At 65.1% G+C, this 56,180-nt stretch carries 50 protein-coding genes, 1 tRNA gene and 1 riboswitch (2 of these 52 cut by a window edge); of the genes, 21 read left to right on the top strand and 30 right to left on the bottom strand.

Annotated features, from left to right (window positions below):
• On the top strand, positions 1–1,500 hold the 3' portion of the coding sequence (locus ACEN9T_RS25330; RefSeq protein WP_413707431.1) for a DUF3274 domain-containing protein. 894 nt of this gene lie to the left of the window's left edge; only the last 1,500 of its 2,394 coding nucleotides appear in the window; the start codon falls outside the window, past its left edge; it ends in the stop codon at positions 1,498–1,500.
• 9 nt (positions 1,501–1,509) lie between these two features.
• Complete coding sequence (locus tag ACEN9T_RS25325; RefSeq protein ID WP_413707430.1) at positions 1,510–3,093, top strand: hypothetical protein; 1,584 nt, start codon at positions 1,510–1,512, stop codon at positions 3,091–3,093.
• A gap of 33 nt (positions 3,094–3,126) precedes the next feature.
• On the opposite strand, the gene ACEN9T_RS25320 is transcribed toward ACEN9T_RS25325, so the two are convergent.
• Both ACEN9T_RS25320 and thiD read right to left on the bottom strand, forming a co-directional pair.
• A complete protein-coding gene (locus ACEN9T_RS25320) occupies positions 3,127–3,483 on the bottom strand; it encodes a DUF4369 domain-containing protein (protein ID WP_092973952.1) in 357 nt (118 codons plus the stop codon).
• Positions 3,484–3,497: 14 nt separating this feature from the next.
• Positions 3,498–4,409 (bottom strand): bifunctional hydroxymethylpyrimidine kinase/phosphomethylpyrimidine kinase, encoded by a 912-nt coding sequence (gene thiD / locus ACEN9T_RS25315; RefSeq protein ID WP_413707429.1) that lies wholly within the window; start codon positions 4,407–4,409, stop codon positions 3,498–3,500.
• Positions 4,410–4,460: 51 nt separating this feature from the next.
• Here thiD and ACEN9T_RS25310 point away from each other — a divergent pair, with 51 nt between their 5' ends.
• Complete coding sequence (locus ACEN9T_RS25310) at positions 4,461–4,826, top strand: hypothetical protein (protein WP_413707428.1); 366 nt, start codon at positions 4,461–4,463, stop codon at positions 4,824–4,826.
• On the opposite strand, the gene ACEN9T_RS25305 is transcribed toward ACEN9T_RS25310, so the two are convergent.
• From ACEN9T_RS25305 to ACEN9T_RS25290, 4 genes are all read right to left on the bottom strand, one after another.
• Complete coding sequence (locus tag ACEN9T_RS25305) at positions 4,805–5,500, bottom strand: hypothetical protein (protein WP_413707427.1); 696 nt, start codon at positions 5,498–5,500, stop codon at positions 4,805–4,807. The genes ACEN9T_RS25310 and ACEN9T_RS25305 overlap by 22 nt on opposite strands.
• Before the next feature lie 76 nt (positions 5,501–5,576).
• Positions 5,577–6,971 carry an alkaline phosphatase gene (locus tag ACEN9T_RS25300; RefSeq protein ID WP_092973958.1) on the bottom strand — a complete coding sequence of 465 codons (1,395 nt, stop codon included), beginning with the start codon at positions 6,969–6,971 and terminating at the stop codon, positions 5,577–5,579.
• Positions 6,972–6,988: 17 nt separating this feature from the next.
• Complete coding sequence (locus ACEN9T_RS25295) at positions 6,989–8,446, bottom strand: alkaline phosphatase (RefSeq protein WP_413707426.1); 1,458 nt, start codon at positions 8,444–8,446, stop codon at positions 6,989–6,991.
• Positions 8,447–8,656: 210 nt separating this feature from the next.
• Complete coding sequence (locus tag ACEN9T_RS25290) at positions 8,657–8,941, bottom strand: hypothetical protein (RefSeq protein WP_413707425.1); 285 nt, start codon at positions 8,939–8,941, stop codon at positions 8,657–8,659.
• 573 nt (positions 8,942–9,514) lie between these two features.
• Positions 9,515–9,589: riboswitch (S-adenosyl-L-homocysteine riboswitch) on the top strand.
• 108 nt (positions 9,590–9,697) lie between these two features.
• Here ACEN9T_RS25290 and ahcY point away from each other — a divergent pair.
• Genes ahcY through ACEN9T_RS25270 form a run of 4 tightly spaced genes read left to right on the top strand, consistent with a single transcriptional unit; the run spans position 9,698 to position 12,852 of the window.
• Complete coding sequence (gene ahcY / locus ACEN9T_RS25285; protein ID WP_413707424.1) at positions 9,698–11,122, top strand: adenosylhomocysteinase; 1,425 nt, start codon at positions 9,698–9,700, stop codon at positions 11,120–11,122.
• Between the two features lie 55 nt (positions 11,123–11,177).
• On the top strand, positions 11,178–11,522 hold the full coding sequence (locus ACEN9T_RS25280; RefSeq protein WP_004628357.1) for a phage holin family protein: 345 nt from the start codon (positions 11,178–11,180) through the stop codon (positions 11,520–11,522).
• 10 nt (positions 11,523–11,532) lie between these two features.
• Complete coding sequence (gene metF / locus ACEN9T_RS25275; protein WP_413707423.1) at positions 11,533–12,363, top strand: methylenetetrahydrofolate reductase [NAD(P)H]; 831 nt, start codon at positions 11,533–11,535, stop codon at positions 12,361–12,363.
• Between the two features lie 30 nt (positions 12,364–12,393).
• Positions 12,394–12,852 (top strand): TfoX/Sxy family protein, encoded by a 459-nt coding sequence (locus tag ACEN9T_RS25270; protein WP_413707422.1) that lies wholly within the window; start codon positions 12,394–12,396, stop codon positions 12,850–12,852.
• A 4-nt stretch (positions 12,853–12,856) separates the two neighbouring features.
• Here ACEN9T_RS25270 and ACEN9T_RS25265 read toward each other — a convergent pair whose 3' ends face one another.
• Together ACEN9T_RS25265 and ACEN9T_RS25260 are read right to left on the bottom strand one after the other, a co-directional pair.
• The gene (locus tag ACEN9T_RS25265) at positions 12,857–13,471 is read right to left on the bottom strand and encodes a pyridoxamine 5'-phosphate oxidase family protein (protein WP_413707421.1); all 615 of its coding nucleotides are present in this window, start codon (positions 13,469–13,471) and stop codon (positions 12,857–12,859) included.
• Positions 13,472–13,488: 17 nt separating this feature from the next.
• Positions 13,489–14,094, bottom strand: coding sequence for a 5-formyltetrahydrofolate cyclo-ligase (locus ACEN9T_RS25260; protein ID WP_413707420.1), 606 nt, complete (start codon positions 14,092–14,094; stop codon positions 13,489–13,491).
• A 43-nt stretch (positions 14,095–14,137) separates the two neighbouring features.
• On the opposite strand from ACEN9T_RS25260, the gene ACEN9T_RS25255 reads away from it, so the two are divergent.
• The 4 genes from ACEN9T_RS25255 (at position 14,138) to ACEN9T_RS25240 (ending at position 19,475) form a co-directional block, all read left to right on the top strand.
• The gene (locus ACEN9T_RS25255) at positions 14,138–16,090 is read left to right on the top strand and encodes a transglycosylase SLT domain-containing protein (protein ID WP_413707419.1); all 1,953 of its coding nucleotides are present in this window, start codon (positions 14,138–14,140) and stop codon (positions 16,088–16,090) included.
• A 182-nt stretch (positions 16,091–16,272) separates the two neighbouring features.
• On the top strand, positions 16,273–17,277 hold the full coding sequence (locus ACEN9T_RS25250) for a complex I NDUFA9 subunit family protein (protein WP_413707418.1): 1,005 nt from the start codon (positions 16,273–16,275) through the stop codon (positions 17,275–17,277).
• Between the two features lie 225 nt (positions 17,278–17,502).
• Positions 17,503–18,192: a glutathione S-transferase family protein gene (locus ACEN9T_RS25245; protein WP_092973979.1), complete on the top strand. Its 690-nt coding sequence runs from the start codon at positions 17,503–17,505 to the stop codon at positions 18,190–18,192.
• A gap of 50 nt (positions 18,193–18,242) precedes the next feature.
• Positions 18,243–19,475, top strand: coding sequence for a multifunctional CCA addition/repair protein (locus tag ACEN9T_RS25240; protein ID WP_413708510.1), 1,233 nt, complete (start codon positions 18,243–18,245; stop codon positions 19,473–19,475).
• 9 nt (positions 19,476–19,484) lie between these two features.
• Here ACEN9T_RS25240 and ACEN9T_RS25235 read toward each other — a convergent pair whose 3' ends face one another.
• Positions 19,485–20,033, bottom strand: a complete 549-nt coding sequence (locus tag ACEN9T_RS25235) for a TetR/AcrR family transcriptional regulator (RefSeq protein WP_413707417.1) — start codon at positions 20,031–20,033, stop codon at positions 19,485–19,487.
• Positions 20,034–20,121: 88 nt separating this feature from the next.
• Here ACEN9T_RS25235 and ACEN9T_RS25230 point away from each other — a divergent pair, with 88 nt between their 5' ends.
• Positions 20,122–21,459, top strand: a complete 1,338-nt coding sequence (locus ACEN9T_RS25230; RefSeq protein ID WP_413707416.1) for a protoporphyrinogen/coproporphyrinogen oxidase — start codon at positions 20,122–20,124, stop codon at positions 21,457–21,459.
• A 15-nt stretch (positions 21,460–21,474) separates the two neighbouring features.
• Here the strand turns inward: ACEN9T_RS25230 and ACEN9T_RS25225 are convergent, their stop codons facing one another.
• The 15 genes from ACEN9T_RS25225 to def all read right to left on the bottom strand — a co-directional run bounded on the left by ACEN9T_RS25225 (position 21,475) and on the right by def (position 37,189).
• Positions 21,475–22,380, bottom strand: a complete 906-nt coding sequence (locus tag ACEN9T_RS25225) for a glutamate/aspartate ABC transporter substrate-binding protein (RefSeq protein ID WP_413707415.1) — start codon at positions 22,378–22,380, stop codon at positions 21,475–21,477.
• 83 nt (positions 22,381–22,463) lie between these two features.
• Positions 22,464–23,300 carry a 3-keto-5-aminohexanoate cleavage protein gene (locus tag ACEN9T_RS25220; protein WP_413707414.1) on the bottom strand — a complete coding sequence of 279 codons (837 nt, stop codon included), beginning with the start codon at positions 23,298–23,300 and terminating at the stop codon, positions 22,464–22,466.
• Positions 23,294–24,649 (bottom strand): aspartate aminotransferase family protein, encoded by a 1,356-nt coding sequence (locus tag ACEN9T_RS25215; protein ID WP_413707413.1) that lies wholly within the window; start codon positions 24,647–24,649, stop codon positions 23,294–23,296. Before ACEN9T_RS25215 ends, ACEN9T_RS25220 begins: the two co-directional genes overlap by 7 nt.
• A gap of 16 nt (positions 24,650–24,665) precedes the next feature.
• Entirely contained in the window at positions 24,666–25,574 is a 909-nt protein-coding gene (locus ACEN9T_RS25210) for a MurR/RpiR family transcriptional regulator (protein WP_413707412.1), read from the bottom strand.
• 177 nt (positions 25,575–25,751) lie between these two features.
• A complete protein-coding gene (locus tag ACEN9T_RS25205; RefSeq protein WP_413707411.1) occupies positions 25,752–26,057 on the bottom strand; it encodes a hypothetical protein in 306 nt (101 codons plus the stop codon).
• A gap of 288 nt (positions 26,058–26,345) precedes the next feature.
• Positions 26,346–26,421: transfer RNA gene (locus ACEN9T_RS25200), tRNA-Phe, on the bottom strand.
• A 67-nt stretch (positions 26,422–26,488) separates the two neighbouring features.
• Positions 26,489–27,205, bottom strand: a complete 717-nt coding sequence (locus ACEN9T_RS25195) for a response regulator (protein WP_413707410.1) — start codon at positions 27,203–27,205, stop codon at positions 26,489–26,491.
• 36 nt (positions 27,206–27,241) lie between these two features.
• Positions 27,242–29,713 (bottom strand): sensor histidine kinase, encoded by a 2,472-nt coding sequence (locus ACEN9T_RS25190; RefSeq protein WP_413707409.1) that lies wholly within the window; start codon positions 29,711–29,713, stop codon positions 27,242–27,244.
• Entirely contained in the window at positions 29,710–30,480 is a 771-nt protein-coding gene (locus tag ACEN9T_RS25185; protein WP_413707408.1) for a DUF4390 domain-containing protein, read from the bottom strand. Before ACEN9T_RS25185 ends, ACEN9T_RS25190 begins: the two co-directional genes overlap by 4 nt.
• A gap of 13 nt (positions 30,481–30,493) precedes the next feature.
• On the bottom strand, positions 30,494–31,825 hold the full coding sequence (rsmB, locus tag ACEN9T_RS25180; RefSeq protein WP_413707407.1) for a 16S rRNA (cytosine(967)-C(5))-methyltransferase RsmB: 1,332 nt from the start codon (positions 31,823–31,825) through the stop codon (positions 30,494–30,496).
• A 103-nt stretch (positions 31,826–31,928) separates the two neighbouring features.
• Positions 31,929–32,789 carry a zinc metalloprotease HtpX gene (gene htpX / locus ACEN9T_RS25175; RefSeq protein WP_012436834.1) on the bottom strand — a complete coding sequence of 287 codons (861 nt, stop codon included), beginning with the start codon at positions 32,787–32,789 and terminating at the stop codon, positions 31,929–31,931.
• 120 nt (positions 32,790–32,909) lie between these two features.
• A complete protein-coding gene (locus tag ACEN9T_RS25170; protein WP_413707406.1) occupies positions 32,910–33,566 on the bottom strand; it encodes a LysE family translocator in 657 nt (218 codons plus the stop codon).
• A gap of 31 nt (positions 33,567–33,597) precedes the next feature.
• Complete coding sequence (gene fmt, locus ACEN9T_RS25165; RefSeq protein WP_413707405.1) at positions 33,598–34,581, bottom strand: methionyl-tRNA formyltransferase; 984 nt, start codon at positions 34,579–34,581, stop codon at positions 33,598–33,600.
• Positions 34,582–34,638: 57 nt separating this feature from the next.
• Complete coding sequence (locus ACEN9T_RS25160) at positions 34,639–36,663, bottom strand: ArnT family glycosyltransferase (RefSeq protein WP_413707404.1); 2,025 nt, start codon at positions 36,661–36,663, stop codon at positions 34,639–34,641.
• Between the two features lie 10 nt (positions 36,664–36,673).
• Positions 36,674–37,189: a peptide deformylase gene (gene def / locus ACEN9T_RS25155; RefSeq protein WP_092974019.1), complete on the bottom strand. Its 516-nt coding sequence runs from the start codon at positions 37,187–37,189 to the stop codon at positions 36,674–36,676.
• Positions 37,190–37,441: 252 nt separating this feature from the next.
• Here def and ACEN9T_RS25150 point away from each other — a divergent pair, with 252 nt between their 5' ends.
• The 4 genes from ACEN9T_RS25150 (at position 37,442) to ACEN9T_RS25135 (ending at position 43,191) form a co-directional block, all read left to right on the top strand.
• On the top strand, positions 37,442–38,629 hold the full coding sequence (locus ACEN9T_RS25150; protein ID WP_413707403.1) for a LysM peptidoglycan-binding domain-containing protein: 1,188 nt from the start codon (positions 37,442–37,444) through the stop codon (positions 38,627–38,629).
• Positions 38,630–38,654: 25 nt separating this feature from the next.
• Positions 38,655–39,863 (top strand): DNA-processing protein DprA, encoded by a 1,209-nt coding sequence (gene dprA / locus ACEN9T_RS25145; protein WP_413707402.1) that lies wholly within the window; start codon positions 38,655–38,657, stop codon positions 39,861–39,863.
• 62 nt (positions 39,864–39,925) lie between these two features.
• Positions 39,926–40,306 carry a thioredoxin family protein gene (locus ACEN9T_RS25140; RefSeq protein WP_092974027.1) on the top strand — a complete coding sequence of 127 codons (381 nt, stop codon included), beginning with the start codon at positions 39,926–39,928 and terminating at the stop codon, positions 40,304–40,306.
• Positions 40,307–40,560: 254 nt separating this feature from the next.
• A complete protein-coding gene (locus tag ACEN9T_RS25135; protein WP_413707401.1) occupies positions 40,561–43,191 on the top strand; it encodes a DNA topoisomerase III in 2,631 nt (876 codons plus the stop codon).
• Positions 43,192–43,265: 74 nt separating this feature from the next.
• Here ACEN9T_RS25135 and ACEN9T_RS25130 read toward each other — a convergent pair whose 3' ends face one another.
• On the bottom strand, positions 43,266–44,204 hold the full coding sequence (locus ACEN9T_RS25130) for a LysR family transcriptional regulator (RefSeq protein ID WP_024977062.1): 939 nt from the start codon (positions 44,202–44,204) through the stop codon (positions 43,266–43,268).
• Between the two features lie 452 nt (positions 44,205–44,656).
• Here ACEN9T_RS25130 and ACEN9T_RS25125 point away from each other — a divergent pair, with 452 nt between their 5' ends.
• Positions 44,657–46,345, top strand: a complete 1,689-nt coding sequence (locus ACEN9T_RS25125; RefSeq protein ID WP_413707400.1) for an AMP-binding protein — start codon at positions 44,657–44,659, stop codon at positions 46,343–46,345.
• A 36-nt stretch (positions 46,346–46,381) separates the two neighbouring features.
• Here ACEN9T_RS25125 and rodA read toward each other — a convergent pair whose 3' ends face one another.
• The 5 genes from rodA to ACEN9T_RS25100 form a co-directional block, all read right to left on the bottom strand.
• On the bottom strand, positions 46,382–47,533 hold the full coding sequence (gene rodA, locus ACEN9T_RS25120; RefSeq protein ID WP_413707399.1) for a rod shape-determining protein RodA: 1,152 nt from the start codon (positions 47,531–47,533) through the stop codon (positions 46,382–46,384).
• Between the two features lie 23 nt (positions 47,534–47,556).
• Positions 47,557–49,962 carry a penicillin-binding protein 2 gene (mrdA, locus tag ACEN9T_RS25115; RefSeq protein ID WP_413707398.1) on the bottom strand — a complete coding sequence of 802 codons (2,406 nt, stop codon included), beginning with the start codon at positions 49,960–49,962 and terminating at the stop codon, positions 47,557–47,559.
• Between the two features lie 42 nt (positions 49,963–50,004).
• Positions 50,005–50,517 (bottom strand): rod shape-determining protein MreD, encoded by a 513-nt coding sequence (gene mreD, locus ACEN9T_RS25110; protein ID WP_015856079.1) that lies wholly within the window; start codon positions 50,515–50,517, stop codon positions 50,005–50,007.
• A 16-nt stretch (positions 50,518–50,533) separates the two neighbouring features.
• Entirely contained in the window at positions 50,534–51,580 is a 1,047-nt protein-coding gene (gene mreC, locus ACEN9T_RS25105) for a rod shape-determining protein MreC (RefSeq protein WP_413707397.1), read from the bottom strand.
• A 239-nt stretch (positions 51,581–51,819) separates the two neighbouring features.
• On the bottom strand, positions 51,820–52,863 hold the full coding sequence (locus ACEN9T_RS25100) for a rod shape-determining protein (protein WP_004628293.1): 1,044 nt from the start codon (positions 52,861–52,863) through the stop codon (positions 51,820–51,822).
• A gap of 502 nt (positions 52,864–53,365) precedes the next feature.
• On the opposite strand from ACEN9T_RS25100, the gene gatC reads away from it, so the two are divergent.
• From gatC to ACEN9T_RS25080, 4 genes are all read left to right on the top strand, one after another.
• Complete coding sequence (gene gatC, locus ACEN9T_RS25095) at positions 53,366–53,665, top strand: Asp-tRNA(Asn)/Glu-tRNA(Gln) amidotransferase subunit GatC (protein ID WP_092974042.1); 300 nt, start codon at positions 53,366–53,368, stop codon at positions 53,663–53,665.
• A gap of 88 nt (positions 53,666–53,753) precedes the next feature.
• Entirely contained in the window at positions 53,754–55,253 is a 1,500-nt protein-coding gene (gene gatA, locus ACEN9T_RS25090) for an Asp-tRNA(Asn)/Glu-tRNA(Gln) amidotransferase subunit GatA (protein WP_413707396.1), read from the top strand.
• Between the two features lie 39 nt (positions 55,254–55,292).
• Positions 55,293–55,775, top strand: a complete 483-nt coding sequence (locus ACEN9T_RS25085; RefSeq protein ID WP_045205144.1) for a hypothetical protein — start codon at positions 55,293–55,295, stop codon at positions 55,773–55,775.
• Positions 55,775–56,180, top strand: the 5' end (the start) of a protein-coding gene (locus ACEN9T_RS25080) for a dienelactone hydrolase family protein (RefSeq protein WP_413707395.1). The gene runs 557 nt beyond the window's last position; only the first 406 of its 963 coding nucleotides appear in the window; the start codon lies at positions 55,775–55,777; the stop codon falls past the right edge of the window. The genes ACEN9T_RS25085 and ACEN9T_RS25080 overlap by 1 nt, the downstream gene beginning before the upstream one ends.

Below are 56,180 nucleotides of genomic sequence, written 5' to 3'. Positions count from 1 at the left end.
GACGGCGCAGGCCGCGTCACCTACGACGCGCGCGTTGCCGGCCTCAAGGGCTTCTTCGACATCGTGCGGCACTTCCAGGGCCGAGCCCAGCACTACAGCCACCACGCCGTGGACCAGCTCGGATTCAACGCGTGCCCCCAGAATGGCGACACCCCGCGCACTGCCGCCCAGGACAGCGCAGACCACCAGACCCGCGGGCGCGTCTTCCTCTATTGCTGCCCGCACGACCGCGTCATCTCCGTCTCGCCCGTCCAAGGCATGGGCTGGCTTGGCTTGAACGACGAGGATGTGCAAGCCACCGAGGCTCGTGACATTCTGTTCCAACGGGTCTGGGCACAAACCAAGCCGGGCACGCCTTACAAGGTGGGCGCAGAACCCGGCTACCGTTACCGCTACTGGCATGACACCATCGGCGCCACGCCGGCCGATGTGGGCAGCGGCTGGGATGACACCGCCGGCACCTTCAAGCCGCAGAACACCAAGCCCACATTCTGGACGCCGTCCCCAGACACCGCGGGTGTTTCCTTCGCCCGAATCTGGGGCGATTCGCGCAAGGGCATTTTCGGCAAGCTTGTCGCCAGCGCTGCCGGCGTTCCGATCCAAGCCCTCATGTGGGGTGGCCAAGCCGTCAAGGGCGCCACCAACGTCAATGCCGACCCAGCCGATGGCTGGACCGTGCTCGTCAATGCCCCCAAGGTGCCCAGTGGTGGCATCGTGCCCCAGGCCGTCTACCTGCCGCACGGCAAGCCTCGACCCGGCGAGACCTCACATCCGGATGGCGTGCGCACCATCGGCCCCTTCAACCAGCACAAGGAATCGGCCAGCGATGCGCTGAACCGCAAGCGGAGCATCCCTGAAGGCCAGTTCGACCCCTACGCCGAGCAGCGCAAGGCCGGCTACGGCAACGCCACCAGCGAAGCCGCCATGCGCTACGACCAGAACGCCGGGGTGCGCCAGCGCGCGCGGCGCGAAATCTACAACGATGACGGCACCGTTAGGAAGGGCGTGCCCTTTGCGGAAGGCGATGTCGAGAAGATGAACGCCGCACAACACCACACCTTGCGTGGCACGAAGTTCGGCGCTTTCGAACAGCAAGAGCGCACTGCCTTGATGAAGGACGGCGAAGACGCCCAGGCCACCAACCATTCCACCATCCTCACCAACGCCATGCATGCCGAACATGTGCTCGCCTATGACGTGGACGTGGGTCTGTGCCACTTCGATGAGCTGCTGATGAACCAGTTGCGGCGGATGGCGGATTGGCGGTGGTGCGAGCCAGAAAAGACTGATGAATACCCGGCGGGCCGCGACCGCAAGAAAGACAGCGAGTTCACCTACTACAACACGAAAGGAGCCCTCTATCAGGATGGCGCGTTGGCCCAAAACAAAAATCTCGCCGCCGCCAAGGGTGCCGTCAAGGCTATAGGCATTGACGACGCGCGTAATTCAGGGCGCCTCGATGCCCATCACATGTTGCCAGGCGGACCTCGCCACGCCTGAGGAGCGAGCATGCGCAATCCAATTCATTCGTTCCTTTATCGGCGTGCTGCCATCCATGCGCTAGTCGCCGTCTCTCTCTTGCTTACTGCTTGTCAATCCGGAGTCCAGATGCCCACCAATAAAACCTACTATCGCCAGCCCATCGCCTGGCCGCGCATGCAAACGCAGGCAGAACAAGGTGATCCGGGCCGGGCGCCTGCCGCCGTCCTGCTTGGGGTGCAATGGCTTAACCCGCTGATGCGCCGAAGCTACCCCACTCAATGGAATCTGCTGTGGGCACAAGGGCTCGCACAGCCCAATGACGACGATTTGCAAGCGAAGCGCTTCAAGCTGGGCGACGCGGTGGGCCAAGTGACCAATGGCGTGCCTCGCCGCATGCGGCTAGAAGACCTGTCGCACGTGGAGCGAGATGAATTTGAGACGGCGTTGAGCGATTTGATTACCGCCCCGCTGCTCACCTTCAACGACTATTTGGAAAACCCGAATTACTTCTATTCCCTCAAGCGGGGTACCAGCCGCCCTAACTACTTCGACCCGAACGTGTTCTTTGGCTTGCCGCGCGAGTGGTTGAACACGCCAACGTACCTTGACGACACTCACCCTAGTACGGGCCAGAAAGACCTTCTTGAGGAGCAGAAGACCATGGGCATGCCCGCGCCCAGCATCCTCGCCTACGATGCCGCCCACGCCGAAGAACGCATGCGCGACTACTGGGTCACCCTGCACAAAGACGACAAGGGTAGGACTGTGCGCGGTACGCGCGTCTTTCCGGAAATGATCATTGGTGAGCGGACTCTCTCACTGCTGGCGGTGCGGCGACTGGTGTTTCACGAGATCGCAAGCGATGCTCAAGCCAAAAGCATGCTGCTCAACCCTGACGGCAGGTTGCCCAACGTCACGGTGTCGGCGGGCGACACCAACGTGGGTTTCTACAACCTGCAAGACGCCCTCAAGTTCCTTGCACAACACCCCAACAAGTTGGCGTGGGTATGGAACGTAGACGCCCCCAACTACCCCATGGGCGAGCAGACCAACGAAAACACCGCCCTGCTGATCCTCGGCCACCCGAGTGCGGATTGGGGCTACACAGCGCTGGCCTCGATCTACACCCCGCATCAGCACCAAGGCGCCATTGGCAACAAGGCGGCCAATCCCGGTGGGGCATGGACGGGACTCATTCAAGCCGTGCAAGCACAGGCCTCAGAACAGCACCCGGTCGAACGCGTCTACTACGACGTGCCCAAGCATGCCGGCAATGTCACATCCTTGATGGGGCCGTTGCGCGCCGCTATTCATCAGCAGTGGCCTGACCTAGACCAGATCGCCAACGTGTACAGCGTCGCTGAACACATGGAGGGACCGGCCCGGGCTGCAAGCTTTGCTGTCAATGCCGCGTTTGCGGCGGCTTACGCAAACCAGAGCGGCAAGAGCGCCGTCATCACCAGCGTAGCCGATGCGACCGACAGCTGGGCAGTGCTGATTGGTCCGCCGCCGGGCTGGCAGCCCAAGCCGCCGGTGACGTACTGGCCCCGTGCACGAGGCGAGAACCGGGCGTATTGGGCTTGGTTTGGGGAGCGGACCGGTGGCAACTAGGCTGACGTTCCCTGAAGCGGTGACCAGATAGCTTCAACGCGGCTGGCACGTCACCTGCACGTTGTTCACGTCCCCATTGACCGTACCGCTGCCATTGGTCACCACGCAGTTGGCCGATGCGGGCTGCGTGCTGATCGTTACCACGTAGCTATTGTCGAACGGCACCAGCCCGCCAAACACGAACGGCCCGTTGGCCGCCAGCGTAAGCGAATCGCGGCCGTTGTTGAGCAACACGATCGATTGGCCGCCGGGCAGCCCGGTCAACGTGCCGCCAATCGAGAAGACGCTGCCGATGGGCGAGCCCAGGCTGATGTAGCCATTACACGCACCAAGCAGCGCGCACAGCGCAGCCACCGGAAGACAGCGAACCAGCATCGGCAGGCGTTTCATGGCGGCTCCCCTGATCAGTCTTCCTCGACATCCACTTCGAGCGAACGCGGTGCTGCGAGCGGTCGCGGTGCGAACCCGTGGTTCAACGGACCGGCGCCGCGCCCGAGCGCCAGATGCCGGCCCGCGCCGATGGCATGCAGCAGGTAATCGAGCGAGGCTTCGATAGCGACTTCCAGCGCATCACCGCGCGCCAGGTGCGCGGCAATGGCGGCGGACAGCGTGCAACCGGTGCCGTGCGTGTGCGGCGTGTCGATGTAGGTATGGGCGTAGACGCGCTCGGTGCCGTCCGCGGTGACGAGCACGTCTTGCAGCACGCCGTCTTCACCGGCGGTGGACGTGGCGCTCAGGTGCCCACCCTTGAGCAACACGGCGCGGGGCCCAAGCGCCAGCAGGTCCCGCGCTGCGGGCAGCATGTCTTCGGCAGTGCGCACCTCGCGGCCGAGCAGCGCGCTGGCTTCCGGCAGGTTCGGCGTGACGACCAACGCGCGCGGGAAGAGCCACTTCGCCATGGCCTGCGCCGTGGCATCGCTGCCGAGCTGCGCGCCGCTGGTGCTGACCATGACCGGATCGACGACGAGGTTGGCGATCGGGTGGCGGTCCAGCGCAGAGAGGATGGCTTCCACCACCTGCGGCGTACCGAGCATGCCAGTCTTGGCGGCATCGACGCCAATGTCGCTTGCCACGGCGTCGATCTGTGCGGCCACGATGTCGGGGGTGAGCGATTCCACCGCCGTCACGCCCAGCGTGTTCTGTGCGGTGATGGCCGTGATGGCCGACATGCCGTAGCAGCCGAGCGCGGCAAACGTCTTCAGGTCAGCCTGGATGCCCGCACCGCCGCCGCTGTCCGAACCGGCGATGGTGAGCACGCGCGGCACGTGCGAGGCGGGAGCGGCAAACGCAGCGAGGGTCGGGTCGGTGATCGTCATGTCGGTGCGAGCGTATGGGGGTGTTCGCACTATAGCGCTACCGAAGCCGGATTGACGCGCGGGGTTCTGAACCCCACGGGTGAGGGTTTCTGGCTCGAACGCGAGGCTCAAACACTGGAACGCGACAGTTTTTGGCTCGAACGCGAGGCTCAAACACTAGAACGCGACGGTTTTTGGCTCGAGCGCGAGGCTCAAACACTAGAACGCGACGGTTTTTGGCTCGAGCGTGAACCACAGACCGTTGAACGCGACAGTTTTTGGCTCGAACGCGAGGCTCAAACACTGGAACGTGACGGTTTTTGGCTCGAACGTGAAGCACAAGCAGTGGAGCCCGACAGTTTCAGGCGCGAACGGGAGGCTTCCACTGCCGAGGGCGAGGTGCGGCGCGCGGCGCGTCAGTCCATCAGATCGGTGTAGTCAGCAGCAGCGTAGCGCTGGGCGCGGTCCCACGGCGCTGCAGCCGGCGCTGGCAACGCCGTCACGCGCGTGAGCTTGCGTTGGGTGCCGGTGGCGTTGCGCGATTCCACGCGACGCGGGAATTGGCCGCCCACGTCCCAATCGACGGTGACAGTCCGCTCGCCCTGCGTCGATCGGTAGGTCTGCACGCCGTTGCGTACCGGGCCTTCGGCGCGCATGCCTTTGAGTGCGGCCGGGTCGAGCAGGTGATACGCCGTGGCCCATGAGCCGTCGAAGCCGATGTTGGAGTATTCGGCGGGTTCCACGGCGTAGTTCTTCTGCTGCGAAACGCTCACCACGCGCACGGTGAGTGCGCCCTTGCCATCGCGTTCGATCCAGCGCGGGGCGGTGTCGGTGTCGGCGTGTTTGTGGCCGGCGTGGGTGTCGGCGTGGTCATGTTCGGCGTGGGCCGATGCGGGCGGCAGTTCGCGTGCGATCCAGACGCGGTCGCCCTGGCGATAGACGCGCTCGGCAAAGCGGACGTCGCGCTGGATGCCGTCGGCGCCGAGCGACGACAGCTGGTGTTCGACACGCAGTGCCGTCAGCGCGGGTGTGGCGGCAGGGCCGGCGGCCAGTGCCGTGGCAGCAAACGCGCTGAACGCGAAGGCGAGCAAAGTTCGGACAGATTGGGTCATGCGGAATCGATGGGGCAGAAAGCGAAAAAAGCGCATGCCGATCATGTCGGCATGCGCGTCAATGGAAACGCAGGAATCAGAGGCCCATGGCCGTCTTGACCACGCCGAACACTTTCGTGTTGTCCAGCGTGCCCTTCAGCGGTGCGCTGCCCGGACCAGAGGAGAACAGCATCACATCCCCGCCGCCGTGCGTTTCCGAACCAGGGGTGCCGAGCTGCACGCCCACTTCCTGCAGGTAATCGTCTGCAGCCGTGTCGACCGAGGCCACGTTGTCGCGCGTGGCCTTGCGCGGCGTGCCGCCGTTGCCGAACACCAGCGTGGTGTACGGCAGGCCGTCCGCAGCCAATTGCGGCTGGCCGGTCTTGATGTCGTTCGACACGCCCAGGATGGGGTTGCCCTTGCGGGGGTAGCCGTTGATCGTCATCGTATGGTCGTGGTCGGCCGTGACGACGATGAGCGTGTTCGACAGATCCGCCGTGCCCAGCGCGCGCTTGATGGCTTCGTCAAACGCGCCGGCATCTTCCAGTGCGCGCTTGGCGTTGGTGCCGTGCAGCGCGTGGTCGATGCGGCCGCCTTCCACCATCAGGAAATAGCCCTTGCCGTTCTTCTGCAGCACGCGGATGGCCTTCTCGGTCATGTCGGCCAGGCTGGGCTCGTCCACGTTGTTCTTCTTGCGGTCCAGCTCGTAGTTCATGTGGTCCAGGTTGAACAGGCCGAGCAGCTTGTTCGTCGTGGCCGGATTGATGGCGGTGAGCTGCGTGCCGGTGGTGACGTAGCTGTAGCCGGCGGTCTGGAACTGCGCGGTCAGGTCGGTCGTGTCGGTGCGCTTGCTGCCCGTCGTGCCTTGCGGCAGGTAGTGACGGCGGCCGCCACCGAGCAGTACGTCCAGACCATCCTTGAGCGCAGCGTTGTACAGCGCGTTGCCCGGCGCGCCTTGCGCGGCGATCTGGTTCTCGCCGTCGCGGTGGCAGATATGCGAGTACGTGGCGGCCGGCGTGGCGTGCGTGACGCGCGTGGTCGTCACCGCGCCCACCGACTTGCCGGCCGCCTTGGCCAGCTCAAGCAGCGTAACGGCGGGCGTGCCGTTGCCCGCCGGGCACGTGGAGTCGGAACCGCTCACGTAACCCTTGCCCGTGGCGTCGCTGGCCTTGGTGTCGGCCGACATGGAGATCACTTCGTTGTTCATCTTCACGCCGGTCATGTACGCCGACATCGATGGCGCGCTGTCGGTGGTCTGCGCATCGTTGGAGTATGTCTTGATGCGTGCCGTGCGCTTGAGCGATTCCATGGTCAGGCGGCCGGCCTCGCCCACCTTGTAGATGCGCGTGGCGGTGACGGTGGTCGGGCCCATGCCGTCGCCCAGGAAGAAGATCACGTTCTTGGCTTCACCGGCGGCGTGCGCTTGGGCGCAGGCACCGGCTGCCAGCGCCAGCAGCGTGGCGCGCAGGATACGGTTCGATTGCGTGTTCATGATGTGCCCTCTCCCTCTTACAGACCCACGGCCTGCTTGATGAGGCCGAAGACCTCGGTGTTGTCCATCGTGCCGGTAAAGCGCTCGGCGCCCAGGCCGCGCGCGCCGATGAAGACATCAGTGCCGCCGTGCGTTTCACCGCCCGGCGCAACCGGGATCACGGCTTCCTGGTGGTAGCTCTTGTCGTACACGGCCGCGTCAGTGAGCGCGCCGCGCGTGGCCGGGCGGTTCTCGCCGGTGCCAAAGCCGATGATCGTGAACGGGTTGCCGCCCGTGTCGGTGGCGTTGGCGCCCGTCACGTAGTTCTTCAGCAGGCCCAGCACGCCGGGGTTGCTGTCGCTGGTCGGGCCCGTGCGCTTGGCGTAGCCGTTGAGCACCAGCGTGTGGTCGTGGTCAGCCGTCACGACGATCAGCGTGTTCTTCAGGCCCGGGTCGATCGTGTTCAGCTTGTCGATCGCGCCGCGAATGGCGGAGTCGAACGCCACCGTGTCCTGCAGGGCCTTGCGCGCGGTGGTTTCGTGCAGCGCGTGGTCGATGCGGCCCCCTTCCACCATCAGGAAGAAGCCCTTCTTCTTGGCGGCCAGCACGTCGATGGCCTTGTTGGTCATCTCGCCCAGGCTCGGTTCCTTGCTCGGATCGCGGTCGAGGTCATACGACATGTGGCTGCTGGTGAACAGGCCCACGACCTTGCCGTCGGTGGCCTGCAGCGTGTCGAACTCGGCCTTGTTGCTTGCGTAGCGATAGCCGCCGGCCTTGAGTTCGGCGATCAGGTCGCGGCCGTCGGTGCGCGCGCCGCCCGCCGTGGTCGGCTGGAAGTGCTTGCGGCCACCGCCGAAGACGACGTCCACGCCATCGCCCAGCGCGGCGTTGAAGCCCTTGCCGGCCGGCGTGAGTTGCGCGGCGATGGTGTTCTCGCCGTCGCGGTGGCAGATGTGCGAATACGTGGCGGCCGGCGTGGCGTGCGTGATGCGCGTGGTGGTGACCACACCCGTGCCGTAGCCTGCCGCCTTCATCAGCTCAAGCAGCGTGGTGACGGGCTTGCCGTTGCCGCTCGGGCAGGTGCTGTCGGCGCCCGAGAGGTAATCCTTACCGCCCGCGTCATAGGCCATCGTGTCCGGCGACATCGAGATGACCTCGTTGTTCATCTTCACGCCGGTCATGTACGCCGACATCGACGGCGCCGAGTCGGTCACCTGCGCGTTGTTCGAGAACGTGCGCACGAAGCCGGTTTCCGGCAGCGTGTCCATGGTGAGTTCGCCGTCTTCGCCCACCTTGTAGATGCGCGCGGCGGTCATGGTGGTCAGGCCCATGCCGTCGCCCAGGAAGAACACGACGTTCTTGGCAGGCGTGGTGCTGGGCGGGGTGGTGTCCGGCGTGGCGCTGCCGGTGGTGGACGTGCCGTCGCTGCCGCACGCGGCCATGGCCAGTGCAGCGGCCGCGGCGGCGGCGTACTTCGTGAGTTTATGGTTGTGCATCGTTGGCTCCCTGAACGATGCCCGGACTTTGGTGGCCGCGTGTTGCAGGTCCGTGATGCTGCTTCGCCACTTGCTAACCGGATCGCAAGGTTGGAATGTGACAGCGCCTTGACACTGCCGCGTGTGCGCCGGTACGCGCGAGAGACGATGGGCGTCTCGTTGATTGCGTTGCCGATCCCCGGCCCGCCCCGGGGATAGGTCTTGCTGTTGTTATGCGGCGGAGACCTGCCGCCGCTCGATGGCGGCCAAAACCTCCCACGTGCGCGGGTCCACGTCGCTCCCCCCGAGCGACATCGACAGGTACGCATCGATGGCATCGACAAAGCCCTTCACGAATGCCGGTGGATACGCATGTTCCGAGAAGTACGTGAGCTGCTCGCGCAGCATGCCCAGTCGCCGGTGGCGATGGGTCTGCATGTCGGAGCGCGTGCGGCACAGAAACGCGCGCGCCGAGATCGCGCCGTCGAGGTAGAGGCGGTTTTTGGTCAGCGACATGCGGCACCTCCCGGTTGCGTGGAAAGCGTGCAGCGCCAAGGTGGAGGGGAAGGGTAAGACGCGGGGCGATGCCCGCTGGGTGCGGTAGCCATGTGGCCTCCGGGGATAGGTAGAGGGAGGCTCGCCACTCGCTGCGAAACGAGGGTGGCGGGCCTGACGACAGGGTTCGCAGACCGGCCTCCTATCCCAGCATTGCCGGCAGACCCGAAGGTCTCCCTGCCCGGCCCGCCATGAAAAGCATAGGCGTGCGCAAGCACCGGACATGAAAACGCCGCGCGAAAGGCGGCTGTCCGTCTGGGAAAAAAAGAGGAGGAGATGGGCTGCGAAACCCGGTCACCGTTGAGGCGGTGACGGTGGGGATTATAGCGACGGGATCAACGTGCTCAGCTGTCATATTTCGCCAAATCCCGCATCCCGCCTCGATTTCGTGGTCGTGGCGCCGGCTCGCCCTCAGCTTCCAATCGACACAGCTTGAGTGATGAATGCTGCACGGTCCGAGACGGCGTTTATCCGGTTCATGCGCCCTTGCTCTTTTCCCGGCGCTCTGTCGCAAGAATCCGCTACAATCCAGCCCATTCCGAGGAGCGTTGCAACGGGTGGGCACTGCCCAGCCGCCAGGCTCGGAAGTTCAAACGGCGCTCGCAGTATCGTGGCTGACACGATGGCGAGAACGCATCTATCCGGGGCCCCAGCATGGGCCCCGTCTCAGTGGTCATCTCCCCGCGTGCGGTCACCCATCTTTTCCGGAGTGATCCAATGAACGCTGTCACCGAACTGAAACACGATTACCTCGTCGCCGACATCAAGCTGGCGGACTGGGGTCGCAAGGAAATCGCCATTGCCGAGACCGAAATGCCCGGCCTGATGGCGATTCGCGACGAGTTTGCCGCCAGCCAGCCGCTCAAGGGCGCGCGCATTGCCGGCTCGCTACACATGACGATCCAGACCGCCGTGCTGATCGAGACGCTCAAGGCACTCGGCGCCGACGTGCGCTGGGCCTCGTGCAACATCTTCTCGACGCAGGACCACGCTGCCGCCGCGATTGCCGCCTCGGGCACGCCGGTGTTCGCCTTCAAGGGCGAATCGCTCAAGGAATACTGGGACTTCACCCACCGCATCTTCGAATGGGCCGACGGCGGCACGCCGAACATGATCCTGGACGACGGCGGCGACGCAACGCTGCTGCTGCACCTGGGCGCCAAGGCTGAGAAGGACGCTTCCGTGATCGCCAAGCCGACCAGCGAAGAAGAAACCTTCCTGTTCGCGGCCATCAAGGAAAAGCTGGCCAAGGACGCAACGTTCTACAGCCGCAACCTCGACGCCATCAAGGGCGTGACCGAAGAAACCACCACGGGCGTGCACCGCCTGTACCAGATGGCCCAGCGCGGCGAGCTGCGCTTCCCGGCCATCAACGTGAACGACTCGGTCACCAAGAGCAAGTTCGACAACCTGTACGGCTGCCGTGAATCGCTGGTCGACGGCATCAAGCGCGCGACCGACGTGATGATCGCCGGCAAGGTGGCGATCGTGGCCGGCTACGGCGACGTGGGCAAGGGTTCGGCCCAGGCACTGCGCGCACTGTCGGCGCAAGTGTGGGTAACCGAAATCGACCCGATCTGCGCGCTGCAGGCCGCCATGGAAGGCTACCGCGTGGTGACCATGGATTACGCCGCCGAGCACGGCGACATCTTCGTGACCTGCACGGGCAACTACCACGTCATCACGCACGACCACATGGCCCGGATGAAGGACCAGGCCATCGTCTGCAACATCGGCCACTTCGATAACGAGATCGATATCGCATCCGTCGAGAAGTACCAGTGGGAAGAGATCAAGCCGCAGGTCGATCACGTGATCTTCCCCGACGGCAAGAAGATCATCATCCTGGCCAAGGGCCGCCTGGTGAACCTGGGCTGCGCCACGGGCCATCCGTCGTACGTGATGAGCAGCTCGTTCGCCAACCAGACCATCGCGCAGATCGAACTGTGGACCGAAGCGGTGAAGGGCTCGAACAAGTACCCGGTGGGCGTCTACACGCTGCCCAAGCACCTGGACGAGAAGGTCGCGCGCCTGCAGCTGAAGAAGCTGAACGCGCAACTGACCGAACTGACTGATCAGCAAGCTGCGTACATTGGCGTGAGCAAGGAAGGCCCGTACAAGGCTGACCACTACCGCTACTAAGCCGTACCTGCCGGCGGCATTCCCCGCCGCCGGCTCTCCAACCGAGGACTCCTCCATGAGACTGCTCGCTGTCTGGGTCATCAACGCGCTGGCGTTGCTTCTTGTCGCTTATCTGCTCAAAGGCATCCACGTCAACGGCTTCGGCTCCGCGCTGATCGCGGCGCTCGTGCTGGGTCTGGTCAACACGCTGATCCGCCCGATCCTGGTGATCCTCACCCTGCCGGTGACGCTGCTCACGCTCGGGCTGTTCATCTTCATCATCAACGCGCTGCTGTTCCTGTTTGTCGGCAACCTGCTGGCGGGCTTTCAGGTGGCCAGCTTTGGCGCCGCGCTGCTGGGCTCCATCCTGTACAGCGTGATCTCGTGGCTGCTCTCGAGCTTGCTGCTGCGCGAGGCTTAAGGTTTCTGTCATGCAAGACCGTCAATTCAGTTTCGAATTCTTCCCGCCCAAGACGGCGGAAGGCGCCGAGAAGCTGCGCAACACGCGCGCGCAGCTTTCGCCGCTCAAGCCCCGCTTCATCTCCGTGACGTTCGGCGCGGGCGGCACCACGCAACAGGGCACGCTCGACGCCGTAGTGGAAATCCAGCGCGAAGGCATCGAAGCGGCGCCGCACCTGTCGTGTGTGGGCTCGTCGCGCGAGAGCATTCGCGGCATTCTCAACACGTATCGCGAACACGGCATCCGCCGCATCGTCGCGCTGCGCGGCGACATGCCGTCGGGCATGGGCGAGATCGGTGAATTCCGCTTTGCCAACGAGCTGGTCGAGTTCATCCGCCAGGAAACCGGCGAGGCGTTCCACATCGAAGTGGCGGCGTATCCGGAATACCACCCGCAGTCGCGCTCGGCGCGGCACGATCTGGAAAACTTCGCACGCAAGGTGAAGGCTGGTGCCGATTCCGCCATCACGCAGTATTTCTTCAACTCGGACGCGTATTTCCAGTTCGTGGACGACGCACGCAAGCTCGGCGTAGAAGTGCCCATCGTGCCCGGCATCATGCCGATCACGAATTCGTCGCAGCTGATGCGCTTTTCCGAGATGTGCGGTGCGGAAGTGCCGCGCTGGATCGCCAAGCGCCTCGAAGGCTTTGGCGACGATCGTGAATCGATCCGCGCGTTCGGCCTGGACGTGGTCACGGCCATGTGCGACCGCCTGCTGCAAGGCGGCGCGCCGGGCCTGCACTTCTACACGCTCAATGCCGCCGGCTCCACGCGTGCCATCTGGCAGCGTCTGGGCCTGTAAGCAGAAAGCAGCAAAGCAAAGGAGATCGTCATGGCAGCCGCACCCGATCCGCTGATCGCCTGGTTGCTTGACGAACTCCGGCCGCTCGCCGCACAGATCGGTGAGATCCGCGCCCGCCGGATGTTCAGCGGTGCGGCGCTCTATTACGACGACATCGTCTTTGCGCTGGTGCTGCGCGGCACGTCTTATCTGCGCGTGGACGACCTCACGCGCGAACGTTTTCTCGCTGAAAAATGCACGCCGTTCAGTTACGAGCGCAACGGCCGCACCATCAGCATGACGGGCTACCTGAGCACGCCGGCAGAGGCGCTCGATGGTGGACAGCCCTTGCGCGACTGGGTGCGGCTGGCCATTGAAGCCGCGCTGCGTGACGCCAATGCCAAGGCCGCCAAGCCGAAGCGCGCCGCAGCAAAGACTGCCAAGGCGCCCAAGGCAACAAAGACAACGGCGACCAAGAAGGTCGCCGCAAAAAAGACAGTCAAGCGCTGAACGCTCAGTACAGCGTTGTCTTCAGGCGCTGGGGCAATTCGCGATCATAGGCGTCGCCATCAAATGCGCCACCGCTGATGCGCTGCAGGATCTTGCCTGCGGTGGGCACGGCCGGTTTGGTTTCCTGCGCGCCGAGCTCCCACAGCTTTGAGCGCACCAGCGCCTTCGAGCAATGGAAGTACACCGTCTGCACCTGCACGAGGATCACGCTGCGCGGAAGCCTCCCCTGCACCGCAAATGACGCGAGCAATTCCGGATCCGCCGAGATGGTCGCCGTGCCGTTCACGCGCAAGGTTTCACCCACAGCCGGCACGATAAAGAGCACCGACACGCGGCCGTCTTCGACGATGTTGCGCAGGTTGTCGATGCGGTTGTTGCCGGGCCGATCGGGAATCGCCAGCAGGCGTTCGTTGAGGATGCGCACGAAGCCCGGCGCATCGCCCTTCGGCGAAGCGTCCGTGCCCTGCGCGCCCACCGATGACAGCACGATGAACGGCGACGCCTCCACGAACGCGCGATAGTCGGCGTTCAGGTGGTCGATCTCCTTGAGCAGCGAACGCGGGTTCGGGGCGCCATACACGGCTTCAAGGTCGGCAACGGTTTTCAGGGTGTGGGACATGGGCTTCCTGTGCAGGGTTAGAACGCGCCGCGCTCGGTGACGATGCAGTCCAGCGCGATGTCGTGCGGTTCCGGCGCGATGGATTCCACGCGGTTCACTTCATATGCCACGCCAATCGTGCGCGGGCGGTGCCCTGCGGCTTGCAGCGCAGCCAGCGTGCGATCGTAGAAGCCGCCGCCGTAGCCGATGCGATAGCGCCGCGCGTCAAAGCCCACGCATGGGATCAGCAAGGCATCGGGCGTTTCCATCTCACCCGAGCGGGGGATGGGGATGTTGTACGCGCCGGGCGTCATTTCACAATCGGGCGTCCATCGCCGAAACTGCAGGGGAGAGAATTTGTCAGTCACTATGGGCAGCAGTGCATGGCGCGTGGCGTCAGCCGCCAGCCAAAGGCCCAGCAAGGTCAACGCATCGAACTCTCCCTGCGTTGGCCAGTAGGCGGCCAGGCGTTTGACGGGCAGTGCGTTCAGCAACCCGGCCAGGTGATGCGCCAGCGCGGCATCGCGGGCGATGCGATCTGGCAGCGCGGCGCGTGCATCGAGCAACATGGTGCGCAGCGTGCGGCGCGATTCGATTGGCGTGGTGGGATTGGCCGGATCTTGCGGGTTCCCTAAGGCTGACATGGGATAATTCGGCAGACCTAACAGTGATTGGATGGGGCAGGAGATGACATTGAAGGCCAAGGCAGTATATCGCGCGGTCGCGCTGGCTTTTGCGGGCGTGGTGGGCATGAGCGTGGTTGGCCCGACACCGCTGGCGGTGGCCGCAAAGCGCCAGGCGCCGCAAGGCATTCCGGCCAATCCGGACGATGCGTTTGTCGAGCTGCGCAACGCGGCGCGCCGCAACGATGTGTCGCGCAGCTGGGAGCTGGCCGACAGCCTCTCCGATTACCCGATCCAGTCGTACGTGCAGTATTTCCGCATCAAGCCGCAGCTGTACGATGCCAGCGGCTATGCCCGCACCGATGCACCGGAAGATGAAATCCGTTCGTTCCTGCAGCGCTACAAGGGCGAGGCGATTGCCGACCGGTTGCGCAATGATTGGCTGCTCGTGCTCGGAAAGAAGCGCGACTGGGCGACGTTCGATGCGGAATACCCCAATTTCGTGCTGAAGGACGATACGCAGGTCGAGTGCTATGCGCTGCTCTCGCGCGCGATGAAAGGCCAGAACGTGGCCGCCGATGCGCGTAGCACGCTGTCGGATCCCAAGGGCTATGGCGAAGGCTGTGTCGACCTGATCGGCTATCTCGCGCAGTCCAAGCAGTTCACCCGTGCGGATGTGGCCTTTGCGGCGCGGCTGTCGCTGGAGCAGAACCTCGTCACGCAGGCGTCGCGCATTGCGGCGGTGCTGCCGGAGGGCGATCGCGTAGACAACGACACGCTGGCCAACGTGACCCGCATGGCGCGCAATGATCCGTCGCAGGCGACGGCGTATCTGCTGGCGCAAACCGGCAGCTTGTCGCGCGAAGAGCAAGGCGCGGGCTGGGGCGTGATCGGTCAGTACGCCGCCAAGAAGCAGACGCCCGATGCGCTGGATGCCTACCGTCGCCAACTGACGCTCGGCGGCGATGCCTACCTCTCCGACGAGTCGCAGGAGTGGCGCGTGCGCACGGCCTTGCGCGCCGGCGATTGGAAGATGGTGCGTCAGGCCGTTGAGAAAATGCGCCCCAGCCTGCGCGATCGTGATCCCGCCTGGGCGTACTGGTACGGCCGCGCGCTCAAGGCCGACAACCGCAACGACGAAGCCCGCCAGCAGTTCCAGTCGATTGCCGGCCAGTTCAACTTCTACGGTCAGTTGGCGCAGGAAGAACTCGGTCAGCGCATCACCGTGCCACCCCGCACGACCGTGGCCGACGCCGAGATCGACGTGATGGGCCGCAACCATCCGGGCTTTGGGCGTGCCAAGAAGCTGTACGATCTGAATCTGCGCTTCGAAGGCAACCGCGAGTGGAACTGGGAGCTACGCAACATGAGCGACCGCGAGTTGCTTGCCGCAGCCGAATATGGCCGCAAGCTCGGCCTGCTCGATCGCACCGTCAATTCCGCGGACAAGACCAAGGCCGAGCACGACTTCTCGCTGCGCTTCCCGACGCCGTATCTCAATGTGGTCCAGCGCAACGCCGATGCCGTGGGCCTGGATATTGCCTGGGCCTACGGCCTGATCCGCCAGGAGTCGCGCTTCATCATGGACGCGCGTTCGTCGGTGGGTGCCTCGGGCCTGATGCAGGTGATGCCGGAGACCGCCAAGCACATCGCCAAGAAGATCGGCCTGCCGGGGTTCCGTGTTTCGCAGATGAGCGACATCGATACCAACGTGCTGCTGGGTACGGCCTATCTGTCGATGATCCTGACCAACCTGGACAGTTCGCTCACGCTGGCTACCGCCGGCTACAACGCGGGCCCAGGCCGCCCGAAACGCTGGCGCTCGACGCTCGCGCGGCCGGTGGAAGGTGCGATCTTCGCCGAGACGATCCCGTTCAACGAGACCCGCACGTATGTGAAAAACGTGCTGTCGAACGCGACGTACTACAGTGCGTTGCTGACCGGCCGCCCGCAGTCGCTGAAGGACCGCCTGGGCAAGGTGGCGCCGGAATCCGTGACGCCGGACGACCTGCCATAAGTGCTCGATCGTTATCCCGCTCACCCAAACGCCCGCCGCAACGCGGGCGTTTTTTCATGGGCGCGTGCGCTGGCTGGCGCACAGAAGTGTGGCTTGCGGCACGCCGCGTCGACATATCTTGGGGGCGATCGCCTTCGGGATGTATTGTGGTGTTGCCCCCCTCCCGTCTTGGAGATGCCTCTATGCAGCCCTCCAATCTGCTCGTCTTTGGCGGTACCGGTTTTATCGGTTCGCAGTTGCTGTCTCGGCTGGTGACGGAGACGTTTTCCACGCCCGGCCTCCCCGAGGGCCGGATGATCGTGCCCACGCGCGATCCTGAGTCTGCCCGCGCACACAATCTCACCCTGCTGCCGCGTGTGGACGTGATGGACGCCGACATCTACGCCGACGATGCCCTCGAAGCGCTGTTCCTGGCGCTCACCGAACGCGGCGGCGAGCACTGTGCCGTCATCAACCTCGTCGGTGTGCTGCAGGATGCGCGAGAGATGCCGTACGGGCCGAACTTCCAGCGCGTGCATGTCGATCTGCCCCGCCGCATCGTCGCCGCATGCCGACGCCATGGCGTGAACCGGCTGCTGCACATGAGCGCGCTGGGCGCCGACCCCGCCGGCCCGTCGATGTACCTGCGCAGCAAGGGCGACGGCGAACGCGTGGTCATGAACAGCGAGCTCGACTGGACGGTGTTCCGCCCATCGGTGGTCTTCGGCCCGCAGGATCATTTCCTGAATCTGTTTGCGAGCATGCAGCGCATGGCGCCGTTCGTGCCACTGGCCTGTGCCGACGCGCGCTTCCAGCCCGTGTACGTGGACGACGTGGCCGCCGCGTTCATCAATGCGCTCAAGAAGCCCGCGACGATCCGGCATGCTTATCCGCTGGTCGGGCCGCGCGTCTACACCCTGGCGGAGTTGATGCGCTTTGCCGGACGTGCCAGCGGCCACCCGCGCTGGATCGTGCCACTTCCTGAGGGTCTGGGCCGCATGCAGGCCGCGCTGCTCGAGCATCTGCCTGGCGCGCCCATCTCGCGGGACAACCTCGACTCCATGCGCGTGGACAACGTCAGCATGGAACCGGTCGCGCCCGAACTCGGCATCCACCCGCTCGGCATGGAGGCGGTGATGTTGCCCGCGCTGGCCGGTTTTGGGCCGGACCGCGGATTGCGTGCTGCACGCACAAGGGTCCACCGCTAGAAGCTACGGAAACCCGGAGGATCTGCCCTCTTTGTGAATCCGCTTCACAACCGTGGCCAATCCGTTTCATTTTGTGGCGCTGCAGCGCAAGGCTAGAATGGTTCGTTCGCCCTCGCGCTGCCGCTCGCCGCTTCCGATACAACAAGACTAGAGCGCCCCGGCATTCCCGCGCGATGCTGGCGGGCTCCCACAATAATTGCTGTGCACTCTCCAAGGACGGGAATCATGAAACTGGTCATCGGCAACAAGAACTATTCGTCGTGGTCGCTACGCCCGTGGCTGCTCGCCAAGCAGGCCGGCATTCCGTTCGAAGAGATTCGCGTGCGTCTTTTTGTCGAAGGGTTTTCCACCGAGATTCGTCGCTATTCGCCGGCGGGCCGCGTGCCCGTGCTGGTGGACGGCGACATGACGGTATGGGATTCGCTCGCCATCTGCGAGACGCTGGCCGAGCGTTTTCCGCGCGCACAACTGTGGCCGGTCGACCCGAAGGCCCGCGCACACGCCCGCTCGGTCTGCGCTGAAATGCATAGCGGCTTCACCAACCTGCGCAACAACATGCCGATGAACGTGACCGCCGTGCTGCCCGGCATGGGCTGGAACGTGGCCGTGCAGCGCGACATCGACCGCATTGCCACGATCTGGACCGAGCTGCGCCAGAAGTACGCAGCCGAAGGTCCGTTCCTGTTCGGCCACTTCACGGTGGCCGACGCGTTCTACGCGCCGGTGGTCAGCCGCTTCGCCACGTACGGCGTGCGTCTGCCGGAGGCCGCCAAGACCTACGCCGATTACATTCTCAACCTGCCCGCCATGCAGGAATGGATCGACGGCGCACGCGCTGAGCATGACTTCCTGGCCGACGACGAGCCGTACCGCACCGCGCCGGACGAAGACACGCTGGTCGCGGCCAATCAATGACGGAACGCGCAGCACAGACGGAAGCCATCGTCGATCCGGCCACACACGGGCTGGATGTGTATGCCGTGGGCGGCGCGATTCGTGACGCGCTGCTCGGGCTGCCGGTGCAGGACCGGGATTACGTTGTGGTCGGGGCCACGCCGGAAGCCATGGAGGCACGTGGCTTTCGCGCGGTCGGCAAGGATTTCCCGGTCTTCCTGCACCCGGCGACGCATGCCGAATACGCACTCGCCCGCACCGAGCGCAAGACGGCTGCCGGCTACAAGGGCTTCTCGGTCTACTACGCGCCGGATGTCACGCTCGAAGACGACCTCATCCGCCGCGACCTGACCATCAACGCGATGGCGCAGCGCGTGGCGGAAGACGGCGCGCTGGTTGGCCCCGTCATCGACCCGTATGGAGGACAGGCTGACCTGGCTTCGCGCACGTTCCGGCATGTATCTGATGCGTTCATGGAAGACCCGGTGCGCATCCTGCGCCTGGCGCGGTTTGCTGCGCGCTTTGCCGATTTTCATGTCGCGCCAGAAACCAACGCGCTGATGCAGCGCATGGTGCAGGCCGGCGAAGTCGATGCGCTGGTGCCCGAGCGTGTGTGGCAGGAGATTGCACGCGGCCTGATGGAAGCCCACCCACGGCGCATGTTTGCCGTGCTGCGGGATTGCGGGGCGCTGGTGCGCCTGCTGCCGGAACTTGACCGGCTGTGGGGCGTGCCGCAACGCGCCGACTATCACCCCGAAGTCGATACCGGCGTGCATACCATGATGGTGATCGAAACCGCAGCAGCGATGGCGACGTCGCTGCCGGTACGCTTTGCCGCGCTGGTGCATGACCTGGGCAAGGGCACCACGCCCGACGATATCCTGCCCCGCCACATCGGCCACGAAGAGCGCAGCCTGCCGCTGATCGAAGCGGTGTGCCAGCGCCTGCGCGTGCCGACCGAGTGCCGCGAACTGGCGCTGGTGGTGGCGCGCGAGCACGGCAACATCCATCGCTGCGATGGTTTCGATGCGGCGGCGCTGGTGCGTCTGTTGGAGCGCTGCGATGCCCTTCGCAAGCCCGATCGTTTCCGTCAGGCCCTGCAGGCGTGCGAGGCCGACGCGCGTGGCCGGCTCGGGTTTGAAGACCGCAGCTATCCGCAGACGGAGCGTCTGCTGCGCGCGCTCCAGGCCGCAGCATCCATTGACGCGGGCGCTGTCGCCAAGCGCTACGCCGACAACCCGGCGCACATCAAACAAGCCGTGCATCAGGCGCGCATCGAGGCCGTTGCGCAGGCCGGCGTCTAGGTCCGACGGTTAGGCTGGCACGGCCAGCCGCTGCGACATCGCAAACAACTTCAGAAAGAACGCCCGGAACGCCTCAGGGTCGGGGCGGGCCGTGGTCTGCTGCGTGCCGATGAAGCATAGATGCGCGATGCGGCCCCAGAACGCGGCGTCGTCGGGTACACCTCCGTGCAAGCCGCACAGTTGCGTGGCGAAGGCCAGTCGCTGGGAATCCACGCGTTCGAGATATTCCGCCACCAATGGCTCCCGCATGGCCCACGCGCGGATGGCCACCTCCCGCTGCGGGTGCATCGATGCGGCCACGTCGAGGTAGCGCATGAGCAGGGTCTCTGCGGTGTCGTCCGGTTTGACGAGCGAAAGGATGCTGCCGGTATAAGCGCGTTCCCATTCGGCCAGGAGGCTGCGCACGTAGTCGGTGCGGCTGCTGAAGTGGTGATAGAACGCGCCGCGCGTCACGTTCAGACGGCGCGCCAGGCGCTCGGCCGAGACCCCGTCTGCGCCATACATGTCGAGCAGTTCGAAACCGGCTTCGATCCAGCGCGTGCGGGTGGTTCGGGGCATGGCGGTGTCCTCGTGCAGAAACTGACAGGCTGTGTATGGTGCGCGGCCGGCCGGTATTGTAAGTCGCGTCACCATTCACCTTTTAGCCATGCGACATTTCATCGTAGTCGGTGCGGGCATTGCGGGACTGAACGCCGCGCGGCATCTGCAGCGCGCAGGGTGCGCCGTCACAGTATTCGAGGCGGCGCGCGCCCCCGGCGGCCGCATCCTCAGCGTGCCGTTTCACGGACACACCATCGAATGCGGCGCGCAATTCGTGTCGTCGCGATACCGCCACGTGCTGCCGCTGCTGCACGAGGCGGGGTTGTCGTCACGGCTGCACAAGACTTCGGCGGTGGCGGCGCTGCAGCGAGGGCAGGACTTTCGCGCCGTGCATTCCAAACGCACATGGGCGCTTGCCACCACCGGTCAACTCACTTGTGGCGAAACATGGCAGATGCTGCGAGGCGGCTTTGCTTCAGCGCGGGAGGCGCGCGGCATTGACCCCAATCATTACGCCAGTCTGGCCGCATTCGACGACGCCGACGCGCAGGACTGGGCCACACGCGTGTTCGGCGGCGGTGCCGCACGGTACGTCTTCGAACCCATGGTGCATGGCCTCTACTTTCACCGGCTGAAAGGGACCTCGCGAGCGTTGCTGGCGGCCCTGGGCGCATTTCGCGGCGCAGACACGCTGATCGTCGAAGGCGGCTGGCAGGCGCTGCCGCGTGCGATGGCCGCGTCGCTCGATGTGCGTTACGGCGCCAACGTCGAACAGGTTGCCGAAACGCCCGATGGCGTGCGCCTGTGCGTCAACGGAGAGTGGATCAGCGCCGACGGCGCGGTGCTCGCCACGCCTGCACATGCAACGCGGGCGTGGTTGCCCCGTCCGACGCTGGGCGAGGCCGCAGTGCTCGATGCGACCTACGCGCCGAGCATCCACGTGGCCCTGGGTCTCTCCCCTTCATGGTCGGCACCGAAGGTATTTGCGCAGGCGTACGGCGCGCTGTTTTCGCCTGTGGAGGGCGGCCCTTTGGCGGCGCTGACGTTTCAACACGGTGCCGGGCGAGGCGATGGTCCCATCGTCTGTGCGATGTTCGGCGAGCAGGCCGCGACGCGCGCCATGCCGCAGAGCGATGCCATGCTGATCCGCCTTGCCATTGAGGCAATCGCAGTGCATCTGCCTGGCGTGGAGCGCGCAGTGGTGTCGGCGCATGCGCAACGCTGGGCCGCGGCCGAGCCGCGATCGCCCGTCGGCCGTGCACGTGCCATTGCGGCGTACCGCGCCACGCTCGGCCGTGATCGCCGGATCGTGCTGGCGGGGGATTATCTTGGCAGCCCGTGGACGGACGGCGCCGCCGAGTCCGGGCAGTGGGCCGCGAGCCACCTGTTGGCGGCGCGCATCCCGCAGGCAGAGCGCGCCGCGTTGGCCCGGACGGTGGCGTAATGCTGCCCGCTGCGCTTACTCGAACGGCGCGTCGTTCGGGTTGGCGTACAGCGCCTTCAACTGATCGTTCATCGGGAAGTTGAAGTTCAGGTTCTTGGGCGGCACGGGCTTTTCGAACCACTTCGCGTAAAGCGTCTTGATCTCGCCGCTCTTCATCACGCCGGTCATCGTGTCGTCCACCAGCTTCTTGAACTGAGGATCGTCTTTGCGCAGCATGAAGCCGTAGGCTTCGAATGACTGTGGCGTGCCGGTCACGACCCAGTCGTCCGGCTTCTGTGCCAGCGTGCGTGCACCCGCCAATAGCACGTCATCCATCATGAACGCCGCCACGCGGCCGCTCTGCAGCGTGAGGAACGATTCACCGTAATCCTTCCCGCTGATCACGTTCATGTTCATCTTTTTCTCGTCGTTCATCTTGCGCAGGATGCGTTCCGACGTGGTACCGGCGTTGGTGATGACCGACTTGCCCGCCAAGTCGGGGAAATCCTTCACCCCCGATTTCACGTTGGTCAGCAGGCGCGTGCCGGCGATGAAGAAGGTCGTCGAAAAAGCGGTCTGCTGCTCGCGCGACTTCAGGTGCGTGGTGACTCCGCACTCCAGATCGACCGAGCCGTTCTGCACCAGCGATGTCCGATTCTGCGAGGTCACCGGAATCTGCTTGATGTCGAGGTTCGGCTTGCCCGTCTTCTTCTTGACGGCGTCGATCACGCGGGAGCAGAGATCGGCCGAGAAACCGACGATCTCGTTCTTGCTGTCGCGGTAAGAAAACGGAATGGACGATTCACGCACGCCGATCAGGATCGTGTTGCTGTCCTGGATCTTCTTGAGCGTGCCGTCGAGGGCTTGCGCGTGCGCGCCGATCGCGAGCAGGCTCGTCAGCGCAAGCGGGATGATCCGGATACAGCGGGTGGTCAAATGCATACTTCCTCCAATGGTTGTGGTGCGCGGCCTGTTGTGTTGCGGCCGTCTGTGCTTTGGCTTCGTGTCGATGAATGCGGAACGTCTTAACGGCCGAACCAGCTACGCACATCTGCGGCGCTGGCCAGCGGCCGGTGCAGCGCGTCGAGATGCCGTCGCAGGTTGGTGACGAGCGCCGCGTTGTCGGGCGCTGTGCTGCCGTCGGGCAGGGCCATGTTGTTTTCGAATCCCAGGCGCGCATGGCCGCCGAGCAACGCTGCGGTGAGCGCGCATTCGGCTTCACGCGGGCCGAACGCGCACATCGCCCACGGCACGTTGGCGGTGACGTCACCGCCATCGGCCCACGCCTGCAGGAACGGGAGCAGGTCGGTGGGGTCTGAGCGCTGGCCTGCGCTGTAGCGGCCGAGCACGAACAGCACCCAATGCGGTGTTTCTGGCAGCACGCCCCGCGCACGCAGGTCGCGGTAGCGCACCACGTCGTCGGCGGAATAGAGGATGTACTGGATGGCTGTGCGCGTGGCAGCAAGCTCACCAAAGAAGCGTGCCGCTTCCGCCTCGTACGCGGCATCGGGCACCAGCTCGCGCAGCGCGGCGGAAATCGCCTCCGGCTGCAGCACGCGTACCGAGGCCATCTGCTGTTCGGGCGCGTAGATGCCAACGGCCTCGGTGGTGATCTGAATCACCAGCGCGTCGCCCACGGCGCGTTGCACGGCGGCGATGGCCGGGCGGTAGTCGCCAGGCTCCAGGCTATGCGTGCCGTCTGGGCGGCGCACATGCAGATGCAGCATCGCCGCGCCGGCCTCCACGCATTGGCGCGCGCAGGCGGCCAGTTCGTCGGGCGTGATCGGCAGTGCGGGGTGATCGGCGTGCGTCTTGCGCGCGCCGTTGGGCGCAACGGCGATGGCGATAGGTCGGGTCACCATGCGGCCTCCTGGGCCTTGGCAGTGGCGGCGTCAACCGCATCGCCCAGGCGTTCGACGATCGCGTCGATGTCCTGCGCGCTGGCAATGAACGGCGGCGCCAGCAGGATGTGGTCGCCGCGCCGGCCGTCAATGGTTCCCCCCATCGGATACACCATCAGGCCGCGCTGCATGGCTTCGGCCTTCACGCGTGCGTGCGTCTTGCATGCAGGTGCCAGCGGCGCCTTGGTCGCGCGATCCGCCACCAGCTCCACGCCGACGAACAGCCCACGCCCGCGTACGTCGCCCACGTGTGCGTGGTCTGCAAAGCGCGCGCGCAGCGCCGCACGCAGTTGTTCGCCACGCGCCTGCACATTGGCGAGCAAGTTGTCTTCCTCGATCACCTTTTGCACTTCCAGCGCCGCCGCGCATGCCGTGGCGTGACCAATATAAGTGTGGCCATGCTGGAAGAAGCCGCTGCCGTTCGTGATGGCGTCGTAAATGCGGCGATTCACCAGCGTCGCGCCGATCGGCTGATACCCGCCGCCCAGCCCCTTGGCAATGGCGACCATGTCGGGCACTACGCCATCTTCCTCGCATGCAAACAGGTAGCCCGTGCGGCCCATGCCGGACATCACCTCATCGAGCAGCAGCAGCACGCCGTGGCGATCGCACACCGCCCGCATCTTGCGGAAGTAATCGCCCACCGGCGGCACCGCGCCGGCCGTGGCGCCCACCACGGTTTCGGCGACGAAGGCCGCGACATTTTCTGCGCCGAGTTCAACGATCTTCACGTCCAGCTCGTCGGCCAGGCGCTGCACGTATTGCGCGTCGCTCTCGCCATCCAGACGCTCGCGATACGCATAGCACGGCGAAACATGGTGAGCCGGCACCAGCAGTGGCAGGAACGGTTCGCGGCGCCACGCGTTGCCGCCGATCGCCAGCGCGCCCAGCGTGTTGCCGTGATAGCTCTGACGCCGCGCGATGAAGTACCGGCGCTGCGGCTGGCCGATTTCAACGAAGTATTGGCGTGCGAGTTTCAGCGCCGCTTCAATCGCTTCCGAACCGCCGGAGACGAAATACACGTGGTCCAGATCGCCCGGCGCCGCAGCGGCGAGGCGCGCGGCCAGTTCTTCTGCCACGTCCGTCGTGAAGAACGACGTGTGCGCATAGGCCAGCGCGCGCACCTGCTTGCAGATGGCGTCCACTACGCGCGGGTGGCCGTGACCGAGACACGAAACGGCGGCGCCGCCGCAGGCGTCGAGGTAGCGCTTGCCGTCGGAATCGATGAGGGTCATGCCTTCGCCGCCGACAGCAGTGGGCAACATCTTGCGCGGGTCGCGATGGAAGACGGAGGTGGTGGACGGTGTCATGGACGGTCGGGAGGGTTCAACGTTGAGTGGGCGGCACGGCGACCGCCGCTTCGCTGCGGCGGGCACTGCGTACGTAGGCGGCTTGTTGCTTGAGCTGGGCGTCGCTGTCGGCCAGGTGGGCGAGCGCCCTTGGGCCGGCGTGGCGGAACCATGTCATCAGCAGCGCATCGAGCAGCGCAAGCGGTGCAGCCAGCGAATGGAAGAACGACGGGATGGCGACGGGCGCGACGAGCTGTTGCCAGGCCAGTTCTGCGCCGGGGGCGATGGCGCTGTCGGTCACATACACGATGCGTGCACCGCGCGTATGCGCGTACTGCATCGCCTCAATGACTTCGCGGGTGTATGGATCAAACGTGACGGCCACGACGATGTCGTCCTCGCCGCAAAAGCGCAGAGGGTCGGCCAGCGTGTTGCCGCTGCCGGTGCACAGCGTGACTTTGTCGTCGAACAGCTGTGCGGCATAGCCGAATGCATGCGTCAGCGCCAGGCAACTGCGTGCGCCCAGCAGATAGACCCGGCGGGCCTTGCAGAGCGCGGCGGCCACCATATCCAGCGCCGCGAGGTTTGCTGGCGAAAACGCCGACTGCACATGCGCACCGATGGCCATGCCGATGCGCTCGGCCTCTGATGCGCCTGCCCCATCGTCGCCCTGCAGCGCAGTGGCACGGCCGGCAAAGCCGTCTGCCTTCTGGCGCAGGTGGGTCACGCAGATATCACGCAGCGCGGCAAAGTCATCAAAGCCCAGCGCGCGCGCCAAGCGCGAGAACGTGGCAGGTGGCAGGTCGCAGCGGCGCGCAAAATCCCGCATCGAGAGCAGGGCGATGTCGTGCTGGTGCGTCTCCAGCAACATGGCGGCGCGCTGCAGTTGCGGAGACAAATCGCCGGCGCGGTCGCGCAGCGTTTGCATGAGCTCATCGAACGTCATGAGGTGACCGAAATGATTCAACTGTTTCGTAAACTACGCAATTGAAACAAATGAGTCAAGTTCGGGTTGACCTCAGTGCGGTGGGCGAAAGCAAAAACGGCCGCATCCTAGGAATGCGGCCGTCTAGCAAACAAAAACGGAGGCCGAAGCCTCCGTCTTGCGTGTGATGTGTGCGTCTCAGGTTGCTGGCGCGTCGAGCTGTTCCATGCGCAGCTGGAAGAAGCCGGCGCCGATCAGGCCAAGCAGGCTCAGCGCCATGCACGTGCAGGCCAGAATCATCACCGCGCCCAGCGACGAAACCCCGCTCATGAGCGGCGTATGCATCAACGCCGACAGATTACCGCCAACCCACATGGCCGCGACGAGGGCCATCAAGCACGTCAGCGCCGCGGCATTGCGCAACCACGTCAACCGCGTCTTGCGGCTGATGCCGTCGAAAGCGTGGAAATGGAAGTGGTGGTGACCAGTGCCAACGAGTGCCATGGAGAATCTCCTTGTGCTTGCCGTTTGATAGCGTTGAGTCACTATACCGAGACCTGCGACAGTTTGGCGCAGTTTGCGTCGCTAGGTATACCCTGAGCTGCGCTGCGTCAAGAGGCTCGGGTACATTTTTTGTGAGTGCGACACTGCGCCGCAGATCGTAGGCTGGCGCGGCAAATGGGGGAGATGACGGGGACGCGCGAACGGCGTCGCAGAAATGAAAAAAGACCTCGCGAGGAGGTCTTTTTTGTTGCCCTGCAAAATCGATTGATCTTGAAGAGCGAGGAATTTTGGTGGCCTGGGGCGGAATCGAACCACCGACACGCGGATTTTCAATCCGCTGCTCTACCAACTGAGCTACCGGGCCAAGCAAAGAAAGGCAAGTATGACAGGGGTTGGGCCCTGCCGTCAAGCATCTCTGAGCACTTTGATGATTACGCGGCCGGTTCGCCCTTGTTGCGCGAGAGTTCGACGCCCAGTTGCTTGAGCTTGCGGTACAGGTGGGTCCGCTCCAGGCCGGTCTTTTCTGCCACGCGCGTCATGCTGCCGCCTTCGCGCTGCAGGTGGTATTCGAAGTAGGCGCGTTCAAAGAGATCGCGCGCTTCGCGCAGCGGCATGTCGAACGAAAACTGCATGCCGCCGCCTTCGGCTGCGCGGGTCGGTACGCCATTGATATCGGTGCGATCGAGCGCGGCAGGCGTACCTGCTGCTGCGGCGGCGTTGGGCATGGCACCCGCGAGGCCTGCCGCCGGTGTGGCAGCCGGCGTTGCCGAGCGCGGCTTTTCCTTGCTGCGCGACAAGCCCTGCTCCACCGCCGTCAACAGCTTCTGCAGTGCGATGGGCTTCTCCAGGAAATTCAGCGCGCCGATCTTGGTCGCCTCAACGGCGGTGTCGATGGTGGCGTGGCCCGACATCATGATGACGGGCATGGTCAGCAGACCTTGCGATGCCCATTCTTTGAGCAGCGTTACGCCGTCGGTATCCGGCATCCAGATATCGAGCAGGACGAGGTCGGGCGTTGCATTCGCGCGGTATTCGCGCGCGCGCTGCGCGTTCTCGGCGACTTCAACAACGTGCCCTTCGTCTCCGAGGATTTCGGAGAGCAACTCCCGGATACCCATTTCGTCGTCGACAACGAGGATGGTGGCCATGCTTTTCCTCTATGTGCGGCGGGATTGCCGTCCGCGCTACGCGAGTTTTACGAACAGTATGGAAACCTGGGCGCCGACGGTGTCGGTACCCGATGTGCCCGATGTTGTGTTGGATTGGCGGTTGCGCAATTCGATACGCGCCCCGTGCTCATCCATGATTTTCTTCACCATGGCCAAGCCCAATCCTGTGCCCTTGGCTTTGGTCGTGACGTACGGCTCGAAGGCGCGGTTGAGGATGCGGGAAGAGAACCCGCCGCCGTTGTCCGCGATCGCAAGCCGCACGGCCTGCCGCCGCGCGCCCGAAGCGTCGTCGTATTCTACCGTGTCAGTTTGCAACATGACATGCGGAGCGGGTCGCCCTGCCGCTTCATTCTCCGCTACGGCGTCCTGCGCATTCTGCAGCAGGTTGTGGATGACCTGGCGCAGTTGCGTCGGGTCACCCTTGATGAGCGGCAGATTGGCGCCCAGCTTGGCCTCGATGACGGGGTGATCGCGGCGGTCAGGGTGATCGATGCCGTACAGGTGCAGCACCTCCGCGGCAAGCGCGTTGAGGTCCAGCTCCTGCAGCATGGCCGGCGGCGTGCGGGCGTAGTCGCGGAAGTCATCGACCATGCGCTTCATCGCCGACACTTGGTTGACGATGGTGGTGGCGCCGCGTCGCAACACCTCGGCGTCGGCGTCCGACAGCTTGGGTGAAAGCTTCATCTCCAGACGCTCGGCCGAGAGCTGGATGGGCGTGAGCGGATTCTTGATCTCGTGCGCGAGGCGCCGCGCAACCTCGCCCCACGCCACCGAGCGCTGCGCGGAGATCACGTCGGAAATATCGTCGAACACGACCACATAGCCGCGCTCGGTGCCGTGCGCGCCCACCGACGGGCCGGGCAGGCGCGTGCCGCGCACCAGCAGCGTGAGGGGTTCGTCTTCGTCTTCGAGCGGAATTTCGACCTGCTTCTGCCAGTGGGCCACTACGCCGCCGGCGGCTGTACTTGCGTCTTGTTCAGCGAAGGCCTGTTCGACCACCGGCGCGAAGGCTGCCACCGGCGTGATGCTGGTCAGCGCCTGGCCGACCCATGCGCCGAAGGGCTGTTTGAAGATGCGCTCGGCACCCGGGTTGGCAGTCAGCAGTACGAAGCGATGGTCGAACACGAAGACGCCCGCGGTCAGGTTGGTCAGCACGCTCTCAAGATAGGCTTTCGATTGCTCGAGTGCCGCCCGATTCTGCTCAACGGCGCGGCGCGCGTCGGCGAGTTGGCGCGTCATCTGGTTGAACTGCTGGGTGAGGACACCGAGTTCGTCGCGCGTATGCAGTTCCCGCTTGGGCGAGAGATCGCCTTCGGCCACTTCGCGCGTGCCCTGGAGCAGCATTAGCAGCGGCCGTGCCAGCTGTGCGCCGAGCAGCAGGGCGAGCATCACCGCGATAAACACCGCCAGGAACAGTGTGAGCGTAAGCGTGCCGATGTACATCTTGCGCAGACCCGTGCGGCCGAGCGCTTTCTCCTGGTATTCCTGGTAGGCGCGCTGGACGGCATCGGCATTGCGGGCGAGCGCCTGCGGCACCGGTTGTACGAGCTGCAGGAAGCGTTCGTCGCGGCCGCTCTCGCCGATCAGGCCGAAGCCGCGCGAGGTGCTGCCGCCATCTTCCGGTCGGCGGTCTGCCAGCAGGCCCGTGCCGGCCCATTTGCGTGCCGGCGTGCTCAGCCCCAGCGCGGGCTCGTCGCGGGACGACGTGCCCAGTGCCACCACCACATGCAGTTGGTAAAGATCGCTGCGGTGGCCGTTGTTGCGCGGCGTGGGTGCGGAGGCGGCCGGCGCGGAGGCGCTATCGGTTTCGGTATCGCTGCCGCCTTCCAGGCTGGCGTAGCCGCCCGGCGCGCGGGCCTGCTCGAGCACAGCCTGGCCGGGCAGGTTGGGGACGAGCGTGTCGTAGGTGTTTGACGCGGTGGCAATCACGCGGCCGCTGGCCGTGAAGATAGTCGCCTCCTGTACGCCGAACTGCTCGCGCAATCGATTGAGCGTGATGGCCGTAGCCGAGGCGGACCCATCGCCCACCTGCTCCGCGATCAGGCGACCCTTGTTCTGCAGATCGGCCAGCGCCGTGTCCATGGTCGAGCGGCCGAGGTTCAGGCCCGCCTCCAGCGCCGATTCGACCTTCACGTCGAACCATGACTCGATACTGCGCGACACGAACTGCAGCGACACCAGATAGATCAGCACCCCCGGCAGGACGCCCACCACGCCGAAGAATACCGCCAGCTTGGTCATCAGCCGCGTGCCGAACTTGCCGCGCCGCGCGCGTAGCGCGAGCGCCAGCATCAGCCCACCGATGATGACCACCAGCAGCACCCCGATGACGAGGTTGACCTTGTAGAGCAGCGTGAAATACCGGTCGAAGAACTCGGTGTTGGCCGATGCGGCAGCCAGCAGGCCCACCAGCACGATCGCCAGGAAGACGATGGTGCCCGCCACCACCTGATAGAGCAGCCGCTTGTAGCTGCGATCGAAGATCATTTGGCGGGAGCCAGCAGCGGGCCGGTGCTGGACGGGCCGGCGCTCATGCCCCAGCCCGGATTGGGCGACAGGCCAGACGAACCGGAAGCCGGCGGGGACGATGCCGGTGTGCTGGCCGGTGGCGCAGCAGGCACGGGCGCCGGGGCCGGCGGCGGCTCATTCGGCACCAGCAGGTTGAAGCGCTTCCATTCGGAGCTGAGATTCCAGTCACGCGTGTTGACGGCGTTGATCTGGAACGGCTTGGGCAACTGCGTCACGTCCAGGCGCATGCGCACTTCCGCCTGCACGGTTTCGCCGGCCTTGACGGCGCGCTGTTCGAACACGCGCCAGCCGCGTACATGCTGCATGAAGTCGACGGCGTCTTTCAGGCGCGAGAACGGCACCTGCAGGCCGCCGGTCGATACCCGGTATTGGCGTGTGAGCGGGTGATACGACAGTCGCACCACGCGCGTGGCGCTGATGGCGTGGTCATCGAACCAATACCAGCGCGGGCGGATCAGCTCGAATTCGACGAGGAAGTAGAGCGCGATGCCCTTGTTCACTGCGTCTTCGAGGTTGCTCGGCAGGTCGAAGTCGAAATCAACGGAGAGGTTCCAGCCGCCGTCGGCGTATTCGAGCTGTGCCCGGTTGATTTCGATGGACTGTGCGGGCGCCGCGACCGGCCACCAAAGCAGCATGCCCAATGCGACCAGCGCGACCAGCCGTTGCAGAATCTGCCGGAACCGGGTTTGCAGCAGCCGGATCGATGGGCGAAGGATGACAGTCACAACGGTCGGTGCATCAAGGCCGTTTCTGGAAAACCGCGTAAAAGAAGCCGTCGTGATCGAGCGGCAAGGGCGACGCGCCGGCGGCGAATCCGCTGGTCTGCGCCGCGTCGGGCGAGACCGGCAGCAACTGGCCGGGCGCGTGCAATCGTATCGCATCTTCCAGATGGCGTTCAAACCATCGGGCCTGGTCCTCGCCTTCCGTCGGAAAAATCGAACAGGTGACATAAAGCAACTTGCCACCCGGCTTCAGGCATGCCCACAAGACGCGCACGATGTCGCGCTGCAGCCCGGCCAGCGCCTTGAGGTCGGCGGGTCGGCGCAGCCAGCGGATGTCCGGATGGCGCCGCACGATGCCGGCGGCCGAGCACGGCACATCGGCCAGGATGCGGTCGAACGGTCGGCCGTCCCACCAGGTGTCGGGTTGGGCCGCATCGCCGACGCAAATGGTGGCGGTCTGGTGCAAGCGCGCCAGGTTTTCGCCGATGCGCACGGCGCGCGCGGCATCCGACTCGAGCGCCGTCACGTCCAGGCGGTCAGTCAGCTCAAGCAGATGGCCGGTCTTGCCCCCAGGTGCGGCGCAGGCATCGAGCACGCGCTGGCCGGGTGCCACGTCGAGCAGCGTTGCCGCCAGTTGCGCACCGGCGTCCTGCACGGAGACATCGCCGTCTGCAAAACCCGGCAGTTCGGAAACGGGGACGGCGCGCGCAAGGCGTACGGCCTGTTCGCCGATGCGCTCGGCGTCGATGCCGGCCTCAGCCAAGCGTGCGAGATACGCGTCGATGGCAATGCGGCGCGGGTTCACGCGCAGAACCATCGGTGGGCGGCGGTTGCCGGCGGCCAAGATGGCTTGCCACGCGTCAGGATACGCGCTGCGTACGGCGTCGATCCACCACGTTGGGTAGTTGGTGGCGGCCGACGGATCCGCCTGCATATCCGCCACCAGCGCATCTTGCTCACGCAGGAAGCGGCGTAGCACGCCGTTGACCATGCCCTTGCCGTGCGAAAGCTTCGGATCAGCCGAGGCCGCCGTCACGGTCTGGTCGACCACGGTGAATGGCGCGTACGGCAGCGGGTCGTCCAGCAATTGTGCGAGCGCCACGCGCAGCAGGTTGGCGGCGCCTTCGGCGGGTGGGCGCGGGATCAGCGTGCGGATCAGCCAGTCGGTGCTGCCGAGCCAGCGCGTAGCGCGGTAGGCGAGATCCTGGACGGCACCCCGCACCGGGGCGGGCTGGCCCTGGCATACGGCGTCGATGGCCTGGGGCAATGCCACGCCCTGCCGCAGCTTGCCCAGGGCGGCGGCGGCAAGCGACAAGGCGTGGGCGAGGGAATCGGGCGGCAGGCGCATCGGGCAGCAGGAAATCAGGCAGACAAAATGCAACGAGCCCGCGATGGGCGGGCTCGTGCGGACTGCGGAAGTATAAAGGAAGCGCCCCGTCGGGCTGCCGCTTTTACGCCGGATATTGCCCCGTCTGCGCCATCTGCATCAGGCGCGCGATGCGCTCTTCCGTGGCCGGGTGCGTGCTGAACAGGTTGGCCAAGCCGCCGCCGTGCAGGGGGTTCATGATCATCATCTGCGCGGTGGCCGGGTGGGCTTCAGCAGCGGCAAACGGAATGCCGGCGGCATAGCGGTGGATCTTGTCCAGCGCCGAAGCCAGCGCCTGCGGGTCGCCGCTGATGGTCGCGCCGCCGCGGTCGGCTTCGAACTCACGCGCGCGGGAAATTGCCATCTGGATCATCGCTGCCGCCAGCGGCGCTAGGATCGCCACCGCAATCCCGGCGATCGGGTTGGCCGGACGGCCTTCGCTGTCGCGCCCGCCGAAGAACACGGCAAAGTTGGCCAGCGCCGAGATTGCCCCAGCCATCGTGGCCGAGATGGTCGAGATCAGGATGTCGCGGTGCTGCACGTGCGCCAATTCGTGCGCCATCACGCCGCGCAATTCCCGTTCCGACAGGATATTGAGGATGCCGGTGGTCGCGGCCACGGCGGCGTGCTCCGGGTTGCGGCCGGTGGCGAAGGCGTTGGGCTGCGCTTCATCGATCAGGTAGACGCGCGGCATCGGCAGGCCGGCACGGCCGGCAAGCTCCTGCACCATCCGATAGAACTGCGGCGCGCTGGTCTCGTTGACTTCCTGCGCGTTGTACATGCGCAGGACCATTTTGTCGGAGAACCAGTACGAGAAGAAATTCATGCCCAGCGCGAACAGCAGCGCCAGCATCATCCCGCTGCGTCCGCCGATCATGCCGCCGATGACGATGAACAGCGCAGTGATCGCTGCCATCAACATGAAGGTCTTGATCCAGTTGAACATAGGGGCGTGGCTCCTGTGGGTCTAGGGTTTGACGAGTTCGTTAGATCGAGATAATCGCTGAAAATTCAAGGGTTTGCGCGGGACTTGCGCGATATTTCGCCGCAGATGTCGCTTGACTCATCAACGGGTGGTGAACGCCAGCCGCGCGCCAAGCCCAATGAATGCCGTGCCGACCACGCGATCGAGCCAGCGCTTGACGCCCGGCTTGCCCGCCACGCGGCGCGTGACGCTGGCAGCCACCCAAGCCACCAGGCTGTTCCAGATCGTCGACATGACAATGAACACCGCGCCCAATGCCAGGAATGCCAGCGCCTTGTGGCTGGCGTGTGGATCGACGAATTGCGGGAAGAACGACAGGAAGAACAGCACGACCTTCGGATTCAGCACATTGGTGAGAAAACCCTGCATGAACAGCGACTTGAGCGGACGTGGGCGCTTGACGGCAGAAGCTTCCGCTTGCTGGACGGGGGCGTCGTCGCGCTCGGGCGGCGCCAGCAGCATGCGGCCGCCCAGGTAGATCAAGTACGCCGCGCCCACCACCTTGATGACCGTGAACGCCACGGTGGAAGCCGCCAGCAGCGCCGTCAGGCCGAAGGCGACCGCCAGCACATGCACGCAGCAGCCCGCCGATACGCCCAGCGCCGACAGCAGCCCCGCTGCCCGTCCTTGCGAAACGCTGCGCCCGACGATGTAGGCCGTGTCGGGCCCAGGCGTCACATTCAGCAGAAACACCGCCAGCATGAAGAGCGGCAGATTGACGATGCCCAGCGCAGTCATGGCGAAATCCTCTTCTATATAGATGGCGCGGTTAGCCCCGCGATGCGAAGCGCTGGCCGGGCTCGATGGCCAGGCCTTGCAGGAATTCGCGTGCGGGCAGGCGTTTGCCGCCGGGCTTCTGCAACTGGGTCACGCGTAGCGCGCCGGCGCCGCAGGCGATGGTGACGCCCTCCGCGTTGGCCGCCAGGACCGTGCCGGGTTCGGCATCCGCCGGCCGGTCGGCCAGCGCCTGCGCTTGCCAGAACTTGATCGTCACGCCATCCAGCGCGGCCGATGCGCCGGGAAACGGATTGAACGCGTGCACCTGGCGCAGCAGCGCGGCGGCTTGGTGCGACCAGTCCAGCGTGGCTTCGTCCTTGGCGATTTTTTCTGCATAGGTGATGCCTTCGGCGGGCTGCGGCGTGGCGGCCAGCTTGCCGTCTTGCGCCAGCTTGGCGAGGGCGTCTACCACCATGCGCCCGCCGAGCGCGGCCAGCGTGTCGTGCAGCGTTGCTGTCGTGTCGGTCAGGCCGATGGGCACGCGTTCCATGGCGATCATGTCGCCGGTGTCCAGGCCCGCATCCATCTGCATGAGCGTGATGCCCGATTCGGCATCGCCCGCTTCGATCGCACGGTGGATGGGCGCAGCGCCACGCCAGCGCGGCAACAGCGACGCGTGGATATTGATGCAGCCAAAGCGCGGCAGGTCGAGCACTTCCTGCGGCAGGATTAGGCCGTAAGCGGCAACGACCATCACGTCAGGACGCTGGGCAGCCAGGGCGTCGATGGCTTCGGCGGCTTCCTGTGGATACTTGCCCGTGCGACGCAGCGACGGCGGCTGGAGGATCGGTGCGAACCCATGCGTCACGGCGTACTGCTTGACGGGACTCGCCTGCAATTGCATGCCGCGCCCGGCCGGGCGATCCGGCTGGCTCAGTACGGCAACGACGGGAAAGCCGGCCTGATGGATCGCCGCCAGGGCAATCTGCGCAAATTCAGGCGTGCCGGCAAACGCTACGCGAAGGGTGGACGTCATGGATGGAGAACCGAAAACGAGGGGAGGCGCGCTACACGACAGCGTAGCGCATTGGGTTTAGCGACGGCCGCGATGCGGGGTGTCGGTCAGCGGCACGATGGGCTCGGGCGACGGTAGCGCCTCGGGCACGCCATTGCTGCGCCGCTGGAAGAGCGAGAAGGTTTCGTTGGTGTCGCCCGGGCGGCTGCCGCGCCACACCATTTCCCAATTGTTGCCGTGAGGGCGGCGTCGGGCGTGTTCCGGGCGTTTTTCGAGCACCAGGATCAGGTCGCACGTACGCGCGGTCGGGTTTGGGTGGTGATCGTCGCCGGCACCGCTGTGACCTAGCAGCCATTTGACGGGGCGCACGCCGGTTTCGTAGTGCATCAGTGCGCGTTCGCTTTCGCCCATGCCGCGCGTGGCCACGCAGATCTGCGCAGATTCGAGCACCGGCTTGATCGCCTGGAAGAGCGGGCGGTAGCTGCGGGCGTCATCCACCCAAGGCATCAGCAGGGTGCCGAGCAGGCCCCACACCATGCCCAGGCCTGCCGCCCACGCCACCACGCCGGAGCGCGCTGGTCGCAGCCACACGCAGGCAGCCCACAGCGCCGTAATGCACCCCGCTGCCAACACGGCGACGGGGTGGATCAGCATGTCATATGGCAACGGCAGCACGCGGCCCAGCATTTTGGCCAGCCAGCCCGGCAACAGTTGCCCACCGCTGGTCACGAGCGCGCCCCACACGGCCCAGACCACCAAGCCCAGCGCGCCAAACACCGCCACCGCCGCGCCCCATGCACGCGCGCGCCACGCGGGTGCAATCAAGAGCAGCATCGGCGCACCTAACAAAGCCAACGCGGGTTGCAGCGGCATCAGGTACACATCGCGCAGCACGGCCGAGCGCAGCACCACAGCAATCGTGGCCAGAACGAACAACGCAACGACCAAGTGCCCCTGGTACGGCAGTAGCCACGCCGTGCGCGCGCCGTGCCCGCGTTGCCGCACGAGCTTGTACAGCGACACGCCCAACACGGCCACCGCTGGCCACACTGCGGGCGTACCGGTCAGGAAGATCGATCGGATGGTCGTCGCTAGCGACCCTTTCTCGCCACCCAGATGCGAGAAGCCGAAGAAGCGGCCGAGGTTGTTGACCCAGAACCATTCGATGAACAGGTCCGGCGATTCGCGCCAGAAGATGGCCGGCCAGATCACCAGCCACGGCAACGCCACCAGCAGCGAGAGGCCATAGAAGCGCCATGCCTGGCGGTTGCGGAAATCCGGCAGCAGTGCGATCGCCGCCAGCAGGGTGATCGCGAACAGTCCTGGCACGAGTACACCCTTGCCCAGGAACGCCACGCCGATGCCGGTGCCGAACCACAGCGCGGGGCGCAGCACGTCGACGCCCTTTGCGCCCCCGGCTTCGCTCTCTTTGACGAAGCGCACGAGGCCATACAGGGCGATCGCCGTGCCGGCCAATTGCGGGACATCGGCAATGAACTTGTGGACGTGCTCGGCCAGTCCGACGCAGCCGGCAAACAGCAGCAGCGCGCCCAGCGCATAGTCGCGCAGCGCAGCGCCGCCAGCGTCGAGCCCGGCTTCCCGGCGTGCAGCCAGCGTCAGCCCGGGGCGTCCGCGTGCGAGGTCTGCGCCGACGCGCAAGCGCCAGTCGCGCGCTTCGCTGCGCAGCAGGCGCGCCGTGCGCCAGACCGCCCAGCATGTCAGCGCCATCCAGAACAGCACCGCCACGCGCACCGCTTCGTGCGGCGGCATGTCGGGCAGCGCCAGGGCGGCCAGTGCGCCGGTCCAGTACATCAGCGGGGGTTTTTCGACGAACGGCTCGAAGGCGACGTTGGGGACGACCCAGTCGCCACGCTCGATGATGTTGATGACGATGCCGAAGGAATACGGCTCGTCGGCCTTCCAGGGTGCGCGCCAGAACGTGCCCGCAACAAAATACGCGCACAGCATCAGCAGGACGACGGCGCGCCAATGCCGCACCAGCAGTGCCGACAGGCGGCGCGGGCTGGTGTTCGGGCCTGCGTCAGCGGGAGCGATCGGCATCAGCGGGATGGAGCGAGGGCGCGCGCCGACGTCGGCAGGCATGGGAACGCATTCAACGCTGCGGTACCGCGTCGCGTTGGTGCTTCTTGAGCTTGGACCGGATGCGCGTCTGCTTGAGCGGCGAGAGGTATTCGACGAAGACCTTGCCCATCAGGTGATCCATCTCGTGCTGGATGCACACGGCCAGCAGGTCGTCTGCCTCCAGCTCGAAGGTTTCACCCTTTTCGTTCAGTGCACGCACGCGCACGCGAGCCGGGCGGTCCACCTTGTCATAGATGTCAGGCACCGACAGGCAGCCTTCGTCCCAGACCTTGTGCTCGTCACTTGCCCAGATGATCTCCGGGTTGATGAACACGCGCAGCTCGTCGCGCGACTCCGAAACGTCGATGGTGATCACGCGCTCATGCACGTCGACCTGCGTGGCGGCCAGGCCAACGCCGGGCGCCTCGTACATGGTCTCGGCCATGTCGGCCACGAGTTTGCGGATGCGGTCATCCACGACGGCAACCGGTTTGGCGACTTTGTGCAGCCGCGGATCAGGGTATTGCAGGATATTCAGTAGGGCCATGATGCTTGGCAACAACGGTTGCAGAAGGCCACGCTAACGAGGGGTTGCCTTCAATTGCGATCGCTTGGAATGTCATGCAGAATCGGGGGCGCTATCCGCCACATGGCTTAGGAAAAAGCCTGACGAATGTTGGATGCCATACCCCTCTTGCTGCGACGCAGAACTGCGTACAGCTGCGGCGGTGAGGCGTCGAACAGGCACGCGGACCACTCGCCGATTCTTCATAGAATAATGCGCCATCGTAACACACCGATGCACTCTCAGCCTGCCATGCAAACCGCCACGAAAGCGCGCCAGCCTTACGTTTGCGCCCTGTCGGCGGTTGCCGCGGCAGCGCTTTTCTGCATGGGCGCCGCCCACGCCGCCGAGCGCACTGTGACGCCGGCGCAACAGGCGCAGGCCGCGACGGCTGCCCAAGCGGGCATCCCCGAATCCGAACTGTCCGCCACCGCGCCCGCGCAGTACACCGTGCGCCGTGGCGACACGCTCTGGGCAATCTCGGGCAAGTACCTCAAGCGGCCCTACCGCTGGCCCGAACTCTGGGGTATGAACCGTGAGCAAATCCGCAACCCGCATCTGATCTATCCGGGCCAGATCCTGTATCTGCATCACGCCAATGGCCGTGCCTGGCTGTCGAGTTCGCCAGCATCGGCGGACGGCAGCACGGTGCGCCTGTCGCCGCATACCCGCGTGTCGGGGCAGGATGGTGATGCCATCTCGAGCATTCCCTCCGCCGCTATCGAGCCCTTCCTGACCCAGCCGATCGTGGTGGATGAAGAAACGCTGGCCACGCCGGCGCGCATCTTCTCGCTGCCCGAGGGCCGGGTTTATCTGGGCAAGGGCGAAACCGCCTATGCCCGCGGTCTGCCTGCAGGTGAAGGCGGCCAGGCCGGCACCGAATGGCAGGCGTATCGCCCGGTCCGGCCGCTCAAGGATCCGGTGACCGGCAACGTGCTCGGTTACGAAGCCGACTTCCTCGGCACGCTGCGCGTGGTGCGCGCAGCGACCGGGCCGCAGGCAGTGACCAAGGTGGAAGTGCTGTCGTCCAAGGAAGAGATGGGCGTCGGCTCGCAACTGATGCCACTGCCCCCGCGCGTGCCGGTGCGCTATGTGCCGCATGCACCGGAAGGCGATGTGCACGGCGCGGTCGCCAAGGTCACCGGCGGCGTGCGCTTTGGCGGCACCGATCAGGTGGTTGTGCTGAACATCGGCAGCCAGCAGGGGCTTGAGCCGGGCCACGTGCTGTCGCTGGCGCGCGCTGGCGCCGTCGTGAAGGACGCGACGGCCGGCAATGAGGCTGTGCAACTGCCCGCAGAGCGCTACGGCCTGGCCTTCGTGTTCCGTGTGTTCCCGCACGTAGCCTATGCGCTGGTGACGGACGCATCGAACGCCGTAGAAGTGGGCGACAGCGTCAGCAACCCGATGTCGCCGCAACCTTGAACTACGCGCTAACGCAGTCCTTGATTTGACCGATGCATCTCAGGTCGCGGCGTCCGCCGCGGCCGATTCCACCGCTTCCCTCTCCTGTACACGCGATCCGGCTGAACTGGCCGCTTGGCTGCGTCTGACTGAAACCCCCGGCGTTGGTCCCGTTGCTGCGCGGCAGTTGCTGGCGGCCTTCGGGTTGCCGCAAGACATCTTCGCCCAGCCGTATGCCGCGCTCGCCAAGGTGTTGCCCGAGCGGCAAGCGCGCGCGTTGCTTGCCGAGCCCGACGACACGCTTGCGGCACTGATCGAGCGCACCGTCGCCTGGGTGAACGAGCCCGGCAATGCCATCTTCACGCTGGCCGATCGTGGCTATCCGCCCCGCCTGCTTGAACTGCCGGACCCGCCGACCTTGCTTTACACCAAGGGCGATGCCTCGCTGCTGCGCGCAGCGGCGGTGGGCGTGGTGGGCGCGCGCAGCGCTACGGCAGCCGGCATTGACAACGCGCGGGCGTTTTCCCAGGCGCTGTCGGCGGCGAGCGTGACGATCGTGTCAGGCCTTGCGCTCGGCATCGATGCGGCGGCGCATGAAGGCGCGCTTGCAGGCCCGGGGAGCACCATCGCAGTCGTGGGTACCGGGCTCGATATTGTTTACCCAGCACGCAATCGGGCGCTGGCGCATCGCATTGCCGAGGCTGGCGTGATCATCTCCGAATACCCGTTGGGGATGGGCGCGCGCGCCGAGAATTTCCCACGCCGCAATCGCTTGATCTCGGGTTTGGCGCGTGGGCTGCTGGTGGTGGAAGCGGCGGCACAGTCCGGCTCCCTCATCACCGCGCGTCTGGCGGCGGAGCAGGGGCGCGATGTGTTTGCGATTCCCGGGTCGATCCATTCGCCACTGGCCAAGGGTTGCCACCTGCTGATCAAGCAAGGCGCCAAGCTGGTGGAAACCGCTGCCGATATCCTGGATGAACTCGGCTGGGGGCGTGCTGCCGCGCCGGCTAAGCGTGCGACGCGCGCGGCCCCGGTCGAGGCGCCTGCTGACGCGCCGGTTCTTGCCGCGCGCCCGGCGGCAAGTGCCGCCGAAACCGCGTTGCTCGATGCGCTCGGTTTTGATCCAGTCGATCTGGATACCCTATGTGAACGCACCGGCCAAGCTGCTGCCGCCCTCTCTGCACAGCTTCTGGCGCTGGAGTTGGATGGCCGCGTGGAGCGTCAGCCCGGCGGGCGCTTCCTGCGGCTTCCGTGAAAGCGTGCCTACAATAAGCGCGACCCCTCCGTCACTCCGCTGGTCGCCTAGCGCCTTTTTTCATGCCACTGCTCTCGCCTGACACCGACGCCGCCACGTTGCACACGCGCATTCGCTCGGGGCAACTGCTGGTGGCGTGCCTGTGCGCCGAGTGGTGCGGCACGTGCCGCAGCTATCGCAAGACCTTCACTGAGCTCGCCGAGCGGCATCCGGAATGCTGCTTTGTGTGGGTGGATGTGGAAGATCACGCCGATGCGCTTGGCGATTACGACGTTGAAAACTTTCCGACCTTGCTGGTGCAGCGCGGGAGCGATGTGTTGTTTTTCGGCCCCGTCTTGCCTCACGCCGGTGTTGTTGAGGGATTGCTTTCGCGTGATCTGGGCGTTGCTCCCGCAGTGCCAGCGGCCCCGGACTTGCGAGGCTGGCTGCTGGAATCGGCATGATCGCCGGCCTTGACAACACTAAGCGATGCATGCGCCACTCTATTGCGCCTGAAAAGGAACCGCGCTTATGATTGGCGGCCAAATTTGGGGCCGACTGCTGGTTGATGGCTCCCTGACGGGCACGCTGACAAGCGCCCGCGGCACTTGAAGTCGGCAGGCGTTGCCATAAGACTCTAAAAAAATACGCGAACGGTCGCTATAGAAAAGCGACTTCTTCTTTACCCGATTACTTGCGATCGCCAGGATCCGCTCACATGTCCAAGGCTCTCATCATTGCCGAAAAACCGTCGGTCGCCGCTGATATCGCGCGCGCGCTGGGTGGCTTCACCAAGCACGACGAGTACTTTGAGAGCGACGACTACGTCCTCTCGTCGGCGGTCGGCCATCTGGTCGAGATTGCTGCGCCCGATGAATACGAAGTCAAGCGCGGCAAATGGAGCTTCGCGCATCTGCCCGTGATCCCGCCGCACTTTGACCTGCGCCCGATCGCCAAGTCGGAATCGCGTCTGAAGGTGCTGACGCGGCTGATCAAGCGCAAGGACGTGACCGGCCTGATCAACGCCTGTGACGCGGGGCGCGAAGGTGAACTGATCTTCCGCCTGATCGCGCAACACGCGAACACCAAGCTGCCGGTGAAGCGGCTGTGGCTGCAGTCGATGACGCCGCAATCCATCCGTGATGGCTTTGGCAAGCTGCGCAGCAACGAAGACATGATGCCGCTGGCCGATGCCGCCCGCTGCCGTTCCGAGGCCGACTGGCTGGTCGGTATCAACGGCACGCGCGCCATGACCGCGTTCAACAGCAAGGGCGGCGGCTTCTTCCTGACGACCGTGGGCCGCGTGCAAACGCCCACGCTGTCGATCGTGGTGGAGCGCGAAGAGAAGATCAAACGCTTCGTCCCGCGCGACTACTGGGAAGTGCGCGCTGAATTCATCGCCGCCGCCGGCCTGTACGAAGGCCGCTGGTTCGACCCCAAGTTCAAGAAGGACGAGTTCGACCCCGAACGACGCGACTCGCGCCTGTGGAGCGAGGCCGAGGCCAAGAGCATCGTTGCCGCGTGCCGCGACAAGCCGGGCACCGTGACGGAAGAATCGAAGCCGTCGACGCAGATGTCGCCGGCGTTGTTCGACCTGACGAGCCTGCAGCGCGAGGCCAACGGCCGCTTCGGTTTCTCGGCCAAGAACACGCTGGGCCTGGCGCAGGCGCTGTATGAAAAGCACAAGGTGCTGACCTATCCGCGTACCGATTCGCGCGCGCTGCCCGAAGACTACATGGGCACGGTCAAGCAGACGCTGGACATGCTGGGCGAAAGCTCGCCCAACTATCTGACGCACGCGAAGAAGATCCTGGCCAACCAGTGGGTCAAGCCGAACAAGCGAATCTTTGACAACAGCAAGATCAGCGATCACTTCGCCATCATCCCGACGCTGCAGGCACCGAAGAATCTGTCGGAGCCGGAGCAGAAGCTGTACGACCTGGTGGTGCGCCGCTTCCTGGCGGTGTTCTTCCCAGCGGCTGAATACCAGGTCACCACGCGCGTGACTGAGGTGGCCGGGCATCACTTCAAGACCGAAGGCAAGGTGCTGGTGAACCCGGGCTGGCTGGTCGTGTACGGCCGCGAGGCGCAGGGCGAAGATGCCAACCTCGTGCCGGTCGCCAAGGACGAGAAGGTCAAGACGGACAAGATCGAGCCGGTGGGCCTCACCACCAAGCCGCCCGCACGCTACAACGAAGCGACGCTGCTCTCCGCCATGGAAGGCGCCGGCAAGCTCGTCGACGACGATGCGTTGCGCGAAGCCATGGCGGGTAAGGGCCTGGGCACGCCAGCCACCCGCGCGGCCATCATCGAAGGGTTGCTGACGGAAAAGTACCTCGTGCGCGAAGGCCGCGAGCTGATCCCGACCGCCAAGGCGTTCCAGCTGATGACGCTGCTGCGTGGCCTCGGTGTGGAAGAACTGACGCAGGCGGAGTTGACCGGCGGCTGGGAGCACAAGCTTTCCCTCATCGAGCGTGGCCAGCTGGAGCGCGACGAATTCATGCGCGAGATCGCGCAGATGACGCAACAGATCGTCAAGCGCGCCAAGGAATACGACAGCGACACCATTCCCGGCGACTACGCAACGCTTTCCACGCCGTGCCCGCAATGCGGCCACGTGGTCAAGGAAAACTACCGCCGCTTCGCCTGCAGCCACTGCGACTTCTCGATCAGCAAGATTCCGGGGGGCCGCCAGTTCGAGCTGGACGAGGTGGAGGAGTTGCTGACCAACAAGACCATCGGCCCGCTGCAGGGCTTCCGCAGCAAAATGGGCCGTCCGTTTGCGGCCATCCTCAAGCTGGCGCAAGAAGATGGTCATTGGAAGATGGAGTTCGACTTCGGCCAGAACGACGAAGACGATGGCGAGCCGGTCGATTTCTCGGGTCAGGAAAGCGTCGGCCACTGCCCAAAGTGCAACGGGAGCGTCTACGAGCACGGCCTGAAGTACGTCTGCGAAAACGCCGTGGCGCAGCCCAAGACCTGCGACTTCACCACCGGCAAGATCATCTTGCAGCAGGAGATCAGCCGCGAGCAGTTGGGCAAGCTGCTGGCCGAGGGCAAGACCGATCTGCTGACCGGTTTCAAGTCGGCGCGCACGGGCCGCAACTTCAAGGCGTTCCTGGTCAAGCAGCCGGATGGCAAGATCGGCTTCGAATTTGAGCCGCGCGGCGAAGGCAAGGGCAAGCCCGGAGCCAAGACCGCGGCGAAGAAGACGACCGCTGCGGCTAAAACGCCTGCCGCCAAGAAGGCGCCGGCCAAGACCGCAAGCAAAACGGCTGCCAAGAAGGCCCCGGCACGCAAGAAAGCTTCCGAAACCGAGGCTGACGAGGAAAGCACCAGCGAGACCTGAACGCGGTTTCGCCGGTACCAAAGCAAAACGGGAGGACACTGTCCTCCCGTTTTGCTTTGGCGATGGGGCGTGGCTTATGCGGCTTCGCTCAGGCCCCTGCCGGCGCGCGCCTCGCTGTGCTTGACCTCCATCGCCTGGGCCAGCATGTAGTCGATGAACGTGCGCACCTTTGTCGGCAGGAACTTGCGGCTCGGATACACCAGCGACAGCGACCGATGCGGCAGCTTGTATTGCGGCAGCACGCGCACCAGCCGTCCGGACTCCAGGTCGGGCCGGGCCATATACGACGACAGAATCGCGATGCCCATGTCGGCGAGCACTGCGCGGTGCATCAGTTCGGCATTGCTGGTGACAAGCGAGGGCTGCACCGGCACCGAAATCGACTGGCCGTCGGCGGTGCTCATCTCCCACTCGTGACGCAGTTGCGGGTGCCACATCGCAATGACGCGATGCTCGGCAATATCTTCGGCGCGCTGCGGCGTGGAATGCTGGCGTAGATAGGCGGGGGTAGCCGCCATGACCATCTCGGCGGAAATCATGCGGCGTGCGACCAGGTGCGAACCGAGGCCAAGTTCCGAGACCATGATGCCGACGTCGCGGCCATCCTCGACGATGTCGATCGGGCGGTCGGACAACGCCACGTCAAACGTCACTTCGGGATAGAGCTGCTGAAAGCGTGCGAGCAGCATCGGCAGCACGTGCAGTCCGAACATGACGGGGGCGACGATGCGCAGGCCACCGACCAGCGCCTGGCTGCGCGAAGTGGCCAGCGATTCCGCCTCGTCAATGTCGAGCAGGATTTGCGCACAGCGCTGCAGGTAGGTTTCGCCCACGTCGGTCAGCGACAGGCTGCGCGTGGTGCGGTTGAGTAGGCGCGTGCCGAGATGCGCCTCAAGGTCGGCCACGTAACGCGTGACCACGGCATTGCTCATCGACAGATGCTGGGCCGCCCGAGCAAAGCTGCCAAGCTCCACCACCTTGGAAAACACCCGCATCGACTGCAAACGATCCATTCCAGCCTCTCACATAATTTGTTGTCAAAAATAGAACAAATCTGTCGTGACAGCAAATGTTTAATATTGGCACAAGCAATTCACTGCCTAGGGGCGATCCTTGAATGTGAGCGCACGCTCATGTGAGAATTCCACCCCAGCTACGTTTGCGATATTTCATTGCCAGGGCTGCGTATCCGACTTCTCACCGATTGACGCAACAGCAGATTTGCGCCGAGACTCTATACCGAGCGGTAGATTTTTTTGGGGATTCGTCTTGCGCAAGGTCATGTTTGACCCAAATCATGGGTGGAACGCGGTCTTGCGCAAATCGGTGCGGCGGTGGCCATATGGCTTCGCCATACTCGAACAATGGATGCCGCGAACCCTGACCCGCATGAGCGCCCCGCAACGAGGGCAGCCATCACGGCCGATGTGTCGCCCCGCGATGCTGGCGGCCGAGGAGACACCACATGACCATCCAGAACCGCGAACCGGTCAACTATCTGGCGGGCGAGATGCCGCTGCACCGGTATTGCGCCCATCATGCGCAGCAGACGCCCGAGCGCATCGCCCTGCTGTGGTACGGCCGTACGATCTGCTGGCGCGAACTGGATCAGGCCTCGACGCGCTTGGCGGTGCAGTTGCAGCGGCTGGGCGTGACACGCGGCGATCGCGTTGCGCTGTTTCTGCACAACTGTCCGCAAGCCATCGTGGCCCATCTGGCCACCGCCAAGCTGGGCGGCATCGTCGTGCCCTGCGGGCCGTTGTCGCGTCAGCACGAACTGCGCGACCAACTGGCCGATTGCGGCGCCAAGATTCTGGTGGCGGCGGCCGATCTGATGCCGATTGTCGAGGCCGCCAGGCCCGGCACGGCGGTCACGACCGTTATCACCACGCGCTATGCCGATCTTCAGCCCACGCAGCCCGCGTGCCGCAAGGCGCTGGCCGTGCCGCCCGAACTGATTGCCGCCGATGCCTCGTCTGCGCCGCCGCTCAAGAACAAGCCGGGTGCCGCGCAGCTCGACCTCATGCAGTTGATGGCCGAGCCCGTCGATGTGGCCGAGCGCAACGCCGTGGCTGCCATTCAGGTGAGCCTGGATGACGTTGCGCTGATGGTCTACACGTCTGGCACCACCGGCCGGCCGAAGGGCGCCATGCTCACGCACCGCAACGCGCTGTACAAGACCGCCGTTACGGTGCAGGTCAGTGGCATCCATGCCTCGGACGTGATGCTGGCGGTGGCGCCGCTGTCTCATATCGCCGGCATGCTGATGGGCATGAACGTGATGCTGTATTCCGGTGCCACGACCATCCTGCTTTATCGCTTCGATCCCCTGGCCGTGCTGCAGGCCATCGACCGCTACCGCGTGACACGCTGGTACAGCATGACGCCAATGAACCTGGCGGTCATGGCGCATCCGGACGCGGCGCAGTACCGCATGGAATCCTTGGTGGCCAACCCGTGCACCAGCTTCGGCGTCACGCTGACCGAAGCCATTGCCGAGCAGTGGCGTGCTTTTGCCGGCCCGCAGTGCCGCATCTATGAAGCCGCCTATGGCCTGTCGGAAACCCACACCTGCGACGCCATCACGCCTGCCGATGCCCCGCGCTGGGGTTGGCACGGCAAGATCGTCCCACAGACCGAGGTACGCATCGTCGACCCGCATACCGGCGCTGAACTGCCGCCTGGCCAGGCTGGCGAAATCACCATCCGCAGCCCCGGCGTGTTCCGCGGCTACTGGCAGCGCGACGAGGCCACGCGCGCTGTCCTGCACAACGGCTTTCTGCGCACTGGGGATATCGGCCAGGTCTCGCCCGACGGTTACCTGCAATGGCAGGGCCGCATCAAGGAGATGATCAAGGTGTCGGGCTACAGCGTGTTTCCGGAAGAGGTCGAGGCGCTCCTCTCGCGCCACCCGGGCATCCGCCAAGTGGCTGTGACGCCCATCCCCGATCCCGACAAAGGTGAAGTGGTCTGCGCGCACGTGGTGCCGATGAACGGCGTGACGCTCTCGGAAGCCGAGCTGATTGCCTGGTCGCGCGACAACATGGCGCCGTACAAGGTGCCGCGGCGCGTGAAGTTCCATGATGCGCTGCCCGCCACCGCGACGGGCAAGGTGCTGCGAAGGTTGCTGCGCGAAGAAGCGCTCGCCGCCTGAAAGCAAAACGGCCGCCAAGTTCTGGCGGCCGTTTTGTCAGGTTTGCACGAAGCGCTTCTGTCGGGCGATGCTCATCAGGATGCCGATGCCCATGCCCAGCGTGACAAGCGCCGTCCCCCCATAACTGATGAGCGGGAGCGGCACGCCCACCACAGGCAGGATGCCGCTCACCATGCCCATGTTGACGAAGGCGTAGGTAAAGAAGATCAGCGTGATCGACCCGGCCAGCAGGCGCCCGAACAGCGTCCCCGCGTTGGCTGCAATGAAGAGCCCGCGCAAGATCAGCAGCAGATACAGGAACAGCAGCACGCCGTTGCCCACCAACCCAAACTCCTCCGAATACACCGCGAAGATGAAGTCGGTGTGTTTCTCGGGGATGAACTCGAGGTGGGTTTGCGTGCCCTTCAGCCATCCCTTGCCCGTCACGCCGCCCGAGCCGATGGCAATGATCGACTGGATGGTGTGGAAGCCCTTGCCCAGCGGGTCGGTGGTCGGGTCGAGCAGCGTACACACGCGGTGTTGCTGGTAGTCGTGCAGGATCGGCCAGTTCACGCCCGGGGCGCAGATGCGCGACTCGAATGACACCACCAGCGTGATCGCGGTGACGGCAACCACCAGCACCGGCACGATCAGCCGCCACGACAGGCCGGCAAAGTAGATCACGTAGATACCCGCTGCCAGCACCAGCAGCGCGGTGCCCAGGTCCGGCTGCTTGGCGATCAGCCCGACGGGAATCAGCAGCAGCATGGCTGCCGCCAGATAGTCATACCAGTGGATCACGCCCTCGCGCTTCTGGAAGTACCACGCCAGCATGAGCGGCATGGCGATCTTCATGATCTCGGAAGGCTGGACCACCACGCCGATATTGAGCCACCGCCGCGCGCCCTTGCGGATCAGCCCGAACGCCGCCACGCCAATCAACAACGCCACGCCGACGGTGTAGAGCGGCACCGCAAAGCGCATGAGCGTTTGCTGCGGCAAGTTGGCGATGATCCACATCAGCACGAACGACAGCAGGATGTTGCGGACCTGGTCTTCCACCCGGCCCGGCATGTCGATGGCGGCCGAATACAGGGCGACCAATCCCGTGCCGAGCAGCAGGAAGACGATCAGCGCCAGCGGGCCATCGAAGCCGGTGAAGAGCGACTTGATGATGTTGAATATGCGGCGCTTGTCCAGTTTGTCCATGGCGAGATCCTCAAGCGCGAATATCAGGGCGCGGCCGGCTTGGCGGCCGGTTTCTGCGCGGGCTTCGGCGCCGGCTTGTTACCCGGCTTGGCATCCTTCGCACCCTTGGGCGAGGTTGCTGGAGCCGAAGCTGGCGCGGCAGCGTTGCCACGTCCGCGCGGTGGCAGTTCGGGGGCCGGTTGTGCATGCGACAGCGCTTGCAGCACCTGGGCGTCCAGCGTGGCCGGGGCGACGGCTTCGGCGCTGGTGCCGGCCTCGCGCAGGACCGGCGCCACCAGGTCGGGCGACAGCGGCGGCGTGCCGTGCGTGGCGCCTGATGCCACCGACGATGCGGCCGGCGCCGAAGCCGCGGCCACAGCACTGGCAGCGGAGGCTGCTACGCCAGAAGTGGCAGCCACCCCGGACGCCGCCTCTGCAGCCACTTGCGGCGCAGCCGTCGCGCTGGCGATGGTGGCCGTCTTGCCGGTCGAGAACACGCTGGGCGTATCCACCGGCGGTTGCTGCTGGGGCTTGGGCGCGGTGGCGGCCAGCTCGGTGGGCCACTTTCCGGTCAGGTAATAGTCCATGACCGCACGTGCGATTGGCGCCGCCGACGCGGCACCAAAGCCGGCGTTTTCCACGATGAGTGCCAGCGCGATCTTCGGATGATCCGCCGGCGCAAACGCCTCGAACAGCGCGTGGTCGCGCTTGTTTTCGGGAATGGCGTGGTGGTTGTACTTCTCATTCTTGCCAAGCGAGTACACCTGCGCCGTCCCCGTCTTGCCTGCCGACACGTATTGCGCACCGATGAACGCCTTGGCCGCCGTACCGGCCTGGTTCACGCCCACCATGGCGCGCTTGATCACGTCGATGTTCGCCTGCTTGAGCGGGATCCTGTAGCTTTCCGTCGGCACCGTCAGCGAGCGCGACTTGGACAGCGAATCTTCGACCGCCTTCACCAGGTGGGGCTTCATCACCACGCCGTTGTTTGCCAGCGTCGATATCGCATGCGCGAGCTGCAGGATGGTGAAGTTGTTGTAGCCCTGGCCGATGCCCAGCGAGATGGTTTCGCCGTCGTACCACTTCTGCTGCTCGGGGCGCTTGTAGGCTTTGCGCTTCCAGTCGGTGGAGGGCAGGATGCCGGTGCGCTCGCCCTCAATGTCGATGCCCGTGACTTGCCCGAAGCCGAAGGGCTTCATGAAATCGTGGATGGCATTGACGCCCATGTCGTTCGCGAGCCGGTAGTAATACGTGTCGCACGAGGCCACGATCGAGCGGTACATGTCGACCCAGCCGTGGCCGCCCGGCACGTCGTCGCGGAACGTGTGGTTGCCCAGCGTGAACGAGCCCGGATCGGCCATGCCCCACTGCGGCGTGCGCTTGCCAAGCTCGAGGGCACCCAGTGCCATGAACGGCTTGTACGTCGAGCCGGGCGGATACGTGCCCCGCAACGGCCGGTTCAGCAGCGGCTTGTCCGGCGAGTTGTTCAGCTCGCCCCAGGTCGCGCTGTCGATCCCTTCAATGAACAGGTTCGGATCGAACGTCGGCTTGGAGACGAAGGCAAGGATGTCGCCCGTCTCCGGCTCGATCGCCACGAGGGCGCCGCGTCGGTTGCCGAAGAGCTGCTCGGCCAGCCGCTGCAGGTTGATGTCGAGCGACAGGATCAGATTGTTGCCCGGCGTTGCCTGCGAGGTCGACAGCGTACGGATCGGCCGCCCGCCCGCGCTCACTTCCACCTCTTCGTAGCCGGTCAGGCCGTGCAGCTCGGTCTCGTAGCTCTGTTCAATGCCGACCTTGCCGATGTATTCCGTGCCGCTGTAATTGTTGGAGTCCTTGCGCGGATCGTACGTCACGTTAGGTTGGCTGTTGGCATCGCTCATGTTGTCGATGCGGTCCAGATCGCGTTCAGAGATCCGGCCGATGTAGCCGATCACGTGCGACGCCGATTCGCCCAGCGGGTATTGGCGGAACAGCCGCGCATGCACGTCCACGCCCGGAAAGCGGAAGCGCTGCGCCGAGAACCGCGCGACTTCCTGGTCCGTCAGCTGACTGCGGATCGGCAGGCTTTCGAAGCTGCGCGCATCTTCCATCAGGCGCTTGAAGCGGCGGCGGTCGCGCGGCTGGATATCGACCACCTGGGCAAGCTGGTCGATCGTGTTGTCGAGCGTGTCCTGCAGCTTGGACGGCGTGATCTCCAGCGTGTACGCCGAGTAGTTGCGCGCCAGCACCACGCCGTTGCGGTCCATGATGATGCCGCGATTGGGCTCGATCGGGGCCACCGAGATGCGGTTGTCTTCCGCCTTGGCCGAGTACTGCTCGTGCTTGACCTGCTGCAGCCAGAAGAAGCGCGCCAGCAGTAGCCCGAAACAGACGAGCACGAAGAGGGCGGCCGCCGCCAGCCGCAGGCGGAAGCGCGACAGCTCCTGTTCGACGTTGCGGATTTCGGTCATGCCAGGTGCGGGCGAATAGCGGAGCGCATCAAGTCGGCCGCCTTAGATGGGCCGAGTTTCGTCGACGCTCTCCGGGCGACGCTGCGGCGCCAGCAGGAATGCGTTTGCGAACGGCCACAGCGCGGCTTCGATCAACGGCGGCAGGATGACCTGCCAGTCCGGCAGGTGCGCGCCCATCAGCAGGCGGATGACGATCGGTACGGCGTGAGCCAGCACCAGCAGCGGCAGCACATGCAGCGCCTGCGACAACACCGAGAACCACAGCACGCGCCGGTGAATCGTGATCGCAAAATACGACAGCATCGTGTAGGCCATCGCGTGTTCGCCAAGCAGACGCGCTTCGTGCACGTCCATCAACAGACCCAGCAGGAAGGCCACCACCATGCCCACGCGGCGCGGCTGGTGGATGTTCCAGAACACCAGCACGAGTGCCACCAGATCGGGAATCCACTGCATGTGGCCCCACGGCATCAGGTTGAACAGGAAGGCCAGCACGAAGCTGAACGCGATGAAGCCCGGGTTGACCGGGCGTAGCAGGTATTGGGGCGAGTTCATGATCGATGGCCTCGCTTCAGCGTTTTTGCGCTGAATCGGTGTCCAGCGGATTGCCGTCGGCGTCGGTCGGGCGCGGCGGCGGGGTGTTTTCTTCAGCGGCAGGCGTGGGGCCCGGCACATTGGCTTCGGCGGCGGCGCGTGCAGCGCGGTCCTTCTCTGCGCGTGCGTCGCGGGCGGCGTTCTTGCCCTTGGGCGCCGGCGCGGGCGACAGATCGGTCGGCGGTGGGAAGCCCGATTCGTACTTCACGATCAGCAGGTGCCGGTTGCTGCGGATGCCGGCCACCGGCTCGCAGACGACACGCGAGAACGCGGTGTCGGCCTTGCGCTCGATCTGCGAAATACGGGCCACCGGCAGGCCCGCCGGATAGACGCCGTCCAACCCAGACGTGACCAGCAGGTCGCCCTGCTGCAGATCGGCCGAGGCTGCCATGAAGCGAAGATCCAACGCCCCCGGTCGGGCGCCGCCAAAGGCCACGCTGCGCAGGCCGTTGCGCACGACCTCTACGGGAATCGCTTGGTCTTTATCGGTCAGCAGCGTGACTTGCGATTCGAACAGCGACACGCGCGTCACCTGCCCGACCACGCCGCGGTCATCGATGACCGGGTAGCCCGCGCGCACGCCGTCCTTGGAGCCGCGATCGATCACGATGCGCTGCGTATAAGGGTCACGTGCCTCGTAGAGGACTTCCGCCGCCACCGTGGGCACCGCCGCGTGCTGTTTCAGATTGAGCAGCGTACGCAGATTGCGGTTTTCCGCTTCGAGCTGCGAGGCGCGCAGCGATTGCTGAGCCTGGGCAACGGCCGATTCGCGCAAGCTGCGGTTATCAACCGCCAACTTGGTGGACGATTGCGTGTATTCGAGTGCGGCGCGTGCCGTATCGCGCGGGATCAGCACCAGGCGCTCGACGGGGTACAGGATGACCGATACGACTTGCCGGACCACGCCCAGCACGGACATGCGGGCATCGATCACCAGTAACGCAAGCGCAAGCGCGAGCAGAGCGACCAGCCGCGCGGTGGCGGACGGGCCCTGCTTGAAGAGGGGCGGCGGGGAGTAATCCATGACCCGGACGCTTCAAATGAGCACGGCAGACGCGTGACGGTCAACGTCAAGGTCAACGGTCTGCCGGCAACAGATTGGGTGTGGCGCTGGTGCGGTGCCCAAGCCCTTGGTGGGCGGAGCACGGCGCACCGGCGCGAGACGCATCTCAGCGGTCCGCGAAGGCGGCTGGCGTGACCACAACGGCAGTCACGAAATCGGCCGCAACAGCGGAACGCGGATCGGCGCGGCGCATGGTCCCGTTATTCGTACGAGAAGATGCTGCCGAGCTTGTCCATGCGCTCCAGGGCCATGCCGGAGCCACGCACCACGCAGGTCAGCGGGTCTTCGGCCACCAGCACCGGCAGGCCGGTTTCTTCGGCCAGCAGGCGGTCGAGGTCGCGCAGCAGCGCGCCGCCGCCGGTGAGCATCATGCCGCGTTCGGCAATGTCGGCGCCCAGTTCCGGCGGGGTTTGTTCCAGGGCGATCTTCACCGAGGAGACGATCTGGTTCAGCGGGTCTGTCAGCGCTTCCAGGATTTCGTTGGACGACACCGTGAAGGCGCGCGGAATGCCTTCCGACAGGTTGCGGCCCTTCACTTCCATTTCCCGCACTTCCGAACCCGGGAAGGCCGAGCCGATTTCCTTCTTGATGGCTTCGGCGGTCTGTTCGCCGATCAGCATGCCGTAGTTGCGGCGGATGTAGTTGACGATGGCCTCGTCGAACTTGTCGCCGCCCACGCGCACGCTGCCCTTATAGACCATGCCGCCCAGCGAGATGATGCCCACCTCGGTGGTGCCGCCGCCAATGTCCACCACCATCGAACCCGACGGCTCCGACACCGGCAGGCCGGCGCCAATGGCAGCCGCCATCGGCTCTTCAATCAGGTACACCTGCGATGCGCCGGCGCCGAGCGCCGATTCACGGATGGCGCGGCGTTCGACCTGGGTCGAACCGCACGGCACGCAGATGATGATGCGCGGGCTCGGGCGCAGCAGCTTGGTGTCGTGCACCATCTTGATGAACTGCTTGAGCATCTGCTCGGTGACGGTGAAGTCGGCGATCACGCCGTCTTTCATCGGGCGGATCGCCTCGATATTGCCCGGCACCTTGCCCAGCATCTGCTTGGCTTCCTTACCGACGGCCTGGATGGTCTTCTTGGCGTTCGGGCCACCTTCCTGGCGAATGGCCACCACCGACGGCTCGTCAAGGACGATGCCCTTGTCGCGGACGTAGATCAGGGTGTTGGCGGTGCCGAGGTCGATCGCGAGATCGTTGGAGAAATAGCTGCGCAAAAAGCCGAACATCGAATGAATCCTGTTTTTCGAGTCATGGGCGGCCCAGCAGCAAGATTGCGGCGCAACGGCTGCACCAACGCGCGGACGTCGCAAGGGCATGCCATGCGGTCCGATCCTGCTACTGCGCTCCCGGGAATGTCGCGGGCTCCGTGGTGGTCGACGGTGGGGTGCCGTGGCACTGGCCATCCTGCCGAGGCTGAGCCGCCCGGAGAGGGGGCCCCCAAGGAACCTTTGATTAAGTGTCGCCTGATGCTGACGGTGCGACTGCCGGGAGGTTCCCGGAGTACTTAATCAGAGGGTCCGTGACTGCACGAAGTCGCCTGCTGACTTAGAAATTTAGTCGGCAATCATACCTTATAATTCGGGCACTCTGCGGGTATTCGGCGGGCGTTTGGCGCCAAAATTGCGGCAAATCGGCGCTGTCGGGGCCCAACCTGTGCGCCCCTCGCGCGCAGTAGCCGTCGCTTGTCGTACATTGCCCGCCCGCCGCTGCACTCACTGACCCATTCCGATGGCACTCGAACTTTCCGACGTCAAACGCATCGCCCACCTCGCCCGTATCGAAATCTCCGAAGGCGAGGCCGCGCAGACCCTCACCCAGCTCAACCAGTTTTTCTCCCTGGTCGAGCAGATGCAGGCCGTGGACACCACCGGCATTGAGCCGATGGCCCACCCTATCGAGCAGGTTCAGGCGCAAGCACAGCGTCTGCGCGACGATGCCGTCACCGAGGCTGACCGCCGCGCGGACTACCAGCAATGCGCGCCGGCCACCGAAGCCGGCCTGTACCTCGTGCCCAAGGTGATCGAGTAATCCGCATAAACGGCGCTCCCGCGCCCGTCTTGAGCCCACTCCATTCGACGTCACCGGCGCTTGCCGGCAGCCCATCCGAACGTATTCGATGACCGCATCCACGATCAAAGCCCTGTCCGCCCAACTCGCCGCCAAGGAGATTTCGGCGGAGGAACTGGCGCGCCATTACCTGTCGCGCATCGAGGCCGGGGCCCACCTCAACGCCTTTACCCACGTCGACGCCGAGGCAACGCTTGCCCAGGCCCGGGCCGCCGACGCGCGCATCGCAGCCGGTAACGCGGCGCCGCTGACCGGCGTGCCGATCGCGCACAAGGACGTGTTCGTCACCCGTGGCTGGCGTGCCACGGCGGGCTCCAAGATGCTCGGCAACTACGTCAGCCCGTTTGACGCCACCGTGGTCGAACGCCTGGGCGCGGCCGGCATGGTGACGCTGGGCAAGACCAACATGGACGAATTCGCGATGGGCTCGTCCAACGAGAACTCGGCGTTCGGCGCGGTCAAGAACCCGTGGAACCTCGAACACGTGCCGGGCGGCTCGTCGGGCGGCTCGGCGGCAGCGGTGGCGGCCGATTTGGCGCCCGCTGCAACCGGAACGGACACCGGCGGCTCGATCCGCCAGCCGGCATCGTTCTCGGGCATTACCGGGATCAAGCCGACGTACGGCCGCGTGTCGCGCTACGGCATGATCGCCTTCGCCTCGTCGCTGGATCAGGGCGGCCCGATGGCGCGCACGGCTGAAGATTGCGCGCTGCTGCTGTCTGCCATGGCGGGCTTTGACCCGCGCGATTCCACGAGTCTGGAACCCGGCCGCGGGGGCGACGTGGAAGACTTCGGCCGCCTGCTCGGCCAGCCGCTGCAAGGCGCCGAGGCTGCGCGCCCGCTGGCCGGCCTGCGCATCGGTCTGCCCAAGGAGTATTTTGGCGAAGGCCTGGCCGACGACGTGCGCACCACCGTGCGCGCTGCGCTGGCCGAGTTGGAAAAGCTCGGCGCCACGCTGGTCGACATCAGCCTGCCGAAGACCGAACTGTCGATCCCGACGTATTACGTGATCGCCCCGGCCGAGGCGTCGTCTAACCTGTCGCGCTTTGACGGCGTGCGTTACGGCCACCGCGCGGCGGAATACCGCGATCTGGCCGACATGTATCGCAAGTCCCGCGCCGAAGGTTTTGGCTGGGAGGTCAAGCGCCGCATCCTGGTGGGCGCCTATGTGCTGTCCCACGGGTATTACGACGCCTATTACCTGCAGGCACAGAAGATCCGCCGCATCATCGCGCAGGATTTCCAGAACGCGCTGGCCGGTGCCAACCGCCAGTGCGACGTGATCATGGGCCCCGTCGCCCCGACCGTTGCCTGGAAGATCGGCGAGAAGAGCGATGATCCGGTGCAGATGTACCTTGAAGACATCTTCACCCTGTCGACCAGCCTGGCCGGCTTACCGGGCATGAGCGTGCCTGCGGGTTTCGGCGCCAACGGTTTGCCGGTTGGCTTGCAGATCATCGGCAACTATTTTGAAGAGGCACGCATGCTGCAGATTGCGCATGCGTTCCAGCAGGCGACCGACTGGCACAACCGCCAGCCGGCAGCCTGAGGCCCCTTACGACGTACCCGCTCCATGCAGGAGGCACGCATGAATCACCGCATCCGCACTGCACTCGGGCTCGCGCTTGCCGCCGGCCTGCTGGCGGCTTGCGTGCCGATTCCGCTGCCGTCCATTCCCGGCATCAGCCGCCCGTCGAAGCCGCCGCCGATCTCCGACCGCCGTATCGACATCAACGGCTACTGCAACCAGACCGAGGAAGACGGTTTCCGCGAGCAGGCGACGCTCACCGTGGCCGACAACAACGTCAGCGCAATGCAATGGCAGTTGTGGGTCGGCCGGCGCGGTTCGTGCCAGTTCGACCTGTCGACATTCCAGCAAACCAAGCGCCGCCCCAGCATTGAGCTGCGCGAGCGCTACGGCAAGTGCACGCTGATGGTCTGGCAGGACCCACGCCGTGTCACGCTGGCACACGCTAACTGCGAAGCGCATTGCACGCCCGGCATCTACGAAGAAGCCTGGCCGGTGATGTTCGATCCGCAAACGGGCCAGTGCGCCCGGAATGCCCGGTGATGCGCACATCGCTTCGTGTGTTGGCGGCGCTGGCAAGCGCCTTGGCGCTGCACGCTGCCGCGCAGCCGACGCCGGACGCCGAAGGCGCCTTGCCCGACATGCCGGCTGCGCGTGCGCCATCGTCTGCAGAACTTGGCGTGCAGACGGTGGAGATTCCGCGCGCGTCGATGAAAGACGCCGAGGATGCGCCGCAAACGCTGACCGCCTATTGGGTCGCATCGCCCGTCAAGGCATCTGCGACTGGCGCGCCGGTGGTGATCGCGCTGCACGGCTGCAGCGGCCTCTATACGCAGGCCGGGGCCGATGCCAAGGCGCTGGGCTCGCGGTATCGCGGGTATGCGCAGTGGCTTGGCGCGCGTGGTTACGCGGTGGTGTTTCCCGACAGCTTCGGCCCGCGCGGTAAGC

This window comes from Ralstonia sp. Ralssp110, assembly GCF_047325135.1.
Taxonomy (GTDB): domain Bacteria; phylum Pseudomonadota; class Gammaproteobacteria; order Burkholderiales; family Burkholderiaceae; genus Ralstonia; species Ralstonia mojiangensis.
This window is presented reverse-complemented; position numbering and strand designations above follow the sequence as displayed.

What these genes read in the sequence shown, in the direction of transcription:
- ACEN9T_RS25325 (WP_413707430.1), top strand. Translation starts at nt 1,510, where the DNA reads ATGCGCAATCCAATTCATTCGTTCCTTTATCGGCGTGCTGCCATCCAT.
- ACEN9T_RS25320 (WP_092973952.1), bottom strand. Translation starts at nt 3,483, where the DNA reads ATGAAACGCCTGCCGATGCTGGTTCGCTGTCTTCCGGTGGCTGCGCTG.
- thiD (WP_413707429.1), bottom strand. Translation starts at nt 4,409, where the DNA reads ATGACGATCACCGACCCGACCCTCGCTGCGTTTGCCGCTCCCGCCTCG.
- ACEN9T_RS25305 (WP_413707427.1), bottom strand. Translation starts at nt 5,500, where the DNA reads ATGACCCAATCTGTCCGAACTTTGCTCGCCTTCGCGTTCAGCGCGTTT.
- ACEN9T_RS25300 (WP_092973958.1), bottom strand. Translation starts at nt 6,971, where the DNA reads ATGAACACGCAATCGAACCGTATCCTGCGCGCCACGCTGCTGGCGCTG.
- ACEN9T_RS25295 (WP_413707426.1), bottom strand. Translation starts at nt 8,446, where the DNA reads ATGCACAACCATAAACTCACGAAGTACGCCGCCGCCGCGGCCGCTGCA.
- ACEN9T_RS25290 (WP_413707425.1), bottom strand. Translation starts at nt 8,941, where the DNA reads ATGTCGCTGACCAAAAACCGCCTCTACCTCGACGGCGCGATCTCGGCG.
- ahcY (WP_413707424.1), top strand. Translation starts at nt 9,698, where the DNA reads ATGAACGCTGTCACCGAACTGAAACACGATTACCTCGTCGCCGACATC.
- ACEN9T_RS25280 (WP_004628357.1), top strand. Translation starts at nt 11,178, where the DNA reads ATGAGACTGCTCGCTGTCTGGGTCATCAACGCGCTGGCGTTGCTTCTT.
- metF (WP_413707423.1), top strand. Translation starts at nt 11,533, where the DNA reads ATGCAAGACCGTCAATTCAGTTTCGAATTCTTCCCGCCCAAGACGGCG.
- ACEN9T_RS25270 (WP_413707422.1), top strand. Translation starts at nt 12,394, where the DNA reads ATGGCAGCCGCACCCGATCCGCTGATCGCCTGGTTGCTTGACGAACTC.
- ACEN9T_RS25265 (WP_413707421.1), bottom strand. Translation starts at nt 13,471, where the DNA reads ATGTCCCACACCCTGAAAACCGTTGCCGACCTTGAAGCCGTGTATGGC.
- ACEN9T_RS25260 (WP_413707420.1), bottom strand. Translation starts at nt 14,094, where the DNA reads ATGTCAGCCTTAGGGAACCCGCAAGATCCGGCCAATCCCACCACGCCA.
- ACEN9T_RS25255 (WP_413707419.1), top strand. Translation starts at nt 14,138, where the DNA reads ATGACATTGAAGGCCAAGGCAGTATATCGCGCGGTCGCGCTGGCTTTT.
- ACEN9T_RS25250 (WP_413707418.1), top strand. Translation starts at nt 16,273, where the DNA reads ATGCAGCCCTCCAATCTGCTCGTCTTTGGCGGTACCGGTTTTATCGGT.
- ACEN9T_RS25245 (WP_092973979.1), top strand. Translation starts at nt 17,503, where the DNA reads ATGAAACTGGTCATCGGCAACAAGAACTATTCGTCGTGGTCGCTACGC.
- ACEN9T_RS25235 (WP_413707417.1), bottom strand. Translation starts at nt 20,033, where the DNA reads ATGCCCCGAACCACCCGCACGCGCTGGATCGAAGCCGGTTTCGAACTG.
- ACEN9T_RS25230 (WP_413707416.1), top strand. Translation starts at nt 20,122, where the DNA reads ATGCGACATTTCATCGTAGTCGGTGCGGGCATTGCGGGACTGAACGCC.
- ACEN9T_RS25225 (WP_413707415.1), bottom strand. Translation starts at nt 22,380, where the DNA reads ATGCATTTGACCACCCGCTGTATCCGGATCATCCCGCTTGCGCTGACG.
- ACEN9T_RS25220 (WP_413707414.1), bottom strand. Translation starts at nt 23,300, where the DNA reads ATGGTGACCCGACCTATCGCCATCGCCGTTGCGCCCAACGGCGCGCGC.
- ACEN9T_RS25215 (WP_413707413.1), bottom strand. Translation starts at nt 24,649, where the DNA reads ATGACACCGTCCACCACCTCCGTCTTCCATCGCGACCCGCGCAAGATG.
- ACEN9T_RS25210 (WP_413707412.1), bottom strand. Translation starts at nt 25,574, where the DNA reads ATGACGTTCGATGAGCTCATGCAAACGCTGCGCGACCGCGCCGGCGAT.
- ACEN9T_RS25205 (WP_413707411.1), bottom strand. Translation starts at nt 26,057, where the DNA reads ATGGCACTCGTTGGCACTGGTCACCACCACTTCCATTTCCACGCTTTC.
- ACEN9T_RS25195 (WP_413707410.1), bottom strand. Translation starts at nt 27,205, where the DNA reads ATGGCCACCATCCTCGTTGTCGACGACGAAATGGGTATCCGGGAGTTG.
- ACEN9T_RS25190 (WP_413707409.1), bottom strand. Translation starts at nt 29,713, where the DNA reads ATGATCTTCGATCGCAGCTACAAGCGGCTGCTCTATCAGGTGGTGGCG.
- rsmB (WP_413707407.1), bottom strand. Translation starts at nt 31,825, where the DNA reads ATGCGCCTGCCGCCCGATTCCCTCGCCCACGCCTTGTCGCTTGCCGCC.
- htpX (WP_012436834.1), bottom strand. Translation starts at nt 32,789, where the DNA reads ATGTTCAACTGGATCAAGACCTTCATGTTGATGGCAGCGATCACTGCG.
- ACEN9T_RS25170 (WP_413707406.1), bottom strand. Translation starts at nt 33,566, where the DNA reads ATGACTGCGCTGGGCATCGTCAATCTGCCGCTCTTCATGCTGGCGGTG.
- fmt (WP_413707405.1), bottom strand. Translation starts at nt 34,581, where the DNA reads ATGACGTCCACCCTTCGCGTAGCGTTTGCCGGCACGCCTGAATTTGCG.
- ACEN9T_RS25160 (WP_413707404.1), bottom strand. Translation starts at nt 36,663, where the DNA reads ATGCCTGCCGACGTCGGCGCGCGCCCTCGCTCCATCCCGCTGATGCCG.
- def (WP_092974019.1), bottom strand. Translation starts at nt 37,189, where the DNA reads ATGGCCCTACTGAATATCCTGCAATACCCTGATCCGCGGCTGCACAAA.
- ACEN9T_RS25150 (WP_413707403.1), top strand. Translation starts at nt 37,442, where the DNA reads ATGCACTCTCAGCCTGCCATGCAAACCGCCACGAAAGCGCGCCAGCCT.
- ACEN9T_RS25140 (WP_092974027.1), top strand. Translation starts at nt 39,926, where the DNA reads ATGCCACTGCTCTCGCCTGACACCGACGCCGCCACGTTGCACACGCGC.
- ACEN9T_RS25135 (WP_413707401.1), top strand. Translation starts at nt 40,561, where the DNA reads ATGTCCAAGGCTCTCATCATTGCCGAAAAACCGTCGGTCGCCGCTGAT.
- ACEN9T_RS25130 (WP_024977062.1), bottom strand. Translation starts at nt 44,204, where the DNA reads ATGGATCGTTTGCAGTCGATGCGGGTGTTTTCCAAGGTGGTGGAGCTT.
- ACEN9T_RS25125 (WP_413707400.1), top strand. Translation starts at nt 44,657, where the DNA reads ATGACCATCCAGAACCGCGAACCGGTCAACTATCTGGCGGGCGAGATG.
- rodA (WP_413707399.1), bottom strand. Translation starts at nt 47,533, where the DNA reads ATGGACAAACTGGACAAGCGCCGCATATTCAACATCATCAAGTCGCTC.
- mrdA (WP_413707398.1), bottom strand. Translation starts at nt 49,962, where the DNA reads ATGACCGAAATCCGCAACGTCGAACAGGAGCTGTCGCGCTTCCGCCTG.
- mreD (WP_015856079.1), bottom strand. Translation starts at nt 50,517, where the DNA reads ATGAACTCGCCCCAATACCTGCTACGCCCGGTCAACCCGGGCTTCATC.
- mreC (WP_413707397.1), bottom strand. Translation starts at nt 51,580, where the DNA reads ATGGATTACTCCCCGCCGCCCCTCTTCAAGCAGGGCCCGTCCGCCACC.
- ACEN9T_RS25100 (WP_004628293.1), bottom strand. Translation starts at nt 52,863, where the DNA reads ATGTTCGGCTTTTTGCGCAGCTATTTCTCCAACGATCTCGCGATCGAC.
- gatC (WP_092974042.1), top strand. Translation starts at nt 53,366, where the DNA reads ATGGCACTCGAACTTTCCGACGTCAAACGCATCGCCCACCTCGCCCGT.
- gatA (WP_413707396.1), top strand. Translation starts at nt 53,754, where the DNA reads ATGACCGCATCCACGATCAAAGCCCTGTCCGCCCAACTCGCCGCCAAG.
- ACEN9T_RS25085 (WP_045205144.1), top strand. Translation starts at nt 55,293, where the DNA reads ATGAATCACCGCATCCGCACTGCACTCGGGCTCGCGCTTGCCGCCGGC.